Origin of the sequence: Micromonospora sp. NPDC005305 (assembly GCF_040607315.1) — a bacterium.
Taxonomy (GTDB): Bacteria; Actinomycetota; Actinomycetes; order Mycobacteriales; family Micromonosporaceae; genus Micromonospora.
In genome coordinates, this window is record NZ_JBEXGL010000001.1 from 409092 (window position 1) to 466015 (window position 56924).

Genomic DNA, 56924 nt, shown 5'->3' on the forward strand with positions numbered 1-56924 from the left:
ACCGTCTGCATCCGGCCTGGCTCGTGGCCGGCGTCTCGTTCGTCGCCCTGGTGGGCGCGGCCGGCTTCCGCGCCACCCCCGGGGTGCTGCTGCACCCGCTGCACGCCGAGTTCGGCTGGCCCCTGGCCACCATCTCCGCCGCCGTCTCGGTCAACCTCATGCTCTACGGGCTCACCGCCCCGTTCGCCGCCGCGCTGATGGACCGGTTCGGCATCCGCCGCGTGGTCGCCGGCGCGCTGCTGCTGGTCGCGCTGGGCAGCGCGCTGACCGTGGGGATGACGGCGAGCTGGCAGCTGATCCTCTGCTGGGGCGTGCTGGTGGGGCTGGGCACCGGCTCGATGGCGCTGGCCTTCGTGGCGACGATCACCGGGCGCTGGTTCGTCAAGCGCCGGGGCCTGGTCACCGGCGTGCTGACCGCGGGCGGGGCGGCCGGCCAGCTGGTCTTCCTTCCGCTGGTCGCCGTGCTGGTGCGCGATCACGGCTGGCGACCGGCGGCGCTGGTCGTGGCCGGGGCCGCGCTGGCGGTCGTACCCCTGGTGGTGTGGCTGCTCCGCGAGCACCCGGCGGATCTCGACCTGCCCGCCTACGGCGCGGCCGAGGTCGTGCCCCCGACGCCGCCGGCCGGCGGGGCGGCGTCCCGGGCGGTCGGCGCGCTGGCCGCCGCCGCGCGGACCCGGCCGTTCTGGCTGCTGGCCGGCGGCTTCGCGATCTGCGGCGCGACCACCAACGGCCTGGTCGGCACCCACTTCGTGCCGGCCGCGCACGACCACGGCATGCCGGAGACCACCGCCGCGGGCCTGCTCGCCCTGGTCGGGCTCTTCGACATCGCCGGCACGATCGCCTCCGGCTGGCTCACCGACCGGGTGGACAGCCGGCTGCTGCTCGGCGCCTACTACGCGCTGCGCGGCGCTTCGCTGCTGGTGCTGCCGAGCCTCTTCGCCGGGTCCGCGCGACCGAGCATGCTGGTCTTCATCGTCTTCTACGGCCTGGACTGGGTGGCCACCGTGCCGCCGACCGTGGCGCTGTGCCGGGAGTGGTTCGGCGCGTCCGGCGCGGTGGTCTTCGGCTGGGTGTTCGCTGCCCACCAGGTCGGCGCGGCGCTCGCGGCCACCGGCGCCGGCCTGGTCCGCGACCGGCTCGGCGACTACGCCGCGGCCTGGTACGTGGCCGGCGCCCTCTCGATCGGCGCGGCCGGGCTCTCCCTGCTGCTGCGCCGCCGGGGGGACGAGCCCGCGGTCGCCCTCCCCGTGGCGGTCGGTCGCCGGGCCTGGAGCTACCGGGGCTGATTGGTCACCCGGCCGCCCACTGCTGCTCGGGGGCGCCGTTGCAGGGGGCCTGTTCGAGCTGGCTCCCGGCCTGGGTGCCGGCGTCGTCGACCTGCGCGCACTTCCCGCTGTGCACGGCGACCAGCAGCACCGGACCGGACCCGGCCGGTTGGAGCTTCCACTGCTGGTTGGCCTGGCCGTTGCAGGACCACTGCACCAGGTCCGTGCCGTCGTCGGTGCCCTGCCCGAACACGTCGAGGCACTTGCCGCTGGCCGCGTTGACCAGGACGTAGGTGTCGGCGGCCACCGGGGTGACCACCCACTGCTGTTCCGGCCCGCCGGTGCAGTCGGCCAGCGCGGCGTTCGCGCCCTCGGGGTCGTCGCCGGTCACCCCGAGGCAGAGGTTCGAGGGGACCCCGCGGATCACCCTCGGGGTGGCCGCGGGGGCCGCCGGTGTGGTCGGCGCGGCACTCGGCGAGGGCGCCGCCGTGGTGGGGGCGGGCGCCGTGGTGGGCGCGGCCGGGCTCGACTCGCTCGCCGCCGGGGTCGGCTCGGCCGCCGCCGGCACCACCGGCTGGTCGCCGCCGCCGCCCAGCACACCGGTGGCGAAGAACACCCCCAGGAGTACGCCGACCAGGGCGACGCCCAGCGCGATCCGCATCAGCGGGTCCTGCGGCAGCCCGCGGCGGGCCGGCCGGCGGCCGCCGTAGACGGTGCCGGACGGATCGGGTCGTGGGTCTGCCATGGGGGCATCCTGACCCACCGGGACGGTCGAGAGCCAGTCGCCCCGGCGGCGGGGTGACTCAGTCGACGACCCGCACGTCCTTCCAGAACGCCACCCGGTCGCGCACCATCTCCGCGTCCGGCTTCGGGTCCGGGTAGTACCAGACGGCGTCCGGGCTGGTGTCGCCCGCGTGTTCGAGCGTGTAGTAGGAGGCGGTGCCCTTCCACGGGCAGACCGTGTGGGTGTCGGAGTCGAGGATCAGGTCGTCGCGCAGGGCCGAACGGGGAAAGTAGTGGTTGCCCTCGACCAGCACGGTGTCGTCGCTCTCCGCGACGACCAGGTCGTTCCAGACGGCTTTCGGCATGCCTCCACGCTATGCCGGCGGCCGGGCGTCGGCCACCGCTCAGCGGGCCGGTGCGGGGTCGGTGACGTCGGCGACGGTCGCGTCGAGCGCGGCCAGGGCGGCGTCGGCGTCGAGCGCGACGGCCACCCCGTGCTCGCCCGCGCCGAGGGTGATCTCCCGGCCCTGCAGCCGCTCGTCGGCGACCACGGGCCAGGCGGTGCTGGCGCCGAACGGGGTGATGGTGCCCCGCTCGTAACCGGTGACCGCCCGGGCGGCCTCCGCGTCCGGCATGGACATGCGGCTGACCCCGAGCAGGTGGCGCAGCTTCGGCCAGGAAACGACCCGGTCGCCGGGGGTGAGCACGAACAGGTGGTCGTCCTCCCCGCGCCGGACCACGATCGTCTTGACCACGTCGGGGACCGGGACGCCGCGCGCCGCCGCCGCCTCGGCGAGGCTGCGCACCGGGCCGTGCCGGATCAGCCGGTAGGGCAGGCCGGCGGCGTCCAGGGCGGTGAACGCGGGGGACGGCATGTCCGCCACGGTAACCCGTGGATCTCCGGGCGGCCGCCAAAAGGCCACCGTGGACATCCCACGAATTGTCGTAGCCAGGCGTAAGGTCATCTCATGCACGCTGTCCGTGATCATGAGCGGGCGGTGGACGCGCTGCGGCGGTCTTACGCCGCGGTGCCCGCCGGAGAACCCGTACGGCTGGCCAAGCAAACCTCCAACCTCTTCCGACCCCGATCCGCGCCGCGCACCCCCGGCCTGGACGTGAGTGGGCTGACCGGGGTGCTCTCCGTCGACCCGGATGCCCGGACCGCCGACGTGCAGGGCATGTGCACCTACCAGGACCTGGTCGACGCGACCCTGCCGCACCACCTCATGCCGCTGGTCGTACCGCAACTGCGCACGATCACCCTCGGCGGCGCGGTGACCGGGCTGGGCATCGAGTCCACCTCGTTCCGCAACGGTCTGCCGCACGAGTCGGTGACCGAGCTGGACATCCTCACCGGGTCCGGCGAACTCGTCACGGCCCGGCCGGTCGGCGAGCACGCCGACCTCTTCCGGGCCTTCCCCAATTCGCTGGGCAGCCTCGGCTACTCGACCCGGCTGCGCATCGAGCTGCAACCGGTCCGCCGCCACGTGGGGCTGCGCAACATCCGGTTCAACCGGCTGGAGGAGCTGACCGACGCGATCGCCGAGGTGGTCGCCAAGGGCTCCTGGGAGGGCGAGCCGGTCGACGGGATGGACGGCGTGGTGTTCAGCCCCGGCGAGGCGTACCTGGTGCTCGCCACGTTCACCGACGAGGCCGACGGCCGGCCGAGCGACTACACCGGCCAGGACATCTACTACCGCTCGCTGCGCCGACGCACCCGGGACGTGCTCACCACCTACGACTACCTGTGGCGCTGGGACACCGACTGGTTCTGGTGCTCGGCGGCGTTCGGGGTGCAGAACCCGGTGGTCCGCCGGCTCTGGCCGCAGCGCTACCGGCGCAGCGACTTCTACCACCGGCTGGTGCGGCTGGAGCACCGGCACCAGGTGGCCGCCCGGATCGACCGCTGGCGGGGCCGGCCGGCCCGGGAGCGGGTGGTGCAGGACGTGGAGATCCCGCTCGCCGGCACCGCCGAGTTCCTGCGCTGGTTCGCCGGGACGGTGGGGATGACCCCGGTGTGGCTCTGCCCGCTGCGGCTGCGGGAGCCGGCCGGTCCGGGATCCGCCCGGGCCTGGCCGCTGTATCCCCTCCAACCGGGCGAGACCTATGTGAACATCGGTTTCTGGGGGAGCGTGCCGATCGCCGAGGGCGCCGCCGACGGCGACGTCAACCGGGAGATCGAGCGCGCGGTGTCGGAGACGGGCGGGCACAAGTCGCTCTACTCCGACGCGTACTACGACCGGGCGGCGTTCGACCGGCTCTACGGCGGGGAGACCTGGCGCGCCGTGAAGGAACGCTATGACCCGGACCACCGGCTCACCGGACTGTACGAGAAGGCGGTAGCGCGAGCTTGACATCATTCTGGCCCGGCAGGGCCAGAATTCCCGCGGTCGCCCGCAGGCCTTCCTGCTTCACGGCCGACTGCCCGATGGGAGAATTCCCGTGAGGTCTTACGTCAGCTCCACAGGCGTTTCGCCTCTCCGCCAGCCCGGCGGCGAGGATGTTCTTTGCAGCGTTGATATCCCGATCATGTTCGGTACCACACTCGACGCACGCCCACGTTCGCGCCGCCAGCGGCATGGGCGAGTTCAGCCACCCACAGTCCGAGCAGAGCTTGGACGACGGGTGCCACCGGTTGATGACGATCAGTGTCCGGCCAAACCAAGCGGCCTTGTACTCGAGCATCCTGCGCAGCTCAGACCATGCGGCGTCGGAGATTGCGCGGCTAAGGCGGCGGTTGCGGATCATGGTGCGCACGCTGAGATCTTCGATCACGACCGTTTGGTTCTCGCGGACGAGTCGCGTACTCAGCTTGTGCAGGTGGTCGTGCCGACGGTCAGAGATGCGGGCGTGAATTCTTGCAACCTTAAGCCTGGCCCTGGCGCGGTTCGCCGAACCGGTGGCCTTGCGGGCCAATTGGCGTTGTGCTCGAGCCAACCTGCGTCTGTCGGCTTTCTCGTATCTCGGGTTGGGGACCTTCTCTCCGGTGGACAGGGTGGCCAGGTGCGCTATCCCAACATCTATTCCCACCATCTCGCCGACCGGGGGCAGCGACCGCACGGTGTTGTCGTCCACCTGAAGAGAAACGAACCAGCGGCCAGACGGGTCCCTGGAGACTGTCACGGTGGAGGGGGCGGCCCCCTCGGGCAGCGGCCGGGACCAGACGATGTTCAGGTGCCTCTTCATTTTGGCCAGCGTCAGCTGGCCGTTCCGCCATCGAAACGCAGAGCGGGTGTACTCGGCCGAGGCCCGGGACCTCCGCTTGGACTTGAAGCGTGGGTAGCGACTCCGCCTGTCCCGAAACGCGGCGATCGCGCTCTGCAGATGACGCAGCGTCTGCTGTAACGGGACCGAAGACACCTCGTTGAGGAACGCCAGGGCTTCTGTGCGCTTCCACTCGGTCAGCCACGCCGACATCTCGCCGTAGGTCGTGGATTGTCGATTGACGCTCCACACTCGCGTCCGAGCCTCCAAGGCCCGGTTGTAAACCAACCGCACGCACCCGAATGTCCGTTCCAACTGCTCGGCCTGTGCTGGTGTGGGATGAAAGCGGTACTTGAATGCTCGCTTCACCGCCTCAGCCATGCCTCATTTTCTACCTGTAACCTGCGACAGTTTTCTGCCTGGAAGGGGGGAGCGGTGCTTCCGTCCGGCCTGGGAGCCGCCGGAGATTGACGCCGCGAAAGCAATGAGCCTGATCGACCGAGAGAAGGGGGCGGACAGCGCCCCGGCTGGCCCGCCGGCGGGGGGCCGGCGTGGCGGACCGACCGTGGCGGACGTGATCCGCGCGGTAACCACGGGCGACCTGCCCGTGCGCATCACCGGATACGACGGCAGCGCGGTCGGCCCGGCCGACGCCGGGATGACCCTGGCGGTCCGCTCCGAACGCGGGCTGTCCTACCTGCTCACCGCACCCGGTGACCTGGGCATGGCCCGGGCCTACGTGAGCGGCGACCTCGGGCTGGAGGGCGTCCACCCGGGCGACCCGTACGAGGCGTTGCGCGTGCTCAAGGACGAGCTGCCGCTGCGGATGCCGCCGGTCGCCGAGGCGCTCGCCCTGGTCAAGGCGCTCGGCTGGGAGCGGCTGCTGCCCCCGCCGCCCCCGCCGCAGGAGGCCGCGCCGCGCTGGAAGCGGGTGGTGAACGGGCTGCGCCACTCCCGCACCCGGGACAGCAACGCGATCTCGCACCACTACGACGTCTCGAACGCCTTCTACGAGAAGGTGCTCGGCCCGTCGATGACGTACACCTGCGCGGTCTTCCACAGCCCCACCGACACGCTGGAGGAGGCGCAGCGGGCCAAGTACGACCTGGTCGCCGGCAAGCTGGCGCTGAAGCCGGGGATGCGGCTGCTCGACGTCGGCTGCGGCTGGGGCGGCATGGTCCGGCACGCGGCGCGCGAATACGGCGTCAAGGCGCTCGGCGTGACCCTGTCGCGCGCCCAGGCCGAGTGGGCGCAGGCCGCGATCGAGCGGGAGGGGCTGGGCGACCTGGCCGAGGTGCGCCACCTGGACTACCGCGACGCCCCGCGCGAGCAGTTCGACGCGATCTCCTCGATCGGGCTGACCGAGCACATCGGTGTCCGCAACTACCCGGCCTACTTCGGGGCGCTGCGCAGCCGCCTCAAGCCGGGCGGCCGGCTGCTCAACCACTGCATCACCCGGGCGGACAACCGGGCTCCGCACCGCTCCGGCGCGTTCATCGACCGGTACGTGTTCCCGGACGGCGAGCTGGCCGGCCCGGGCCGGTTGATCAGCGAGATCCACGACGCCGGGCTGGAGGTGCACCACGAGGAGAACCTGCGCCAGCACTACGCGCTGACCCTGGCCGGCTGGTGCCGCAACCTCGTCGAGCACTGGGATTTCTGCGTGAACGAGGTCGGTGCGGGCACCGCCCGGGTCTGGGGCCTCTACATGGCCGGCTCCCGGATGGCGTTCGAGCGCAACGGCATCCAGCTGCACCAGGTGCTCGCTACGCACAACGGCCCGCAGGGGGAGAACGGCTACCCGCTGCGTCCCGACTGGACGCCCTGACTGTCCCGATCCCACGAAAGGCCGCGCGGGCCGCGCGGCCTTTCGTCGAACCTATTGACAAAGAAGTTTTTTACGTACAAACTGATTTTGCCATGAGAGACGTCCTGTACCTGGAAGAGCGCGAGCAGGCCGAAGCCCTGCTCAAGCCGCAGCGGATCGAGGTGCTGCGGCAACTCGCCGAGCCCCGCACCTGCACCGAGATCGCCGCCCGGCTCGAGCAGACGCCGCAGCGCGTCTACTACCACGTCAAGCAACTCGTCGCCGCCGGGCTGGCCGAGCAGGTCGCCGAGCGGCGGGTGCGCGGCATCAGCGAGGGCATCTACCAGGCCGTCGCCCGGTCCTACTGGCTCTCGCCCCGGCTCGTCGGCCGGATCGGCGGGGCGCGCCGGGCGCAGGACGAGCTGAGCCTGGGCTACCTGCTCGACCTCATGGAGGAGGTCCAGGCGGACGTTGCCGCGCTGGACCGCACCGCCCCCGAGTTGCCGTCGATCGGTGTCTCCGGCGAGATCCGGGTGCCCGCCGAGCGGCGGCAGGAGTTCCTGCACGACCTGCAGTCGACGCTGCAGGACCTTTTCACGCGCTACGGCGGCGCCGAGGGAGACGCCTTCAAACTCGCCGTGGCCTGCTACCCGAAGGGCGACAACCATGAGTGACCTGCTGACCGTCCGGGCCCGCCTCGCCGCACCCGCCGAGACCGTGCACCGCGCGCTGACCGACCCGGCCGAGCTGCGCGTCTGGCTCGCCGAGCACGCCGAGGTCGACCTGCCCAAGCGCTACGAGTTCTGGGGCCGGCACACGCCCGAGGGCGCCGCGCCGCACCAGCGTCTGCTGCACGCCGACGAGCGGACGCTGCGTTTCGCCTGGACGCTCGACGGCGTGGAGACCACCACCGAGTTCGAGCTGACGCCGGAGGACGGGACCACCGTGCTGACCCTGCGGCAGAGCCACTTCAGCTTCGAGGAGGCGATGAGCGGCAGCAGCATCCGCGGCGTCCTGCAGACCTTCTGGGCGCTCGCGATCGCCAACCTCAACGCCCACCTGGAGGGGCGCCCGCCGCTGCCGCGCACCGACTTCACCTCCGCCGACCTGCGCGGCGAGCTGCTCATCGACGCGCCGATGGACAAGGTGTGGACCTCGCTGACCGACTCCGAGCAGGCCAGCGCCTGGTTCGGCTTCCCCATCGGCATCGAGCCCTGGGTGGGCGGCCGCTACGCCATGGGCGGCTTCGACGCCGGCTACGCGGCCAAGGTCGTCGACCTGACGCCGGGCAAGGCGCTCTCCGTCGACTGGGGACCGACCGGCGTCAGCACCTGGGAGCTGGCCGAGTCCGGCGGCCGGACGAAGCTGACCTTCGTGCAGTCCGGCTTCGACGAGGGCAACCCCCCGTACGCGGCCTGGAGCGGGAGCGTGGCCGGGCTCGCCGAGCTGCGCCGCTTCCACGAGGAGGCCGACTGGCAGCCGATCTGGCTGGCCGAGGAGATGCCCAGCAACGCCTGAGCCACCCGCCCAACAGGTAAGGAAGGGCCCCTTCTTAACGCCTCAGGTATAGGAGGGGGCCCCTCCTAACGCCTCAGGGTGACAGCTCGGCGGCCCGGCGGAGCAGCGCCCGCCGTTCCGGATCGGAGCGGACCGCGTCGGCGGCGGCCCGGAACAGCGCGGCGGCGCCGACCGGGTCGCCGCGGCGGGCGGTCAACTCGGCCTCGGCGGCCACCGCCGGCGGGTAGCCGTCCAGCGCCCCACCCTCCCGGGCCTCGGCGAGCAGGGCCAGCCCGGCGGCGGGGCCGTACGCGAACCCGTGGGCCACCGCCCGGTTGAGCCGGACCACCGGCGTCGGCTGGTGCGCGAGCAGCGCGTCGTAACAGCCGGCGATGGCCGGCCAGTCGGTCTCGGCGGCGGTCGGGGCGGTGGCGTGCACGGCGGCGATCCGCGCCTGGAGGGCGTACGGGCCGTCGCCGGCCCGGTCCAGCAACGCGACGCCCTCGGCGACGGCCGCCCGGTCCCACCGCGTGCGGTCCTGCTGGTCGAGGGTGAGCAGGTCGCCGGACGGGTCGCGGCGGGCCGCCCGGCGGGAGTGGTGCAGCAGGAACAGGGCGAGCAGCCCGGCCGCCTCGGGCTGGTCCGGCAGCAGCGTGTGCAGCAGCCGGGCCAGCCGGATCGCCTCGGCGGCGAACGCGGGCTCGCCGTCGGCGTCGTACCCCCGGGTGAAGAGCAGGTAGAGCACCCCCAGCACCCCCGGCAGGCGCTCGACCAGCGCGGGCCCGGCCGGCACCCGGTACGGGACGCCGGCCGCGGCGATCCGGGCCTTCGCCCGGGTGAGCCGGCGGGTCATGGTCGACTCGGTGACCAGGAAGGCGCGGGCGATGTCGGCGGTCGGCACGCCGGCCACCGTGCGCAGGGTGAGCGCCACCGGGGCCTCCAGCGCCAGCGCCGGGTGGCAGCAGGTGAAGATGAGCCGGAGCCGGTCGTCCACCACGTCTCCCTCCGGTCGCGCGGGCTGGGGATCGGTGAGCAACGCCAGGTCGCGCAGCTTGCGCCGTTCGACGCTGGCGCGGCGCAGCACGTCCACGGCCCGGTTGCGGGCGGTGGTCATGAGCCACCCGCCCGGGTTGTCCGGCACGCCGTCCCGGGGCCAGCGCTCCAGCGCCGCCGCGAGGGCCTCCTGGGCGGAGTCCTCGGCGAGGGTCCAGTCGCCGGTGACGCGGATCAGGGCGGCCACGATCCGCGGGTACGCCTCGGCGCCCGCGTCGGCGACCGCCCCGGCCGCGTCGGTCACCCGGATCAGTCCTCCACCAGCGGGCGCAGCTCGATGCGCCCGGCGTACGCCATGGGGTGGGCGCGGGCCACCTCGACGGCCTCGTCCAGGTCGGCGCACTCCAGCAGGTCGAAGCCCACGATCACTTCCTTGGTCTCGGCGAACGGGCCGTCGCTCAGCAGCAGTTCGCCGTCGCGGACCCGAACGGTGGTGGCGGCCGACGGGGACGCGAACCGGCTGCCGGTCAGCCGCTGGCCGTTGGCGTCCCGCTCGGCCACCCACTTCTCGATGTCGGGCGCCGCGTCCGGGTTCCGGTCGGGCTGGGTGTCGGTGCAGACGAGCATCATGTACTTCATCGCTTCACTCCTGTCGGTCGTGCTCCTGTCCACCCTGACGAACACCGGGCGCGCATCCGGACAGCCGCGGCGGAAATTTTTGGTGGTGATTTCCGGGGCCCGGCGGGGTAATGCCGGGCGATGTTCTTCATCTTCGGGCTCCGGACCAAGGTCGACCGGTCCGGCGTCGTCACGCAGGTCTGCCGCAACTGCGGCAACCGGGCCGCCCAGGTCATCACCCGGCGGGCCACGAAGTTCACCCTCTTCTTCATCCCGCTGATCCCGGTGCGCACCCGCTACACGCAGCAGTGCACGTTCTGCGGCGCACAGTACGACGTCTCCCGGGCCGAGGCCGAGCGCCTCCCGGTCGGCTGACCGTGGCGCGTTTCCTCTGCTGGTTGATCGGCCGCCAGCCGGTCACCCCGCCGGCCGCGCCGGTGCACACCGTTTCCCGGCCGCCGTGCACGCCGGGCCGCCGGCGCCCTCGCCGCAGCCGCCCCACCGCGGGCGCCCAGTCGCCCCGCTCTCCCTGGAACCGGTCCGCCGGCCGCTGACGCCGCTCCGGCCCCACGGTGAGAAGGGCACCCTTCTCTACCGCAGGCGTTAAGAAGGGGCCCTTCCTTTCACCACTATCCTGGGCGATCATGACGGACACCGTGCAGCGCCTGGCCGAGATCCGGGGTGGTTTGCCGCCCCGGCGGCACAACGCCCGCACCATCGCCGCGCTGACCGGTAACCCCGGCTGCACCCGCCGCGCCGTGCTGGACGGCGCCGGGGTCGACAAGCCGAAGCTGGCCGAGCGGATCGGCTTCCCGGCCCGGTTCGGCCAGTCCCGCTTCGCCCTCACCCGGGGCAACGCGTTCGAGGCCCAGGTGAAGGCCGACGGCGGTGCGGAGCTGCTGCGCCTGGTCGCGGAGCGGCTGGGCGTGCCGGTGCCGGTCGGCGCCACCTGGACCGACCTGGGCGGCGACGAGGACCGGCCGGAGCGCTCCCGTGCCGCGCTCACCGCGACCGGCGACGGGCCGGCGCTCTTCGACCACCCGCTGCTCGGCCTCGACGTCGCCGGGCGCCGGGTGAACCTGGAGCCGGACCTGGTGGCGGCCCGGCTCGCCGGCCGCTTCCACGTCGTGGAGATCAAGTCGTTCCCGATCATCGACGGCCAGGCCGACCCGGCCAAGGTGGCGGCCGCGGCCATCCAGTCCGCCGTCTACGTGCTGGCGCTGCGCGAGCTGCTCGCCGCGGAGGGGCGGGACCCGGACCTCGTCTCGCACGAGGTGGTGCTGGTCTGCCCGCGCGACTTCGCCAACCGGCCGGTGGCCAGCCTGCTCGACGTGCGCAAGCAGTTGCTGGTGCTGCGCCGCCAGCTCGACCGGATGGCGCGGATCGACGACCTGCTCGCCGCCGTGCCGGCCGCGTTCACCGCCGACCTGACCGCCGACCCGGCCGCGCTGGCCGGCGCGCTCACCGGCGTCCCGGCCAACTACGCGCCGGACTGCCTGGCCGCCTGCGAGCTGGCCTACTTCTGCCGCCACGAGGCGCGCGGCCACACGGGCGCGCTGGGCCGGCCGGTCCGCGAGGCGCTGGGCGGCGTCGCCGAGGTGGCCGACGTGCTGGCGCTCGCCGAAGGCGTTCGCGCCCCCGAACCGGAGCAGGCGGAGGCCGCCGCCCTGCTGCGCGCCGCCGCGCGCCTGCGCGCCGACGCCCTGGCCGGGCACCCCGCATGAGTACGCCCCGACGCCCCGCCCGGAGCACCCGGTGAGCACCCTGCGCGCCCTCGCGCAGGCGCAGGCGGTCGCCGCCGGGGTGGCCCAGCCGGTGGCCACCGTCCGGCACCTGCACCTGTCCGACCGCCCGCTCGTGCTGGTGCCGCTCGCGCTGGCCGGCGAGGCGAACGCCCCGCTCGCGGCCCTGGTCGGCGCCGCACCCGACGAGGCTCGGCTGCTGGTCGTGCCGCAGCCCCGCAACCGGGACCAGCGCTTCGCGTTCGCGGCCGAGCTGGCCGGGATCGTGCTGCCCTACCTCGACGAGTTCCGCGACCGCACCGAGGCGGTGCCGGTCGACCGGGGCAGGGACGTCCGGCACCGCTACGTCGACGCCCCGCAGGTGCTGGTGCCGAACCCGGCCGTGATCACGTTCCTGCGGCTGTTCGGCCGTTCCACCCGCTTCCGCCGGCCCGACGGGGAGCACCCGGTGCACCCGTCGGTGCCGCTGCTCGGCCGCTGGCTCACCTTCTTCGCCGAGCGCGCCGAGCACCCCGGCTCGGCGGCGCTCGTGGCGCTGACCGACGCGCTGACCCTGCACTGGGCGACCGGGCAGAGCCCCGTCGAGGACCTGCACCTGCCGGCGCTGCTGGGCTGGCTCGACCCGCCGCCGGGGCTGACCGGCGCCGAGGCGGCCGCCCGGGCCGAGGACCCGGCGCGCTGGCCGCCGGCCGGTCCGGCCACCGACCCGGACTTCGACAACCACCGCCTCGCGCCCGCGATTGAGGCGTACACCCGGGCCGGGGACGACCCGGTCGCCCGCGCGGCCGCGTACGCGGAGCTGGAACGGCTGCTGCGCGACCAGCTGACGCCCACCTGGGAGCTGATGTGGCGCGGCGTCGGGTTGCTCCGCGCGCTGCCGGCCGGGGCGCGGGTGGCCGGCCGCTGGGACGGCGACAAGGACGCCTTCACGGCGCACGCCGAGCACGTCGACGCCGGTGGCGGCCCGCAGCCGCGCCGGGACGGCGCGGTGGCCGCGGCCCTGCGCCTGCACCGGCTGGAGCGGGCGCTCACCTCCTACGCCGTGCAGCGCGCCTACGACGACCCGCTGGTCATGGCCGAGCACCGGCTGACCGGGGAGGCGTTCGTCGGCGACGTGACCCTGGCGGACCCGAAGCGGGTCGACGACACCGGCAAACGCCCGGTGCTGCGCCCCCGGATCCAGGTGGTCACCACCGAGCCGGTGCTCGTGCCGGTCGGCGCGACGCTGTACTCGCCGGCCCGGCCGGGCCAGAAGGCCAGGGTGGTCTTCGTGACCCCGGCCGCGGACGGCAAGACCGAGGTGGTGCTGGAGCTCTCCGGTGGGATGGGTCGGGGGCTGACCGCGTCGCCGGGCAGCGTGCCGGAGGTGGGGGAGCGGCTCTGCCTCACCACCCTGTCCGACGGCTTCCTGCCGGCCGGCGCCTTCCCGGCCCCGGAGGAAACGCCGTGGACCCACGGCGGCCCGCCCACCACGGCGCCCGCCCCCGACGCCCCGGTCGAGGAGTGGTCCTGACGCCTCAGCCGAGGGCGGCCAGGGCCTCGCGTGCCTCGGCCGCCGCCGGCCGCTGAGGGTCCGTCGCCAGCAGGGCCTCCAGCGCCGTCCGGTACGCGGCGTCGCGCGCTGCCCCGGCCGGCGTCTGGACGTCGGGAGCGACCCCGCAGCCCTCCCAGTTGGTGCCGCTCACCGCGTTGACGGGCCGGGCCACCGGCACGGTCAGCTCCAGGTGCGGGTGCAGCCGGTGCCCGACCCGCGGGTGCGCCCCGCCCCGGGTCCGCTCGCCGACCACGGTGGCCCGGCCGAGCTGCTGGAGGTCGTACGCCAGCTCCTCGCCGCCGGAGAACGTCTCGGGGCCGGTCAGCACGAGCACCGGCTTGTCGGGCGCGTAGCGGGGCACGGGCAGCCAGGCGGCGCTCCAGTACTGGTGGCTGGTCCCGGCCCGCTCGTGCATGGTGTGCAGGTGGGTCGGCTCGGCGAAGAACCAGCCGCAGACCAGGGCCACCATGTCGGGGCTGCCGCCCCGGTTGCCGCGCAGGTCGAGCAGGAGCGCGTCGGTGCCGGCGAGCAGCCGCAGCGCGGCGATCACGAGGTCGCCGGCGAGCTGCGGGGGGAAGAGGCAGGGCGCGATCTCCAGCAGCCCCACGTTGCCGGGCAGCCGTTCCACCCGGGCCACGCCGCCCATGGTCCGCGCGGCGAGCTGGACGAACTGCACCTCGGCAGGGTCGTCGGCGAGGTCGGCAAGGGGGGTCTCATGGTGCTTGAGCCGCAGGTGCAGGTCGCTGTTGGCCGCCTGGAGGTCGGTGGTGACCAGCGCGCCGAGGGCCACGGGGTCGGCGGCCCCCGCGTACGCCCCCTCGCGGAGCCGGTCGCCGAGGTGGGCGGCGATCCGGCCGGCCACCTCGGGAAAGACGTACTGCTCGGCCACAAGCTTCGCGGCCCGCTCGACAATGTCGGTGATCTCGTCCTGGCGCATGTCCCGAGTAGAGCAGGCCGGTTGACAAAGCGTCAAGAGAATTAGACGCTTTAGCGGTGAACCACGAGACCGAACTGGAGGTCCGCACCGCGGCCCACTTCAAGGCGCTGGCCCACCCGTTCCGGCACCGGCTGCTCTTCGCGCTCGGATCCGGGCCGGCCACCATCAGCCAGCTCGCCGTCGGGCTGGGTGCGGCCAAGGGCACGGTCGCCCACCACCTCAAGGTGCTCACCGAGGCCGGCATGGTCCGCGTCGCGCACACCCGCCAGGTCCGCGGCGGCACCGAGCAGTACCACGAACGGGCCTTCCGCCGGCTGGTCGGCGAGACCGGCGACGCCGGCGCCACCGGCGCGCTGTTCGGCGCGGTCGCCGAGGAGCTGGCCGGAGACCCCGACCCGTTGCTGCACCTGCGCCACCTGCGCCTCACCCCGGCGCAGGCTGAGCGGCTACGGTCCACCCTGGACGCGCTCGTCGGCGAGGCCGAGGAGGCCGGACCGGACCAGCCCCGCTACGGCGTCCTGGTCTCCCTCTACCGTCGCGCCGACCCCGCCCACGTTGGCCCGCCGGGGCGGTGACCCACGCCGATCGGCTCTGGCGGCGGCACCCGGCGCTGACTAGGCTTGCGCCGTTCGCCGTCCGCAACCGGTCGTCATCGACGAGGGTGCACGCCCGAGAGAGAGCCGGAGCGAATCGTTGTCTCCCAGCAGCACGTGAGCCTCGCCGCCGTGGCGCCGGCCCGTCGCCCGCTCTCCGGCCGTGTCGGGTCCGTCGCGGCCGCCCTCGTCGTACTCGGGGAAGCGGTATGGCTGGTCGCCGGCCTGCCGGGCGGGGCCCTGGTCAGCGACCTCGGTGCGGTGGCGGTGTCGAGCTGGGCGGCGGTGGCCTGCACGGGCGTGGCCCGGCGGCACCCGGCCCCGCTGCGCCGGTTCTGGGCGCTGCTCGCGGCCACCATGATCCTCGCGGCGCTCGGCCGGACGGTCTGGACGCTCCAGCGGCTCGGCGGGCACGACCTGCCGCACACCCCGCTGGTCGGCGGTCTCTTCACCGCCGGCATCGTCACCGGCACCGCCGCGCTGCTCTGCTCCGTGGCCGCCCCGCGCAGCCTGGTGGGGCAGGCCCGCACCCTGCTCGACGGGGTGATCGTCGGGCTGGCCCTCATCCCGATCGGCTGGGTGGTGGTGTTCCGCGACCTCGCCGCCGCCGACCTGGCCGATCCGCTGCGCACCTTCGGGCTGCTCTACCCCATGCTCGACCTGATGCAGCTCACCATCCTGGTGGCGGTCGCCGGGCCACCCCGTCCGATGTGGCCGGCGCTCACCGTGATCGGGGTCGGCCTGGCCACCCGGGCCGGCGCCGACGCCGTCTACGTCTCCCTCGTGGCGCACGCCAGCTACGCCCCCGGCCACCCGATCGACATCTGCTGGCCGCTGAGCTACCTGCTGATGGGCCTCGCCACCCGCTACCCGCCGCCGCCCTCCTGCGCCGAGGAGGAGGAGACCGGCGACTCGCCGCTGCCGCCGTGGTGGCGGGTCGCCCTGCCCTACCTGCCGGTGGGCGGGGCGATCGTCGCCGTGGTGCTCGCCCGCCGGCCCACCGGCCAGACCCCACACCTGATCTTCCTCGGCATGATGACGCTGCTCGGTGTGCTCGCGCTGCGCCAGGGGCTGGCCGCCAACGAGAACCTGCGGCTGGTCGCCCGCCTGCGCCGGCTCGCGTACTCCGACCAGCTCACCGGCCTGCCCAACCGGCTCACCTTCACCCGGCGGCTGCGCCGGGCGCTGCGCGACGGCGGCCCGGTCGCCGTGCTGCTCCTCGACCTGGACGGCTTCAAGCAGGTCAACGACCGCTTCGGGCACGCCGCCGGTGACCGGCTGCTGCGCACCATCGCCGAACGGATGGGGGACGCGACCGGCCCCGACGGGATGATCGCGCGGCTCGGCGGCGACGAGTTCGCCGTGCTGGTCGCCGGTGACCGGCCGGTGCCGCCCGAGCGGCTCGCCCTCCGGCTGCTCGCCGCCCTCGAACCGCTGCCCGGCGAGGAGGACCTGGGCGTGCACCCCTCGGCCAGCATCGGCATCGCCGAGTACGGCCCGCAGCACACCTCCCACACCGACCTGCTCCGCGACGCCGACATCGCGATGTACGCGGCGAAGGCGGCCGGCAAGTCCGCGTACCGGACCTGCACGCCGCAGCTGCGGGAGTCGGCGGTGACCCGGGCCGAGCTGATCGCCGACCTGCGCCGCGCGGTCGACGAGGGTCAACTGCTCATGGAGTTCCAGCCCATCGTCGACCTGCCCACCGGCGCGGTACGCAGCGCCGAGGCGCTGGTGCGCTGGCGGCACCCCCGGCTCGGGGTGCTCACCCCGGCGCGGTTCCTGCCGCTGGCCGAGGAGACCGGGCTGATCCTCGCCGTCGACCGGTGGGTCATCCACGAGGCGTGCCGGGCGGCAGCCACCTGGCGCGAGCGATCCCCCGAGGTCACCGTGGCGGTCAACATCTCCGCCGCCCACCTGCGCCGGCCCGACCTGATCGCCACGGTCACCGAGGCCGTCGGCGTGGCCGGCCTGCCGCCCCGCGCGCTCACCCTGGAACTGACCGAGTCGGCGCTCATCGAGGGCAGCGAGGCGGTGCTCGACCGGCTGACGCAGCTCCGCGACCTCGGGGTCGGCATCGCCATCGACGATTTCGGCACCGGCTACTCCTCGCTGAGCTACCTGCACCGGATCCCGGCCACCGAGCTGAAGATCGACCGGTCCTTCGTGGCCCGCCTCGACGCCGACGACGCGCGGGCGTACGCCACGGTGGAGATGGTCAACCGGCTGGCCGGCGCGTTCGACCTGGCCGTGGTGGCCGAGGGCGTGGAGACCGGCGGCCAGCACGCCGCGGTGACCGCGATTGGCTGCGTGCACGGCCAGGGCTGGCGCTACGGCCGCCCGGTCGCCCTGGCCGAGCTGCTGCACGCGCTCACCCCGGTCGACGCGGCCCGCTGACCGGACCGGCCCGCACCGGGTCGAAGGTCCCGGGCAGGACGGGGGATTCGGCCCTGCCGGCGGTGCCCCGCCCACCGCCACGATGGTGTCGGCAGGCAACGAAGAACACCATCCATACAGGAGCCAGAGATGAAGCGACGGACACTCGACCTGTTGTTCAGCATCGGTGGGCTGGGCCTCGCGGTCCTGCTGCTCGTCGTCGGCGTCGTCCTGACGACGAACGCCAACTTCGCCAACCGCTACGTGCACGACCAACTCGCCGCCCAGCACATCAGCTTCACCCCGGCCGACAAGCTCAGCGACGAGGAGAAGAAGTCGGACTGCCTGCGTGAGTACGCCGGCCAGGCGCTCACCAGCGGCAAGCAGGCCGAGTGCTACGCCAACTCGTACATCGGCCTGCACCTCAACTCGATCGGCGGCGGCAAGACGTACGCCGACCTGGGCGCGCCGCAGACCGCGCTGCGCGAGCAGGTGGCCCAGGCCGAGCAGGTCAAGGCCGCCAACCTGGCCGACCTGCAGAAGCAACTCGCCGACGTCACCGCCCAGCGGGAGACCGTGTTCAAGGGCGAGACGCTGCGCGGCCTGCTGCTCACCTCGTACGGGTTCAGCGAGTTCGGCCGCAAGGCCGGGCAGGGCGCCCTGGCCATGTACCTCGGCGCGGCGCTGCTCCTGCTGCTCTCGGTCGCCGGCCTGGTGCACGCCTTCCGCACCCCGGCCAGCGCGACGTTCGCCGCCCCCGAGAGGGAGCGGGTCACCACCTGACTTGCTCCCGGATCGCCCCGGCCTCCCGTACCCCTCGCGGGGAGGCCGGGAGCGATCGCGGTTTCGTGCCGGGCGGGGCGTGCGGGCCGCAGAATCGGGCTTGACCCTCACGCAACGGGAGGCGGGAGCCTTGGTGGCGGAAGGGAGGGAACCCATGGCATACACGGTGGGTCAGGTGGCGCGGGCGGCCCGGGTGACGGTCCGGACCCTGCACCACTACGACGAGATCGGGCTGCTCTCGCCGAGCGGCCGCACCGCGGCGGGCTACCGCCGCTACGACGACGCGGACCTGGAACGGTTGCAGCTCATCCGGGCCTACCGGGAGCTGGGGTTCCCGTTGGAGGAGATCGCCGAGATCCTCGACGACCCGGGCGGCGACCCGCTGCCGCACCTGCGCCGGCAGCACGAGCTGCTGACCGGGCGGATCGGGAAGCTGCGGGACATGGTCTCGGCGATCGAACTCGCGATGGAGGCGAGAAAATTGGACATTCAACTCACCCCGGAGGAGCGCTTCGAGGTGTTCGGGGACTTCGACCCGGACGAGCACGCCGAGGAGGCCGAGCGGCGCTGGGGCGGCACCGAGGCGTACCGGCAGTCGACCGAGCGGGCCGCCCGCTACTCCAAGGAGGACTGGCTCCGCAACAAGGCCGAGAACGAGGAGTGGGGGCGGCGGATCACCGAGTTGATGGCGTCGGGCGCGCCGGCCGACTCGCCCGAGGCGATGGCGCTGGCCGAGGAGCACCGGCAGCTTATCAGCCGGTGGTTCTACGACTGCTCGTACGAGATCCACACCGGGCTGGCGGACATGTACGTGACCGATCCGCGGTTCACCGCGTACTTCGAGAAGATCCGGCCGGGGTTGGCCGCGTACCTGAACGAGGCGATCCACGCCAACGCGATCAGCCGGGCCTGATCCGCCGCGGGTGCCAGGATGGGCCGGACGGCTCAGCCCTGGAGGTCACGTGTTCATCGTCGCCGGCACCCTCTACGTCGACCCGGCCCAGCGGGCCGCCTACCTGGCCTCCTGCACGGAGGTCGTCCGGGCGGCCCGCTCGGCGCCGGGTTGCGTGGACTTCGCGGTCAGCGCGGACCTGGTCGAGCCGGGCCGGATCAACGTCTACGAGCGGTGGGAGTCCGACGAGCAACTGCTCGACTTCCGCGGCTCCGGCCCGGACGGGGAGCAGGCGGCGATGATCCTCGGCGCCGAGGTGCACCGGTTCCGCATCTCCGGCGTCGAGGCGCCGTGACCCGGTCAGCGCGGGCGGACCGGCACGGGTGACGTGGTCACGTAGTCGTAGACGGCGCGCGCCAGGCACCGGACGACCTGGTCGCCGGTGGCCTGCGGCCCGGAGGTCAGGAACGCCACCGCGGTCTCCTCGCCGGGGATGAGGTAGTAGCCGACGTCGTGGGAGACGTCGGGCAGGTCGCCGGTCTTGTGCGCGACCGGCGTGCCGGGCGGCAGCGCGGCGGGGATCTTGGTGTTGAGGGTCTGCTCCCGCATGAACCCGATCAGCAGGTCGCGGGAGGCCGGGTCGACGATCTGCGCGTCCCAGACCGCGCCGAGCAGCGAGATGACGTCGTCCGGGCTGGTGTAGTTCTCCTCGCCCCGGGCGACGGCCTCGGCGTCGAGGAACTTGCGGGCGAGCACCGTCTCCCGCTGGTTCATCGAGTCGATCAGGGCGTTCACCGGGGCGAAGCCGCCCAGATAGTTGATCAGCACGTTGGCGGCGGTGTTGTCGCTGTACTTGATCGTGTACTGGGCCAGCTTGTCGAGGCTGGCCAGCTGCGGGATCTCCTCGAACTGCAACTGGCCGGTGCCGCCGACCACGTCGGCCCGGGTCACCAGCACCCGCTGGTCCAGCGACACCTGGCCGCAGCCGACCCGGCGCAGCAGTTCGGTCACGATCCACAACTTGATCACGCTGGCCGCCCTGGGCCGGAACCGGCCGTCGACCGAGACCTGCTGCCCGCCGAAGCGGCCGGAGAGGTCGCGGACGGTCACCCCGGCCAGGTTGCCGGTCGTGCCGGCCGCCGCCACGATCCGCTGCAGGGGACGGGTGAGTGGCAGGAACGCCCGTCCGGCCACCGGGTCGGTGGGCGGCAGCGGGTTGCTGACCACCTCGCCCGGGTGCCGGCGCGGCGGGCCGTCGGGCGGCACCACCACGAGTTCCCCCGGGGCCCGCCCGACCAGCGGGACGTCGTACCGGTAGGTCGTACCCCGGACGGTGAGCCGGCCGTGCGCGGACCGCCCGTCGACCCACATGCCCGGGTCGACCACGCGGCCGGTGTCGCCGTCGCAGGCCCGGTAGCGGACGGTCCGGGCGGCCGCGTCCACCGAGAACACCCCGCCGGGAAAGGCCAGCCACACGAGCCAGGTCCGCGGCGCCTCCGGCTCTCTGTGCGGCCCGGAGGCCGCCGCCGGCCCGGCCGCCGCGACCACCGCCAGCACCGTCGTGAGCGCCACGAGGCCCAGAGGTACGCCCCGACGTGAGCGGGATATGTCTCTTCTATTCACCTTTGCGAGGTTAGGAGGTGGGCGGGTCCGGCGGCGCCGGGCTGCCGCCCGGCTCACCCGACCGTGACCCGGGTGGGCCGGACCTGCCGCCCAGGATCCACGCCAGCTCGGCGAGGTGGGGGTGTTCCCGCCACCCGGATACCGCCTCATCGCCGAGCTGGCGTCGATCTGGAATCTGCCGGGTCGGTGCCGCTCACGCGGCGGCCGCTAGAGGACCAGGTCGAGCAGGAGGACGCCGGCGAAGCCGACCACCGAGATGATCGTCTCCATCACCGACCAGGTCTTGATGGTCTGCCCGACGGTCAGCCCGAAGTACTCCTTCACGAGCCAGAAGCCGGCGTCGTTGACGTGCGAGAAGAACAGCGACCCGCAGCCGATGGCCAGCGCCAGCAGGGCCACCTCGGGGCCCTGGAGGGTCGCCGCGAGCGGCGCCACGATGCCGGCGGCCGTGATGGTGGCGACGGTGGCCGAGCCGGTGGCCACCCGGATACCGACCGCGACCAGCCAGCCCAGCAGCAGCGGCGACAGGTTCGCGCCCTCGGCGGCGTTCGCGACCAGGTTGCCGACGCCCGCGTCGACCAGCACCTGCTTGAATCCGCCGCCGGCGGCGACGATCAGCAGGATGCCGGCGATCGCCGGCAGCGAGCCGCCCAGGAAGCCGGAGACCTGGCCGCGGCTGAACCCGGTCCGGTAGCCCAGGAAGACCATCGCGAAGATGACGCCGGCCAGCAGCGCGACGATCGGGGTGCCGATGATGTCCAGCGCCTTCCGGCCGCCGGTGCCCTCGGCCAGGGTCAGCTCCCCGATCGCCCGCAGCAGCATCAGCACCACGGGCAGCAGCACGGTGACCACGGCGGCCCAGAGCGCCGGTTCGCGGCGGGCGCGCGGGCCCACCGGCTCGTCGATCGGCGCGCCGGGGCGGCCGGTGCCCGGATTCACCAGGTCGTCCTCGGTGACCAGGTCGCCGTCGGCGTCGAGGCGGCCCTCACCCGGGCGGGTCGGCCGCCGGTCCCCGCCAACGGCGAGCGGCTGGCGGGTGGGCAGCAGCGCCTCCGGGGCGGTGGCCGGCACGTAGCGGGCGATGAAGTTGCCGAAGACCGGCCCCGCGATGATCACCGTGGGGATCGCCACCAGCAGGCCCAGGGCCAGGGTCTGGCCGAGGTTGGCGCCGAGCGCGTCGATCGCGACCAACGGGCCCGGGTGCGGCGGCACGAGCCCGTGCAGCACCGACAGGCCGGCGAGCGCCGGGATCCCGATCTTGATCAGCGGCACGTCGACCCGGCGGGAGACCAGCAGCACGATCGGCACCAGCAACACCACGCCGACCTCGAAGAAGAGCGGGAGCCCGATCAGCGCGGCCACCCCGGCCATGGCCCACGGCAGCGCGCCGCCGGAGACGCGGCCGACCACCCGTTCGACGATGCTGTCCGCGCCGCCGGACTCGGCGAGCAGGCCGCCGATCATCGCGCCGAGCGCGATCAGCAGGCCGACGCCGCCGACCGTGGAGCCGACCCCGCCGCTGAACGAGGTGACGATCTTGTCGGCGCTGACCCCGGCGACCACGCCGAGCACGGCCGCGCCGAGGATCAGCGCCAGGAACGGGTGCACCTTGCCCCAGGCGATGAGCACCACCACCGCGGCGATGCCGAGCAGGGCGGCGACGACGAGCTGGGTGTCACCGGCGTTCGTGAGGGGCTCCGCCGGTGCGGCGAGCAGTGTGACCACGGCAATCACGACCTTCGGTAGTCGTCCGTGCCTCCGCGACGGGCGATCACTGGGGAGGAGCGGTAGGTGGTGGCTCCGGCGGCAGGCTCGGTGCCAACCGCCGCAGCGACGCGAACGTCGGCACGAGCGCGTCGTACAGCTCGGAGAAGAGCGGCAGCAGGGCCGCGTACGTGGCGGCGGAGGCGGGATCCGGGCGGACCGTCTCCTCGATCCGGACCAGGTCGGCGGCGACCTCGATCGACTCGATCAGGCCGAGCGCCTGCATGCCGAGCAGGGCGGCGCCGAAGCTGGAGCCCTCGTGTCCGGCCGGGAAGCGCACCGGCATGCCGAGCGCGTCGGCGAGGATCTGCCGCCACAGCGGGCTGCGGGCGAAGCCGCCGCTGGCGCGGATCTCGCGTACCTCGTTGCCGGCCGCCCGCACCGAGGCGAGGACCAGGGCGAGCTGCTGGCAGACCCCCTCCAGCGCGGCCCGCACCAGGTGCGCCCGGCCGTGCCCGTGGGTCAGCCCGACGTACGCGCCGCGGGGCAGCGCGCTCCAGTGCGGCGCCCGCTCGCTGAGCAGGTACGGCAACATGATCAGCCCGCCGGAGCCGACCGGCGCCCGGGCGGCCAGGTCGAGCAGCTCCTCCTCGGCGTGCTCGCCCAGCTCGGGGGCGAGCGCCTCGTTGGCCCACTGGAGGACGATCCCGCCGTTGTTGATCGCCCCGCCGACCACCCAGCGGTGCTCGGTCAGGGCGTAGCAGAAGACGCCGCCGAGCGGGTCGACGCCGGGGCGCTCCACCATCACCCGCATGGCCCCGCTGGTGCCGATCGAGCAGGCCACCTCGCCGGGATGCACCGCGCCGAGCCCCAGGTTCGCCAGCGGCCCGTCGCCGGCGCCCACCACGAGCGGGGTGTCCGCGGGCAGGCCGGTGGCCCGGGCCGCCCCGGCGGCCAAGCCGGGCAGCACGTGGGTGGTGGGGACGAGCCGCGGAAGCTGCTCCTCGGTGATGCCGGCGATGCGGAGCGCCTCGGCGTCCCAGACCAGCCGGTGGATGTCCATCAGCCCGGTGGCGGAGGCCACCGAGTGGTCGGTGACCAGCGCCCCGGTCAGCCGCAGCAGCACGTAGTCCTTGACGCCCACCCAGTGCGCCACCCGCGCGTGCAGCGTCGGTTGCTGCTGGGCGAACCAGACCAGCTTGGGCAGCGGCGCCATCGGGTGCACCGGCGTGCCGGTGCGCCGGTGGATGGCCAATCCGGAGGGCACGGCGCGCAGCCGCTCGGCCTGCGCGCTGGCCCGCGAGTCGGCCCAGGTCACCGACGGGGTGAGCGGGGTGCCGTCGGCGTCCAGCCCGATGAGGCTGTGCATGGCCGTGCTGAACGACAGGCCGGCCACCGGCCGGTGCAGCTCCTCGACCACCGCCCGGATCGACCCGACCACCGCGTCGAAGATCCGCACCGGGTCCTGCTCGGCGTAGCCGGGTTGCGGCTCCTCGAGGGGATAACCGATCGAGTGGGTGGCGAGCTGCCGGCCCCCGGTGTCGTACGCGACCGCCTTGGTGCTGGTGGTGCCGATGTCCACCCCCACCACGACGGCCGGGTCGCCCACCGGTGCACCTCCTCGCGTGCCGGGGGTCGCCGCGCGTCCCGCCCTGCGGCTGACGTTACCGACGCACCGACCCCCTCGCACGGCGAAGCGGCCACCGTGCAAGCGCCGCGGAGGTTCCGCCTAACGTGTCGCGCAATCACCCTTTCGGTCAATTTGGCGACTTGCGCGTGTCTTGCCACCCCCGCGACGCAGTTGACATGAATGACACCCCGATTGGTGGGCTCGCGCGGCGGAGGAGTCGGCGTGGCGATGACTGATTCGACGGGTTCCACATGGCGCTACCGGTGGGCGCACCGGCACAACGACCGGCGGCAGCGCGCCTTCCGCGCCGCCGACGAGGCGTGGCGACGCCGCGACGACGAGCTGCGGCGGCTGCGTACCCTCGCCGGGTCCTTCCACGGCTCGACCGACGCCGGCGCGGGCCTGCCCATGGAGCTGGGCCCCGGCGAGGTGGTCTTCTGGACACTGCCGGCCGCGCAACTGGTCGAGGTGCGGCACACCGCCGTGCTGCCCGCCCCCGAGCTGACCGTCGACCCGGAACCGCCCGTCCTGCGCCCGCGCCGCCCCGAAGGGGTCAAGGTCGTCGACGCCGGCCTCGCCGTGCTCACCAACCGGCGCCTCGTCCTGCTCGGCGGCCGGGGCCGGCGCGACTGGACGTACGGGCGGATGACCGGGCTGTCCCACGACCCGGGGGCGCCGGTCACGCTCATCCAGGTGCTCGACCGGCGGCGTACCTCCGGTCTGCTCCTGCCCACCGGCGCGGTGGCCGACTTCCGGTTCAAGCTCACCCTGGCCTTCGCCGACGCCATCGAGCAGCGCGCCGCCGTCGTCGCCCAGCTCGACGACCTGATCGCGGAACACGAGGCGGCGCGTCCGGTCCGGCCGGCCGTGCTCACCCCGGCCCAGGCCCGGGTCTCCACGCTGCTCCCCGGCGGCCGGCGGACCGTCGCGGTCGGCGTGGCCCTCGCCCTGATCGTGCCGGCGATGCTCTTCGAGTCCGACCCGCCGGTGCGCCCCGGGTCCGACATGGCCGCCGCGGCCACCCCGGAGGCCACCGCCACCCCCACCGCCGCGCCCCCGCCCGTCGCCCCCGCCGTCCAGGTCAAGCCCGGACCCAGGCCGCAGCACACCCGGCCCGCACCGACCACCGCGCCGTCGCGGAGCACCCCGCCGCGACCGGCCGCCGAACGCCGCTGCGGCGCCCCGGCCAACCCCTACGGGTACGACTTCTGCGGCGGCACCCGGATCCGCAAACCGGCCCGGGGCGTCTGCGACTCGTTCGACTGCGTGCCCGGCTTCTGGTCCGGCCGCGGCTGGCTGGTGCAGTGCCGCGACGGCACGGTCAGCCTGACCGGCGGGCGGCGCGACTCGTGCGCCGACAACCAGGGCTACCACCGGACCTTCTGGACCTGACCGCCCGGGCCGACCCGCGCCCCTAGCCGGCGAGGCGCGGCGACCGGGGCGCCGCACGCAGCGGCAGCAGGCCGGCCAGGACCAGGGCCGCGCCGACCGGCAGCAGGTCCAGGTTCACGGCGATCGCCACGAACCCGACCAGCACCAGCACCGGCGCCCACACCGGCAGCAGCCGCGCCGCGGCGGCCCGGTACAGCAGTACCAGCAGGCCCACCTCGAACAGCGCCGGCCCGCCGAGCAGCACCAGGTCCGGCGTCTCCACGGCGTCGGCGAAGCGCGGGAACAGGTCGCCGAGGATCACCCAGACGAACGCCGCCGCGCCGACCAGGCCGGCCAGCGCCGCCACGTCGTCCACCGCCCGCAGCCGGGCCGAGCGGGTACGCAGCACGCCATGCAGACCGACGACCAGCACGGCGAACCCGAGGATGCCGAACAGGAACAGGGTGTGCCCGGTGTTCCACGCCCACGCGCCCTTGTCGCTGTGGCCGTCCAGGCGGTCGATCAGGCGGAGCAGGCCGTAGCCGAGGAGCAGCAGCGACGCGGCCACGGCCACCGGCCGCAACCAGGGGTACGCGGGACGCGTCCGGGAATCGGTGAGGGTCATGGCCTCAGCCTCGTCTCAGGTTCGGCCGAGGACATCCGGGCCGACCCCCCACCCGGCCCCCGGATTAACCGTTCGCGCCCTCAGGGGTGCGCGGCTAGCGTCCGGCGCGTGTCCCGCACCGTGACCCTGGTCCTGGTCGACGCCGACGGCCGGCCGCTCGGCGCCCTGCCCCCGTACGACGTGCCGGAACCGTGGTGGCAGCAGGTCGGCGCGATCGTCGACGGGGCCCGCCGCCGGTACGGCGTCGACGTGGCCGTGCTGCGGCTGCTCACCGGCGACCGCCCCGAACCGCCCGGCGGCCACGTCACCTACCTGGGTCAGGTCACCGAGCCGCCCGCCGTACCCCTGACCCCGGCACCGGTGGACCTCACGCCGCACCCGCTGCGCGCCCCGTACGCCGAGCCCGGCGGCCCGGCCCGCAGCGTCGCCTGGGCCACGAGCGAGCTGCGCCGGCTCGGCCGGCCGGTGACCGCCGTGGCGCAGCAGCGCACCTGGAACCTGTCGGCCATCTGGCGACTCGACGGCCCGGCCGGCAGCGCCTGGCTCAAGCAGGTGCCCCCGTTCTTCCGGCACGAGGCGGCCGTGCTGCGCTGGCTCGCCACCGCCGCGCCCACGACCGCCCCCACCCTGCTCGCCGCCGACGACACCGGCCGGATGCTGCTCGACCACGTGCCCGGCGAGGACCGCTACGGCGCCGGCGAGGCCGAACGGGCCGCCGTCGCCGCCGACCACCACACCGTCCAGCTCCGCGCCGCCGGCGAGGCCGCCGCGCTGGTGGCGGCCGGCGTACCCGATCGGCGCGGGCCGGCGCTGGCCGGCTGGATCCGCGACCGGCTGGCCCCGCACGACCCGACCGTGGCCGCCGACCTGCTCGCCGGCCTCGACGACCGGCTCGAACGGGTCCGCGACTGCGGCCTGCCCGACACCCTCGTCCACGGCGACCTGCACCCCGGCAACGCGCGCGGCGACGGCACCCGGCGGACCGTCATCGACTGGGGCGACGCGTTCGTCGGCCACCCCGCCTTCGACATCCTGCGCCTCACCGAGACGCTCGACCCGCCCGTCGCGGGCCGGCTGCGGGACGCCTGGGCGGCGCGCTGGCGGGCCGACGTGCCGGGCAGCGACCCGCAGCGCGCCGTCGCGCTGCTCCGCCCGGTCGCCGAGCTGCGGCTGGCCGCCGTGTACGCGATGTTCCTGGCCGGCATCGAGCCGAGCGAGCACCCCTACCACCGCGGCGACGTGCCGGCCTGCCTGGCCCGGGCCGCCGCAACCGCCTGACACAGCTGGATCCACAGTTCGCTCCGGCGCGACACGCGACGTCGCTGGTCCAGGCGGAGACAGCCGAGCCCATAGCATGAACGCTATGGCCTGGGGTAGCGTGGAGCTGGAACCAGAAGTCCGTAGCTGGTTGGAGGAGTTGCCGACCGCAGAGTTCGCACGAGCCGCCTTCTACATCGATCTTCTCGCCGATCGGGGCCCGCTGCTGAGTGAGCCGCACACGCGGCAACTCGACGGCAAGCTCCGGGAACTGCGCTTCTATCTGGAACGTGGGGCGATTCGGATCACGTACTGGATGGCCTCCGAGCGGAGAATCATCTTGCTGACGGTCTTCCGCAAGACGCGAATGCGCGAGGACCGGGAGGTCGAGCGGGCGCGCCGGGCTCTGGAGCGGTGCGTGGCGGAGCGGCACACCGTGGTCGAGGGGGCGGAGTGATGACGGATCGAGTGGACTGGACCGACCTGCGCCGGCGGCGGATGGCCGAGCCGGGGGCGGAGGAGGCGTACGCGGCCGCCCGGCTGGCGTTCGAAATCGGGCAGACCGTTCGGGAGCTGCGGGAACGCGTCGGCTGGAGCCAGACCCAGCTCGCACGCACGGCCGGCATGACGCAGTCGGCCGTGGCCCGCTTCGAGGCCGGCGGCACCGTACCCACGCTCGTCGTCCTTGAACGACTCGCCCGGGCGCTGGACATGCGGCTTGACGTCCGGTTCTCGCCGATCGCCGACGCCGCCTGACCTCCGGCGCGCCTCGGGTCGCTGGCACGGGTGTCGCATCATGGCTCCGTGATCATGCGGAAGCGACGCCACAAGAAGAAGGACCGGGACTGGTGCAACTGCGACCTGCCCGACTGTGACGGCCCCGGCTGCTGGACCTCGGCCTCTTCTCGCTGCTGCTGACCCTCGGCTCGGTCGCCGCCGGCGTGGTGCGCCGCCCGGCCGTGGACCGCGCCGGCCGCGCCGCCATTCTCGGCTACCGGCGCTGGCTGTCGCACCGCTGGCCCGCCCAGTGCCGCTACGCCCCCACGTGCAGCGCCTACGGCCTGGCGGCGGTGGTGCGGTACGGCCTCGCGGTGGGCGGACGGCTGGCCGCCGACCGGGTGCGCCGCTGCCGGCCCGGCATCCCGCGCGGCACGCACGACCCGCTGCGCTGACACTCAACCCAGTGGCGCCGGCCCGCCGAACACGACGGGGATGCCGGGAGAGTGGAGCACGCTGGCCGGTGGCCCGACCGGCGGCGGCAACCCGGCGGCGGTGACCAGTTCGTCGTCCAGGTGCAGCAGTTCGGCCCGGTGCAACGGCCACTGGGGATGCCAGTTCGGCAGGTGCAGGGTGCGCCCGTACGCCCGGGTGTGCAGGCCCCAGCGGGCCGTGAGGAAGTGCTCCAGCGGCGTCGGGTCGGCGATCGGCTCACCGACCCGGACCGCCATCCGGCTCGCCGCCCCCGCGGGGCCGGGCCAGCGCCGGCGGCAGCGGTAGGTGAGGCGGTCCCCGTCCCGCTCCAGCCGCATGGCCGACCACTTGTACGGCAGCCGCAGGCTCACCTGCGCGACCAGCACCGGCACCAGGCGGGACGCGTCGAGCGAGCGGAACACCACGGCCCGCCGCCCGGTGCCGTCGACGGAGTACAGCCGGACGTTGGTCTCCCAGAACGTGCCGAAGTACGGCACGCCCGGTCCCCGGCCGAAACCGAGCCCGACCATCCGGAAGCCGATCAGCCCGACATAGCTGAGCCCGTCGATGGTGTCCGGCCGGGTGCCGGCCGGCAGCAGCGGCGCGACCACCTCCGGCGCGACCGCCCAGTGCAGGAACGTGAGATCCCGCCAGCGCTGCCGCAGCCAGGCACGCGGGAACGCCCGTACGGGCGCGCAGTCGACCGGCTCGACGTCCACGCCCCCATCGTGCCCCGTCCCCCGGTCGGGAGAGGAACGCCAGCAGGTGCCGGAGGCCTCTCCGGCCCGCGTGGGCCCCCGGTTCAACGAACGGACGGCTCACTCGGGCCGGTGGCAGACCGCCTCGACGTTGTTGCCGTCCGGGTCGCGGACGAACGCCCCGAAGTAGGTCGGGTGGTATTCCGGCCACACCCTCGGCGCGTGCAGCACCTCGGCGCCGGCCGCCACCGCGGCGTCGTGGAACGCCTGCACGGCGGCCCGGTCGGGGGCCGTGAAGGCGATGTGCGCCTCGAGCGGCGCGCCGCCGTCGGTGGGCGCGGGCACCAGCCAGAAGTCGGGACTGTCGACGCCGTAGCCGATCGGGCCCGGCTCCATGATCCGGCGGCCGCCCAGCGGGGCGAGCACCGCGTCGTAGAAGGCGGCGCTGGCCGGCAGGTCGCGCACCATGACGGAGAAGTGGTCGAGCACAACGCCTCCCAGCGATCGTCGATGACCGCGCCAGGCTACGAGCTGCCTGCGACACTTCCCCGCCCGCGCAGTGCCGGACCATACAGATGCTGGCGAAACGTCGGCCTGACCTGCTGTGATGAGCGCGTGGGGGAGTCCGACGCGCGGCGCACCGTCGAGGCGGTGTGGCGCATGGAGGCCGCCCGGGTCGTCGCCGGCATCGCGGCCCTGGTCCGTGACGTCGGCCTGGCCGAGGAACTCGCCCAGGACGCGCTCGTCGCCGCCCTCGAACAGTGGCCGCGCGACGGCGTCCCGGCCAACCCGGGGGCGTGGCTGACCACCGTCGGCAAGCGCCGGGCGGTCGACACGCTGCGCCGCCGGCAGACCCAGCAGCGTACGCTCGCCGAACTCGGCCGCGACCTCGACGAGCAGGTCACCCCCGACTTCGACGCCGCCCTCGACGAGCGCATCGAGGACGACCTGCTGCGGCTGGTCTTCGTGGCCTGCCACCCGGTCCTGTCGCCCATCGCCCGTGCCGCGCTCACCCTGCGGCTGGTCGGCGGCCTCACCACCGGCGAGATCGCCCGCGCCTTCCTCACCACCGAACCCACCGTCGGCCAGCGCATCACCCGGGCCAAGCAGACCCTCGCCGCCGCCCGGATCCCCTTCGAGGTGCCCGGCCCGGCCGAGCGCGCCGAACGCCTCGACTCGGTCCTGGAGGTCGTCTACCTCATCTTCAACGAGGGCTACTCGGCCACCGCCGGCGACGACTGGATGCGCCCCACCCTCGCCCAGGAGGCGCTGCGCCTGGTCCGGCTGCTCCAGGGGCTCATGCCCGACGAACCCGAGGTGCACGGCCTCGCCGCGCTGCTGGAGATCCAGGCGTCCCGCACCCGCGCCCGCACCGCCCCCGACGGCACGCCGATCCTCCTCAACGACCAGGACCGCGGCCGCTGGGACCAGTGGCTCATCCGGCGCGGCCTCGCCGCCCTCGACCGGGCCCGCACTGACCACCCCGGCCCGTACACCCTCCAGGCCGAGACCGCCGCCTGCCACGCGCGGGCGCGTACCCCGCAGGAGACCGACTGGGCGCGGATCGCGGCCCTCTACGCGGAGCTGGCCCGGCTCGTGCCCTCGCCCGTGGTGGAGCTGAACCGGGCCGTCGCCGTCGCCCAGGCCGACGGGCCCGCCGCCGGCCTGGAACTGGCCCGGGAGCTGGAGTCCGAGCCGGCGCTGGCCGGCTACCACCTGCTGCCGAGCGTGGTCGGTGACCTGCTGTTCAAGCTCGGCCGGCTGCCCGAGGCCCGGGCGGAGTTCGAGCGGGCGGCGTCGCTGACCGGCAATGCCCGCGAGCGCGCGTTGCTGCTCGGCCGCGCCGCCGCCTGCGGCTCGTAAAAAATCTTGAGAAGTGATGTCGGATCCCGGTCGTCCCGATCGACGCGTCAGCGAGAACCGATGACGAGGAGATCGAGATGACCAGCACGACACTCACCCGGGCCGACACCGCACGAGGGGTCTCGACCGCCACCCTGCTCGCGGCGGGCGCCGCCGCCGGGCCGCTGTTCCTCGGCCTGGGCCTCGCCCAGGCGTTCACCCGCGACGGATTCGACCTGAGCCGGCAACCGCTCAGCCTGCTCGCTCTCGGTGAGCACGGCTGGATCCAGATCGCCACCTTCGTCGTCTCCGGCCTGCTGGCCCTCGCCGGGGCCGCCGGCTTCCGCCGGGCCCTGCGCGGCGGGCGGGCCGGGACGTGGGGGCCGGCGCTGGTCGCCGTGCTCGGCGTCGGCCTCGTCGTCGCCGGGGTGCTCCGCGCCGACCCGAGCATGGGCTGGCCGGCCGGCGCCCCGGAGGGCAACCCGGAGTCGATGAGCTGGCACTCCTACGGCCACGGGGTCGGGGCGATGCTCTCCTTCGGCTCGCTCACCGTCGCCTGCCTCGTGTTCGCCCGCCGCTTCGGTCGGGTGGGCGCGCTGTCGTCGATCCTCGTCGCCGCGGCGACCGTCGTCGTCATGGCCTGGCCGGACCAGGACAGCGTGAGCGTCCGGATGGTGCTCGGCTCGGCCCTGGTCTTCGGTTGGCTCACCGCGGTTTCCCTGCACACGATCACCGAGAGGAAGCACTGACATGCGATTCATGATGATGCACAAGCTGGACGAGGCCGTTCCCGGGAACTTCGAGCCGTCGCCGGAGTTCATGAAGCGGATGGGGGCCTACATGGAGGAGGTCGTCAAGGCCGGGATTCTGGTGGCCGCCGAGGGGCTCTGCAAGAGCAGCGAGGAGTCGGCGCGGATCACCGCCACCAAGGGCAAGAAGACTGTCACCGACGGGCCGTTCACCGAGACCAAGGAACTGATCGCCGGGTTCGGCCTGGTCGAGGTGCGGTCGAAGGAGGAGGCCGTCGAGTGGGCCAAGCGGTTCGTCGACGTCTTCACCGAGAGCGGCATCGACGTCGAGGTGGACGTGCGGCGGGTGAGTGAGGGACCGCACGAGGGCTGACCGAAGGCGGCCGGTGTCGGTGTGAACCGGTACCGGGCACCGCCCGGCAGGAATCGTGGTTTCGGCCGTGAGCAGCCGGGTGCGCCGCTACTGTCGTCCCTATTGTCCGGTTTATGTCGGTTCGTCCCGACGCTGCCACCAGGGGGAATCATGCTAGCGGGACAGTACTCCAGCCAGTACCACATGCCCTTCGACCTCGACACCCCGGAAGCGGATCGTCGCAGGGCGGAGGAGGTTGCCGAGGACTACGACCGACGCCGGCGCAGTGCGGCCGAGATCCGTGACGTGCGGCTGGCGGACACCGTCGAGCGCGGCAATCGCCGCATCCGCGACCTTCTCGGCGAGGAGAACTGGTTGTCGCTGCGGAAGCGGATGCACGGCGAACGCGTGAGATTCCGCGACCTCCTCCAACCGCCCCTCGGCCTGGACGCCGACTACGCGGCCCTCGACGCCCAGCGCAGGGCGAACGTCCAGGCATACTTCGACAGCCTGGGCGTCGACGAAACGGAGCTGAAGCGCATCGCCGCCGAGACGAAGGCGGCGGTGCAGGAGCTGCTGCCCCGCACCGAGGCGACCGGCGGATACGCCTCGTGGCTGCACGACGCCCAAGCGCCGACACCCCCGGATCAGGGCGGGAGCCGGGACGACCCACACGCCTGGACGCCGTTCCGTCCGCCCTACCCCGGCACCCAGCAGGGCTTCGACCCGCACAACCTCGGCGGCTTCCGGATCGGACGGGCGCACGCTCTCGACCGTTTCACCGGACTGACCGGTCACGACCTCACGCTCGACAACAACGACGCGGACGACTTCGACAACGGCTGGGCGGTCGTCGACACGCAGATCGGGTTCAACTTCCTGGCACCGGCAACGGGCGCGGTGGAGATCTTCATCGAGGCGCGGTGCGGCCGCGCCCTGCACGAGCTACGGGTGGTGGACGAGTTCGGCGTCTCGGACTCGTCAACCACGCAGGAGAACTTCCTGATGATGCATGTCCTGCATCCCAACGTCACCGCGCCGTCGTTCGCCTTGATGTCCCGCTTCAACTGGAACACCGACCGCACCGGCGTCATCGTCCGGGAGTTCCTCACGCAGGGCGGTGCCTTCACGGCGCGACTGTTCAGCAACGGCCCGATTCAGCGGGGCCAGACCGTGCACATCCGTGCCGGCACCCGCAGCAGCGACGGCTCGATCACCAACGACATGGAGATCAACAGCAAGTCGACAATGCGGTGGTCCCTCGGCACGGTGTGGGCCCGGATCGCACCCTGACCACCTGCCCATCGCTCAGCCTCGGCGTCCGGCGGTCACACCGCCGGGCGCCGGGCCGTCCCACGGACATGAGAGCACTGGTACGCGGGACGGCCGCCCTGCTCGGCGCGGCGTCACTGGTCGTCGGGGTCTGGGCGCTGACCCGGGCTGACTCGTTCAGCTCGGCGGTGAACTTCCCGCCGCACGAGCACTTCGTGCACGACGTCGGGGCGTTCCAGCTCGGCATCGGGGCGACCCTGCTGCTGGCGCTCATCTGGGCCGACGCCCTGGCGGTCGCCCTGGCCGGCTACGTCATCGGCGCGGCGGCGCACACCCTGTCGCACGTGGTCGACGCCGACCTGGGCGGCAGCGCGGCCCAGACCTGGCTGGTCCTGCTGTCGGCCCTCCTCGCGCTGGCCGCGCTGGTCGCCCGGCTGCGGCAGCTCGGCTGGGTGGTCGGGTACGTCGATCCCGCGCCGGCGCCCGGCTGGGCGCCGCTGGTGCGGCAGAAGACCGTGGTGCTGACGACGTTCAAGCGGGACGGCACCGCCGTGCCGACGGCCGTGAGCGTCGCGGTCGCGGGGGAGCGGGCGTACGTGCGCAGCTTCGAGAAGGCGTGGAAGACCCGGCGGATCCGCAACAACCCGCGGGTGACCGTGGCGCCGTCGACGGCGCTCGGCAAGCCGACCGGGCCGGCGGTCGAGGCGGTGGCGCGGCGGCTGGACGGGGCCGAGTACCGGGCGGCGAGCCGGGCGCTGGTCGGGAAGCACCCCCTGCTGCACGGGGTGCTCGTGCCGCTGACGCACCGGCTCGGGCGGGCGAGGACCGGCCGCACCGTGCACTTCGAACTGACTGCACGCTGAAGGTATATACGCGAGGTATACGCTCAGGGTATGGTGACGCCATGAGCGTTCCCATGACCCTCCTCGGCCTGCTCGAACGCGAGCCCAGCCACGGCTACGACCTCAAGCGCGACTACGACGCCTTCTTCAGCCGGGGCAAGCCACTGCCGTTCGGGCAGGTCTACGCGACCCTGAGCCGGCTCGCCCGCGACGGCAAGATCGTGATCGGCGACGTCGAGCCGGGCGTCGGCCCGGAGCGCAAGCGCTACGTCATCACCGACCGCGGCGCCACCGAGGTCGAGTCGTGGCTCACCGAACCCGTCCCGGCCGAGCCCAACCTGCAGACGGTCCTGTTCACCAAGGTCGTGCTGGCGCTCATGCTCGGGCGCCCCGCCGAGGAGTACCTCGACCGCCAGCGCGCCGCCCACCTGGGCCGGATGAAGGAACTCACCGACATCAAGCGCTCCGGCTCGCTGGTCGACGCCATGCTGGCCGACCACGGCCTGTTCCACCTGGAGGCCGACCTGCACTGGATCGACACCACGGCCGCCCGGCTGGACGCGCTCGCCAAGGAGGTGCGGGGATGACGGCGGTCGAGGCGCGCGACGTGGTGCTGTCCTTCGGCGAGACCCCGGCGCTGCGCGGCGCCAGCGTCGCGGTGGCACCGGGCGAGATCGTCGCGATCATGGGCCCGAGCGGCTCCGGGAAGTCCACCCTGCTGCACTGCCTGGCCGGGATCCTGGTGCCGGACGCCGGCGAGATCCACTTCGACGGCCGCCGGATCGACACCCTCGGCGAGAACCAGCGCAGCGTGCTGCGCCGGGACCGGTTCGGCTTCGTGTTCCAGTCCGGTCAGCTCGTGCCTGAGCTGACCGCCGAGGAGAACGTCGCGCTGCCGCTGCTGCTCAACGGCGTCAAGCGGGCCGCCGCGCTGAAGGAGGCGCGGCCCTGGTTCGAGCGGCTCGACCTGGCCGGGCTGGAGCGGCGCCGCTCCGGGGAGCTGTCCGGCGGGCAGGCGCAACGGGTCGCGCTGGCCCGTGGCCTCGTCGCCCGGCCCGGCGCGCTGTTCGCCGACGAGCCGACCGGCGCGCTCGACTCGCTGACCGGCGAGCAGGTCATGGACCTGCTGGTCTCCTCGGCCCGCGACCAGGGCACGACCGTCGTCCTCGTCACCCACGACGCCCGCGTGGCCGCGTACGCCGACCGGCAGGTCATCGTGCGCGACGGCAGGGTGAACGCGCTGGTGTCGGCATGATCCGGTTCGCGGTCCGGCTGTCCCTGGCCGGCGGGCGCGAGGCCGCCACCCGGCTCGTCGTCATCGCCGCCGCCGTGGCGCTCGGCGTCGGCATGCTCCTCACCACGCTGGCCGGCATGAACGCCGTCGACGCGCAGAACCAGCGCTACGCCTGGCTCAACACCGCCGTCGCCCCAGCCTCGGCCGACCCGTCCGTGGAGCCGATGTGGTGGCTCATCCGGGAGGACTACTTCCACGGCCGGTCCATCGGCCGGGTCGAGGTCGCGGCGACCGGCCCCGACGCCCCCGTCCCGCCGGGCCTCCCGAAGCTGCCCGGGCCGGGCCAGTTCTACGTCTCACCCGCCCTCGGCGAGCTGCTGCGCGCCACCCCGGCCGCGGAACTCGGCGACCGCTTCCCCGGCCGCGACGTCGGCACCATCGGCCGGGAGGCGCTGCCCTCGCCGGACTCGCTGCTCATCGTCATCGGCCGCACCCCGGCCGACCTCGAACCGCTGGGCGCCCGCAAGGTCACCCAGATCATGACCACCTCGCCGGACAGCTGCTCCCGCGGCTGCTACGTCGGCATCAACCACGACGGCATGGCCCTCGTGCTGTCCATCGTCGCCGCCGCACTGCTCTTCCCGGTGCTCATCTTCATCGGCACCGCGACCCGGCTGGCCGCCACCCGGCGGGAACAGCGCTTCGCCGCCATGCGGCTCATCGGCGCCACCCCACGGCAGATCTCCCTCATCTCGGCCGTGGAGTCGACCCTCGCCGCCGTGGCCGGCACCCTCAGCGGGTTCGCCCTGTTCCTCGCGGCCCGGCCCGGCATCGCCGCCATCCCGTTCACCGGCGAGGCGTTCTTCACCACCGACCTGTCGCTCACCGCCGTCGACGTGCTGGCCGTCGCGCTCGGCATCCCGCTCGGCGCCGTCGTGGCCTCCTGGCTGGCGCTGCGCCGGGTGCAGATCTCCCCGCTGGGCGTCGCGCGCCGGGTCACCCCGAAACCGCCGCGCGCCTGGCGGCTGATCCCGCTGGTCGCCGGGCTCGTCGAGCTGGCGTACTTCGTCGGCCGGCGCCCGCCCACGACCAACGGGCAGCTCACCGCGTACCTCTCGGGGTTTCTGCTGATCCTGATCGGGCTGGTGCTGGCCGGTCCCTGGCTGACCATGGCCGGCGCGCGGCTGCTGGCCGGGCGGGCGAGCCGGCCGGCGGCGCTCATCGCCGGGCGGCGCCTCGCCGACAACCCCCGGGCCGGCTTCCGGTCCGTCAGCGGCCTGATCGTGGCGCTCTTCGTCACCAGCGTCGCCACCGGCATCATCACCACCTACGTGGCCAACCGAGGCGAGCCGCGCACCGACTCGGTGGCCGCCACGTCCCTGTCCATGTGGTTCCCGCCTGAGGAGGGCCCGGCGCCGACCGCGGACCAGATCCCGGCCGGTCTCGCGACGATCTCCGGGGTACGCAGCGTGACCCTGGTCCGCGCCAATCCCGTCACCGAGCCACCGCCGATGGAGGTACGCGGGACACCGGCGGGAGCCGCCGCCTATCGATGGTGGTGGCCGGGCGTCATCACCTGCGCCGAGCTGGACCGGCTGGCGGTGTTCGGCAGCTGCCCCGCCGGCGCGCGGGTCGCGGCCGTGGCCGACGACCTCATCGGGGAGCGCGCGTGGGATCTGACCAACGACAGCTACGTCTGGGCGGCTGCCGACCTGGATCCGGCGCAGGTCGAGCGGCAACCGATCCGGTCGGTGGTCGTCGACACCGCCAGCCGCGCCGCGTTCGAGCAGGCCCGCACCATGCTGATCTCCGCGTTCCCGACGGTGCGCTTCCCGTCCAGCGTCGCCGAGTGGGAGTCGAACTCCGCCCGGCTCATGGTGCAGTTCCAGCAGCTGGCCAACGTGATCATGCTGGCCAGCCTGCCGATCGCCGGGTGCAGCCTGGCGGTGAGCGTGGCCGGTGGGCTGAGCGACCGGAAGCGGCCGTTCAGCATGCTGCGCCTGACCGGGGTGCAGCTGCGCACGCTGCGGGGGGTGGTGGCGCTGGAAACCGTCGTGCCGCTGCTGCTCGTCGCCGTGGTGGCGATCGGGATGGGGTTCCTGGCGGCGCACCTGTTCCTGCGGGCGCAGCTCGGCTACACGCTGCTGGCGCCGGACGGGTCGTTCTACCTGATGGTCGCCGGCGGGCTGGCGGCGTCGCTGGCGATCGTCGCCTCGACGCTGCCGCTGCTGCGTCGGATCACCGGACCGGAGACGGCGCGCAACGACTAGAGCGTTAGCCGAGCGGGACCTGGACCGCCACGTCGTGCTTCGGGTAGTAGTTCTCCACCGTGTCGGCGCCGTACTTGGCCTTGAACAGCTCCACCACGTGGTTCACCCGGTCGGCCTCGGTGATCGGGGTGGCACTCGAACTCAGTGCCGTCCCGTTCGCCGACACCTCGATCATCGGGGTCTCCCGGACGTTCTTGTACCACTGGCTGTCCGAGCCGGTCACCGGAACCAGGAACACGCTGTCCTCGTCCAGCACGAACCACACCGGGTGGGTGATCTGCCGGCCGGTCCTCCGGCCGGTCACGGTGATCTCGACCTCGCGGACCCCGTCCAGGGCGTCCCAGACCACGTTCGCCACGATTTCCCCCCTTGCGCCTCTCCGCCAGGCTAGGCGCTCCCGCGCCCGGCCGTCGTGGAATCCGCGACCTTGTCGAGGCCCTGATCACGGGTCCACAGAGGAGACTTCGACGCTGTTAAGGTTGGCGGGCGGAGCATGGGGACCGACCTCGCTCGGGGATGGCACAACATGGATCAGCCGGCCAGGGAACAGTTGAAGCTTCTGCGCAGACTCGAGAAGGTCATCTCGGAAACCGAGTTCTCCTGGTCGCTGTGCCTGGTCGGTGAGGACCAGTCCCGCAAGCTCAACGAGCTGGCCGCCGAGCTGCAGCGCCCCTTCTCGTCCACCGGTGACGAGAAGAGGATCGTGTCCGGCTACTCGTACTGGGGAATCGAACCGGCGGTCAACTGGCAGCGGGCCTGCACGGACCCCAACTACCCGGTCATGCGCGACGGGATCGAGACCTTCAGCCGGCGCTGGCGGAGCCTGCACTCCCGGCACAACGGCCGGCCCTACCACTACGTCAGCCTCGGCCCCGGTACAGGGGAGAAGGACGCCGTGGTGCTGGCCGACCTCCAGCGGGCGAACCCGGAGATGTACTACGTGCCCGTCGACATGAGCGCGGAGATGCTGCGCCTGGGCTTGAAGCCGATAAAGGCCCTGCCCTTCTTCCGGCAGTTCCGCAATCAACTGCTGCCGGTGCAACTCGACTTCTCGGTCGAGGAGAACGTGACCGAGCTGAACGAACTGCGCGACCGGCTCATCGGGGACGAGCCGGTGCTGTTCTCCCTGCTCGGCAACACGATGGCCAACTTCGACGAGGACGTCGAGCTGGTCGAGCGGCTGAGCCGGCAACTCCTGCGCCCGCAGGACCGGCTGCTCGTGGAGGTCGCCACCGCGTCGCAACTCGACGAACGGATGGCGCAGCAGGCCGCCCGCGAGTACGAGACCAGCTGGGTGTTCCGCGAGTTCGTCATCAGCGCCCTGCGCCAGAACACGGACCTCTCGGTGAACATGAACTACGTCCGCTTCGAGGGGGTCGTCGAGGAGGGGCGGTCCCTGGTCATCAAGGTGATCTACTGCAACCGGTCCGCCGAGGACCTCAAGATCGTGCTGCCGAACCGCAGCGAGGTCAGCTTCCCGAGCGGCGACACCATCCGCCTCCTCATCACCCGGAAATACCAGCTCAAGGCCCTCGCCGCCGCGCTGGCCAAGGCCGGCCTGTTCGTGGAGAGCGAGGCGTTCACGCAGTTCCAGGCCTACGAGCGGGCCCGCCGGTTCGGCATGGACCTCATGCTCCTGTCGAGCAGCGACGGCGGCAACGGCCACGACACGGCCGCCCGGGACGTGTTCCGCCGCCCCGGCACATGACGGGCGGACCACCGCGCCCGACGCCCGTGCCGTCGTGGCTGACGGCGCCCCGCACCTGGATCATGCTGGTCACCGCCGGCAGCCTGGCGGTGGCCTTCGTCGTCAGCGCCGTCTGGTGGAGCCGGTCGGCCGGCACGTCGCGCTTCGAGCCGGCGGTCCAGATCCTGGGCCTGCTCGGTGGCATCACCGGCATCGTCGCCGAACGGTGGGCGGCGGGCCGGGAGCGGCGTGCGGAGGCCCTCCAGGCCATCGCCGAGGAGTTGCGGGACAACCAGAAGGTCCTCGCGTCCCCGCCCTTCGCGGTGGGAGCCGCACAGCCGGCCCGCCGGCAGGTCTACCCCCGGATGAACCTGTCGGCGGTGAACGCCGCGCTGTCGTCGGCCGTGCTGTCCCCCGGGCGCGACGAGGGGCTGTCCAGCATGCTCCATGACTGGCGGAACGAGGCGGAGATCTTCAACCACCAGCTCTCCCTCGCCGAGATCCTGGCCTTCACCAACGGGTCCGACGAGGTGCTCCGCGACCTTCACCAGGGACTGCACAGCGCCGACGGTCCACTGGAGCGCATGCAGGAACACCTCATCGCGCTGCTGGCCACGCCGCCCCTGACCGCACGGCGCGCCCCTCGATAAGGGCCCGCCGCGGCGGTGCAGCGTCCGAAAAGGATTGCACCCCGACGGTACGATGCACCGCGGGTAGCGAAGGCTGCCGTCACGGTGACGGGCGGGCCCACTGGTGCTCTGGGCTCCCGACAACAGGTGAGCCGAACACATCCGGGGGAAACCATGTTCGAGCGGCTGGGCAGATTCGTCGTAGGCAAGGCGTGGTGGGTCATCGCCGGCTGGGTGCTCGCGGCCATCGCCATCATCGCCACCACGCCGTCGCTGAGCGACATCACCTCCGCCGACCAGGAGAGCTTCCTGCCCCACTCCTACGAATCGGTGCAGGCCACCGAGCTCGGGCAGAAGGCGTTCCCGCAGCAGGCCACCGCCACGGCGACCATCGTGGTCAAGCGCGCCGACGGGCAGAAACTCACCCCCGCCGACGAGGCGAAGGTGGGTCAGGTCGCCCAGTCGCTCAAGGCCCGCAACATCCCGAAGACGTCCGGCTACCTGACCGGCCCGCCGGCCGTGGCGCCGGACAGGTCGGTGCAGGTGGTCACCGTCGGGCTCGACGCCACCACCCCCGACGACCCCGCGCTGCTCGACGCCGTACGCGATCTGCGGGGTGCCCTCGGCCCCGAGCTGGCCGGCAGCGGGCTGAGCGCCGGCGTGGCCGGCGACGTGGCGAGCTTCGTCGACAACGAGGACACCTTCAACAGCGCCTTCGCCGTGGTCGGCGTCGCGACGATCATCCTGATCATCGGACTGATCTTGATCATCTTCCGCAGCCCCATCGCGGCGCTGCTGCCCGTCGTGGTCGTCAGCGCCGTGCTGACCATCACCACCGGGCTCGTCGCCGCGGCGGGCAAGGCGTTCGACCTGAACGTCAGCCAGGACCTGCAGACGATCCTGCTGATCGTGCTGTTCGGCATCGGCACCGACTACATCCTGTTCCTGCTCTTCCGCTACCGGGAACGGCTGCGCGCCGGCGACGACAAGCGCACCGCGATGATCGTCTCCGTCCAGCGGGTCGGCGAGGTCATCACCTCGGCCGCGGGAGCCGTCATCGTCGCGTTCCTCGTGCTGCTGCTGGCCTCCCTGGGCTTCTTCGGCTCGCTCGGCCCGGCGCTCGCCATCGCCGTCGCCGTCATGCTCATCACCTCGCTCACCCTCATCCCGGCGGTCGTCTCCCTGCTCGGCCGGTACGTCTTCTGGCCGTCCAAGGCGTGGCAACGTACCCCCAAGGCCACCCTGTCGCGGCGCCTCGGCACCACGGTCGGCCGCCGACCGGCGCTCGTCGCGGCGGCCTCCGGCGCCCTGCTGGTCGCGCTCGCCGCCGGGGTGCTCGGCTACAAGGCCGACTACGACTTCAGCGCCGGCTTCCCGCAGGACACCGAGTCGGCGAAGGCCGCCAAGGACCTGCAGCGCGGGTTCGCCGCCGGTGCCCTCGCGCCCACCGAGGTCTACCTCACGACCGGCAACGGGACGCCGCTGACCGAGCAGCAGGTCACCGACTTCGCGGCGGTCGTGGCGAAGGCGCCCGGCGTGGGCCAGGCGCAGCCGCCGGAGCGCAGCAGCGACCCGAGCGTGGCCCGGGTCAACCTGCTGCTGAACGAGAACCCGGTGTCCAACGAGGCGATCACGCTCGTCCGGGACGATCTGCGGGACGCCGTGCACGCGGCGGCCCCGCCGGGCACCAAGGCGCTCGTCGGCGGAACGACCGCGATCTTCGCGGACATCAACTCGGCGAACAACCGCGACCTGTCGGTGATCCTCCCCGTGGCGGCGGGGCTGATCGCGCTGATCCTCGCGCTGCTGCTGCGCAGCCTGGTCGCGCCCATCTACCTGGTGATCGCAGTGCTGCTCAACTTCGCGGCGACCCTGGGCGCGACGGTCTACCTGTTCCAAGGGCTGCAGGGCAAGCCCGGGGTGACCTTCCAGCTGCCGATCATCCTGTACCTGTTCGTGGTGGCGATCGGGACGGACTACAACATCCTGATGATCGCGCGGCTGCGGGAGGAGGCGCGGGAAGGGAACGAGCCGCATGAGGCGGCTGCCATCGGCGTGGAGCATGCCGGGCCGACCGTGGCCGCGGCCGGGTTGATCCTGGCCGGGACCTTCGGGGTGTTGATGCTCGCGCCGATCTCGTTCCTGCAGCAGATGGGGTTCGCGGTGGCGATCGGGATCGTGCTGTCGGCGTTCGTCATGTCGATGTTCTTCGTGCCGGCGTTGACGGCGCTGATCGGGCACAGGGCGTGGTGGCCGGGGCATGGGGACGAGCGGCGGGTCAGCGGGCCGCAGGCCCCGCCGGAGCCCGCGAACGTGGCGAACGCCTAGCGGTCGGCTCGGGCGGCACAGGACCGGCCCGGCGGGCTCGCATCGAGCCGACGCCCGGTACGCCGGTGAGATGCAACCCGGACCGGCGTGCGGGCGTCTCAAGGAGCAGCTACTAGTGCTTGCTTTCCTTTCTAGAGCTGTCCACAATGGATTGCCGTGGGTGGTGTTTATCGGATCGGCGAGTTTGCTAAGCGGGTGGGCCGTTCGGTGAGTACGGTGCGCCGGTGGGAGGCGGAGGGCCGGATCGCGGCCCGTCGTCTGCCGTCCGGGCAGCGGTATTTCGACGATTCGGATGTGCGCAGGGTGCTGCAGCCGGGCTTCGACGCCGTCCGGCGGAAGGTTGTGGTGTACTGCCGGGTGTCGTCGCCGGGCCAGAAGCTTGACTTGGCCTCGCAGGTGGCGGCGATGCAACAGTTCTGCCTCGCTCGTGGTCTGGCCGTGGACGAGTGGATCAGCGAGGTCGGCGGCGGGATGGACCTTCGCCGCGAAAAGTTCCTGGCGTTGATGGACGCCGTCGACCGGGGTGAGGTCGCCACGCTGGTGGTGGCGCACCAGGACCGGTTGGCCCGGTTCGGGTTCGACTTGCTGGAGCATGTGGCGGCACGTGGCGGCTGCGAGATCGTCGTGGCCAACCAGGAGTCGCTGTCCCCGCAGCAGGAGTTGGTCGAGGACCTCCTGGCCGTCGTGCACACCTTCTCGTGCCGGCTGGACGGTTTGCGCCGCTACGAGAAGGAGTTGGAAAGAGCGGACTTGGCCATGGAGGGTGACCGGTGAAGGTCACCCGGATCGCCTACTCGGCCCGACTGAATCCGGGCAAATACGCCGCCCTGGCGGAACAGGCCCGCCGGTTGGGCCGGGTGCGCAGCGAGGTGTGGCAGCGCTACGGCTCGATCGCCGGTGTCGGGTCCGGGTTGACAGACCGGCAGGTGCGCGACCGGTGGCTGGCCGACGACACACACGCGCGGTTTGGTGTGCTGGCGAACGCCTGGAAGGAAACCGTCCGCGACGCCATGGCCGACATCGCCGCGAACCTGGCGGCGGCCAAGGTCGACGTCCGGCGGGCGGTCAGCCGACGCACCAACGATCCCGCCGAGCGCAAGCGGATGTTCACCGCGCTGAAGGCCGACCAATGGCCTGACGATCCGTTCCTGGCCCGGCAGATGCGCAAGCACTGGAAGCGTGGCCACAACCGCACCCACGATCAGATCGTGGTGCGCGCCGACAACTACAACGCCCTCGTTGACGGCCGAGGCAGGTTGTGGCTGGCAATTCCCGGCCTCATACCCCGCAAGATGGTCAAAATCCCGCTGTCCACGACCGTCGCCCCCACCGGGACGCTGCGCCTGATCCTGCGCGGCGGCCGAGCGGAGGTCCACTACCAGATCGACGCGGCGCAGATGCGCTCATCACAGCGAGCATGCGGCGAGGCGACCATCGGTGTGGACAAGGGCTACACCGAAGCCCTGACCGACTCCGACGGCCAGCCCCACGGTGAACAGCTCGGCGTGCTGCTGTCCGCTGAGTCGGACCGGTTGAAGGAACGCAACCGGCGTCGGGCGAAGCTCCGCTCAATCGCGAACAACGCCGCACTGCGTGGCGACCACGCGAAAGCGCACCGGATCAAGGCCAACAACCTCGGCACGCTCAAGCGGGATCGGCAGGCGGCCCGACATCGGGCACGGGTGCGCACGGAGGTCTTCACCGCGGTGCACGAGGTCGTGGACAAGGCCGCCACCGTGATCGCCGAGGATCTCACCAAACGCTTCACCGGCCGCAAGACCCTTCCTAAGAACATCAACCGGCGTCTCCACGCATGGACCAAAGGAGTCACCGCCGAGGCCCTCAAGAACGTGTCGGAGCGCAGAGGTTCTGCGCTCGTGCACGTCAATGCCGCCTACACCTCACAAACTTGTCACCGCTGCGGCCGGTTCGGCCGACGTAGTGGGGACCGGTTTCACTGCACCTGGTGCGGGGTGGTGTGGCAGGCTGACGTGAACGCCGCGATCAACATCCTGCAGCGAGCCGGTGACCTCGACATCGCCCTGCACACCCCGCACCACAGGGTGAAGCAGATCCTGCAGGATAGGACCGATCGCCACCGGACCAGACTGCCGGTCCAGGACTCCAGCCCAGCCACCGCTGGGCGGAGAGCGAATTATCCGAACCGCTCAGCTATGAGCAATAAGTAGGAAGCAGACAGCGAGCATGCGTCGGCGCCGGGTCCTGCCGTGGATCACGGTCGCGGCCCTGCTCGGCGGTTGTGGGTCCGCCGGGAACAGCCCAGCGGTCGACCCGCTCGACGGGCTGCGCCAGCAGGCAGGCAGCGCCCTCACCCGGTACGACCAGGCGGCTCGCGCCGCGGGAGGTGCCCCCTTCGTTCCGGTGGGGGAGCTGACCCGCCAACTCGGCGACTGAGAGCCGGCGAACGGGTCCTACAAGGAGACCCTGTCGGCCGGCCGCGTCGAGGCTGCCTCGACGCTGCCCGCGGCGCCGCAGCCGGCCGGCACCATCGTCTGGGCCAACGGCACCCGTCAGGACGTGCCGTTGATCTCGGCGGACAGGGCGTTGGCGCAGCTGCGCGCCGAGGGAACGGGCGACTGTTCCGGCTGCGCGCCGCTCAAGCTCACCGGGGCTCGCCTGACCACGATGACGGTCCCGACCAGCCGCGGCCCGGCGACCGCCCCGGCGTGGGAGTACACCCTCGATGGAACGGCCGTGCGGCTGGCGCGGGTGGCGGTGGATCCCTCGGCCATCGTCCGGGTGACCCCACCGCCCTGGGACGCCGATCACCCACACGAGGGGCTGGCGATCGAGTCGGCGACCACCACGACAGCGAGCAGCGAGCTGACTGTCACCTTCACCGGCGCGCCCGGCCCCAGCAGCAAGCCGTGCGGGGCCGACTACAGCGCCGAAGCGGTCGAGTCGGACCTGGCGGTCGTCGTGATCGTCATCGAGTACCGGCACGCCAAGGACGAGGCATGCCCGGCCATCGGCGCGCAGCGTAGCGCCACCCTCGAGCTGTCACGACCATTGGGGGAGCGGGCGGTCCTGGAGGTGACGCAGGGCCTGCCGGTGGAGCTGACCATCACTGGCTGACCTTCAAGCTGTCCCGGCTCGTCGCCGGACGGCGACCTCGTTCACGGGCTGGCCGCCGGCGCGTGCAGCTACCACCCCGGGTGGTCGAAATCCGGGCGGGCACGGGCGGCCATAGATCTTGACTGATGGTGAGACGGCGACGACGCTGTGTGTAGCTGCGGCAGCCTGGGGTGACCTACCCCGACGCCTCGACTGCGCGGCCTTCTGGATCGCCTTGCCGGAAGGACTCTCATGAGGAGTACGGGAAGATCCCACCAACCGCGCCGATTCCTGGCCCTGCTCGCGCTACCGCTGGCGCTCGCCGTCAGCGCACCGGGCCTCGCCAACCCCACGACGGACAGCACAGTAGCCCCCGACCGGTCGTCGACCGGCGAACAGAACGGCGTCGGCCTGATGCGCATCGTCGTCGCCGACAAGTCGGGCATCGAACGCCTCCACCAACTCGGCGTCGACCTCGCCGAGTACGTCAAGCCCGTCGACAACGGCATCGAGGTGCACGCGATCCTCAGCCCGCAGGAGAGCCAGGCGCTGCGGGACAAGGGCTTCGACGTGCAGGACGCCATCTCCGACCAGAGCGACTACGCGCAGAACATGGCCGAACGGTCCGCCGCCATCCGGGCCGCGACGGCGGCGGCCGCCGCCACCGACACCCTGACCGTGCTGCGGGCCGAGTGGTTCTCCAGCCTCGACAACCAGCTCTTCCTCAACGTCGAGGTGAAATCGAGCGCCGGCACCGACTCGACGACGGTGCTGACGGCCAGCTGGGACAGCGGACCCGGCACGGAGATCGGCTCCGGCGGCACCGCCACCATGTCCCGATTCACCGACGCCGGGCAGTACATGTACCACCGGTTCAGCAACCCGGTCCCCATCACCGCCAAACCCGCCAGGGCCACCATCACCAGCAACAAGGGCGGCTCGGCCACCGTCGACGTCGCCAAGTGGCTGGGCAACCCGCGCAAAAACCCCGGCAAGCACCCGTACGTGTCGGACTTCGTCGACCACTACATGGACCCGACCGAGGTCACCGCGCGGTTCACCGGCCTGGCCGCCGAGTTCCCGAGCCTGACCGAGCTGGTCGACCTGCCGAACAAGACGAACGGCTACCGGCGCAAGGCACAAGCCCAGTTCGGCACCGCGGCGGCCAGCACCCTCTACGTCACCTCGACGGCGTACGGGCACGAGGGCGGCAACGACATCACCATGGCGCTCGTCAACCCGGGCACGGCGAACGCCCCGCTGACGGTGAGCGTGTCCGGCAAGGCCGTCACGGTAAGCCTGGCCACCGACGGCTCCGGCGCGACCACCAGCACGGCGGCGCAGGTCGTCGCCGCGGTCAACGCCAACGCCGACGCGGCCAAGCTGCTCACCGCCAGCACGTACCGGGGCAACGCCGGCACCAGCGTGATGGCCGCCGCTCCGGTGACCCAGCTGACCGACAACCTGAAGGCGCCGGCCAGCGTGTCCCGCGAGCCGTTCCAGATGAAGGTGCTGCGCATCGGCAAGCACCGCGACGGCTCGAAGGTCGGCGTCTTCCTCTACTGCCAGGAACACGCCCGGGAATGGGTGACCCCGCTGGTCTGCGTGGAGTCGGCCGAACGGCTGCTGCGCAACTACGCCAAGGACCCCAACACCCGCAAGATCGTCGACGACCTGGACATCTTCATCCTGCCGGTCGTCAACCCCGACGGCGCGCACTACAGCCTGTACGACTACAACATGCAGCGGCGGAACATGACCAACTACTGCCCGGCCTCCAACGCGGACCCGGGCCGCCGCAACGCCTGGGGCGTCGACATCAACCGGAACTTCTCGGTCGGCTCCGTCTTCGACGGCTACGTCGGCGCGTCGGCGACCAGCTGCACCAGCGACACCTTCGCCGGGCCGAACGAGCTGTCCGAGCCGGAGGCGCGCAACGAGGTCTGGCTGGTCGACACCTTCCCGAACATCAAGCTCTCGATGAACACCCACTCCTACGGCGGGTACTTCATGTGGCCGCCGGGGGCGTACAAGGCCGAGGGGCGCGAGGTGCTGCCGCGGGTCGACCAGGGCACCGAGGCGTACTTCTGGACCTCCTCCGACTACATCCTCTCCCGGGTGCAGGAATACCGGGGCACCGCGATCTGGCCGGGCCGCACCGGACCGGTGACGGACGTGCTCTACTCGGCGGCCGGCAACAGCGCCGACGAACACTGGTACAACCGGGGCATCATCGGCTGGGACTTCGAGGTCGGCGCGGACATCTACAACCCGGCGACCGGCCGGTTCAGCGCGGTCGGGTTCCAGCCGCCGTTCGCGGAGGGGCACGAGGAGGCGATGGAGTTCGCCAACGGCAACATCGGCATCCTTGAGGTGGCCCGCGCGTACGCGACGGACAAGATCCAACCGAAGACTGCGCTGAAGGTCGTCAAGCAGGAGGCGGGGGCTACGGCTTTCACGTTCACCACCAGTGAGCCGGCGAACGTGTACTACACGCTTGACGGGAGTCGGCCGACGTACGGGTCGGCGAAGCTGGCGCTGGCGGGGATGCGCGAGGGGGTGCAGAGCATCACGGTGAACAGTGACACGACCGTGAACTGGTTCTCGATCGACATCGCCGGAAACGTCGAGGGGAACTACAAGCCGGACGGACAGGGCAGCAACTACAACAAGCAGAGGGTTGCCGTTCAGTAGCCGATTTACCGCTTGAACGCTGGTGGCCGCCGACTGCGGGTCGGCGGCCACCAGCCTGTGGAATGCCGGGTCCGTTCTAATCGGCTGACGTGGCGCCTAGGGGAGTTTGGGCGCAGGTCGCTGCGGGTACGGCCGCGCGGTTAACGCTCCACTGGTAGCAACCGAGCGTGTGCCCGTTGAGCGGCGCGGAGCCCGGATAGCTGGCTGTGGAACCTGCTATGCCGGTTCTGGTCGAGGTTGAGCGGCAACACGCACGAACGGATCAACTCCTCCTCAAGCTTCCATGGCTGGTCCGTAACGGTCCATACAACCCGGGCGTGCTCAGCCATCCAGGCGGTGAGGCGCTTCTCGCCCTCTCGGCCAAATGTCATGCGGTTGCCGCTACCGACCCGTCGCAGGCCAATCCCAAGCTCTTCGGTGAGGAGCGAGCCGAGCGTGAGGCGTAATGTCGAACCGGCCGCGTTGCCTCGGTAGTGATAGCGGATCCGGCTGCGGATCGTCTGTCTGCTCGGAGGGCGCCCGTTGCCCGGTGGCGCCTTCGGCGAGATGCCCACGTAGAGCAGCACCGCCTCATCCTGCGTGTGGCACCCGCCGGTCGGTACCAGGGGCGGCAGCGACGTGAAGTACCAGGCGTAGACACCTGGAGCCGCAGGTACCGGGCAATCGCGTCCCCGGACCTCCTCAGCATGAAACAGTCGGGATGGACGAAGCAGGGACTCCTCTGGAATCACAAGTGCTCCCTCGTGGGCATCACGCGGCGATCGCCCGCGCGGCGGCATACATTTCGGCGGGGAGCGCATGCTGCAGCCGCCAGAGGATCCGCATCGGCCGGTCACCGCTGTGTTCCTGGTACGTCATCGGCCCGGCATACAAGTACGGCGGCGCGCCCAGGTCGCGGTCGGCGACCTTGGATTCGCGCACGAACAGGTGCACCGTCGACCCGCGCTCGGCGTGGTTGATGTAGCGCTGCCCCGTCGCCGAAGCCGACGACGTCGTGCTCTGCGACTCCCACTGGAACAGGCTGTCGGTGACGGCCCGATCGGCGTACATCGTCGTGGGGGAGTAGTGCGCCTCAGACTTGACCAGGGTCACGAAGAAGAGGTCAGCTTGCTCGTCTTGCAGCCACTTCACCCCCTCGCGCAGCGACCCCGGGTTCGCCATCCCGAACGCCGCGCACGCCTCATTCCGGCTGTAGCGGGCGTGCACCCGCAGCGGCACCCGCTCGGACTCGGGCTCCGGCGTGACCCGATGAATGCGATCCCGCAGCACCTCGGCGACCTGACGCAGCTCCGCGCAGCGCGCCGGCTCCGCCCAGAGCCGCTTCAGCCGCGCGTCGCGCTCGGTTAGCGGCACCGACGGCCCCCACAGGTTGAAATGCAGCATGTCCAGCAGCCGCCCACCGCCGGGCTGCTCGCCGCTTGCGGTCCGAGCGAGGAGGCCGAGCCGTTCGACGTCGTCGATATGCAGCATCCGCCCGACAGCGCGGCCGAGCTCGCGGTCGTCCGGCCCCCCGGTCGAGGTATCAATCCCCGCGAGGCGCCGCAGGCCCGCCCACCCGCCGACGCTCGCCGACCGGTAGATGTCTTCGATGTCCAGGCCGGTCTCGTGCAGGAACTCGGCCAGGCTTACATCACCGAGCTGCCGCAGCTCCGCCGCCAGGCCGTTCTTCGAGGTCGGGAGGGCCGACTTCAGGTTGGCGAGCACGATCTCCTTCGCGACCCGGTCCAGCTCAACGTGGCAGCCACTCGGCAGCGATGGGAAGTCATCCCGCACCGCGGCCTCGACGGCCCGTCGGCTGACGCCGGTCAGGACCCGCCACCGCAGGTCGAACCGGAAGTTGGCGTGCTGCCCGCCGATGAAGTCGAGCACGGTCAGGCAGGGCTTGTCGTCGTCCAGGCGCAAACCCCGGCCGAGCTGCTGGAGGAAGATCGTGGCGCTCTCGGTGGGGCGCAGCATGAGGATCGTGTCGACCATCGGCAGGTCGACGCCCTCGTTGAATAGGTCGACGGTGAACAGGACCCGCAGCTCACGGTTGCGGAACGCGGTCAGCAGCGCCTGCCGCCCGGCGGGGTCAACCCGCGAGGTCACCGCCGCCGACGGTATGCCCTGCTCGGTGAACCAGTCGGCCATGAACTCGGCGTGCCCGATGCTCACGCAAAACCCAAGCGCCCGCATCCGCCCGACGTCGGCGGTGTCCCGAACTGCCCGCAGGATCATCCGCGCTCGGGCGTGGTTGCCGGTGTAGACGCCGTCCAGCTCGGCCGGGTCGTACCCCTGCCCGCGCTTCCAGCGCAGCTGCGACAGGTCGACGTCGTCGTGCAGGCCGAAGTACTGGAACGGCGCTAGCAGCTGCCGCTCCAACGCCTCCCACAGGTGCAGCTCCACCGAGGCACGGCCGTCGAACCACCGGCGCACGTCGCCACCGTCGCTGCGGTCGGGGGTTGCGGTCAGCCCCAGCAGCACGCGCGGCCGCAGCCGTTCCAGCAGCCGGGCGTACGTGGGCGCTTCGGCGTGGTGGAACTCGTCGACGATCACCATGTCGTACGCCTCGGGGTCGATTTCCTGCCGGTGTAGTGACTGGATCGAGGCGAATACGTACTGCCAGTTGTTGGGCCGGTCGCCGCCGACGAGGGTCTCGCCGAAGCTGCCGTCCCCCATCACCTGCCGAAACACCGAGCGGCTCTGCCGCAGGATCTGCTCCTGATGGGCTACGAACAGCAGCGAGTCGACGTGGCCGGCCTTGCGGAGCCGGCGGTAGTCCAACGCGGCCACCACGGTCTTGCCGGTGCCGGTCGCCATCACCACCAGGTTCCGCCATCGACCGTGCACAAGTCGCTCGGCTTCCAGGTCGTCGAGGATTTCCTGCTGGTACGGGAATGGCCGGACGTCCAGGTTCGCGATCTCGGTCGCCGCCTCGTCGGGGCGCTCGCCGCTCAGCGCAATGCGTAGCCGGTCGGCGTCCTCCGCGGGGTCGTACGCCTCGAAGGCCGAGTCGTTCCAGTAGTCGGTGAACGTTGCCTCGAAGGTGTCGATGACGTGCGGCTGTTCCAGGTTGGAGATGCGGACGTTCCACTCCACGCCGTCCACCAGAGCGGATTTGGAGAGGTTCGACGAGCCGACGTATGCGGTGGTGGTGCCGCTGGTGCGGCGGAACAGCCACGCCTTGGCGTGCAGTCGGGTGGTCCTGGTCTCGTAGGAGACCTTGATATCGGCGCCTAGCTCGGCGAGCCGGTCCAGGGCCCGCTGGTCGGTGGCGCCCATGTATGTCGTGGTGATGACGCGCAGCCTGCCGCCGCGGGCGATCAGGTCGCGGATCGCCGGCTCGACGATGCGCAGGCCGTGCCACTTGATGAAGGCGCAGAGCAGGTCCACGTCGTCGGCGGAGGCCATCTCGTGCGTGACCTCGTGGCCGATCCGCGGCTGGTGGCGGCCATTGACCAGGAGCCCACCGGTGGAAAGCGGGGTGGTAGGGCGTACTGGAAAGCTCGCTAGGGCTGGCGGCATCGGCGGTGAGGTGATGGCGTGCAGCAGGCGTTGAGCGTCAGCGATCTGGTCATCGGCGCCGACGGCGCGCGGCTCGGCCTCGGCGATGCTCTCAGCGATCCGGTTTGCCAGTTCGACCTGGCGGGCGAGCTTGTCCTCGCCACCGACAACGGCGAGCAGCGCGCGGCGGGCAAGCGCCGCGATGTGCCGAGCGAGTACCTCGTGCGCGTCGGCCGGGTCGAGCTTGTGGTGCTGGACCAGGGCAGGGTCGACGTGCTGAAGCCGCTCGGAGAGCTGCTGGGTGATCAGGTGCTCGTAGATACCCCGTTCAAGATCCGTCACGTCAGGAAGCTAACCAATAGACGCGCCAATGCGCTGCCCCGGCTGCCAAGGCGAGGTCAGTATGTCGTGTGGTCAGTGCCTCTCGTGCTCGGTGCCGCTGCTCAAACGCACGCAATGAGACTTCTCATCTCGCTCACGATCGCGAAGAGGTCGAGATTCAGTCGAGCTCCGAGGTCCTTCACCTCAGGTGGTTGCGACCTCAGCGGGAGAGTGCGGGCGTATGGCGGTGGGCCAGGGCAATCGATCGTCATCGACAGCGGTGTGCGGGTACCGGACAGCGCATAGAGCCGCCAGACGGCCATTCGTGAGTCGACCAGGAGCATGTTCTTGTCGACCACGGCGATGAGAACCGAGCACCGCGAGTTGCGGGCCAGTGCTGCGGCCGCGCCGTCGATCCGCACCAGTTCGGTGACAGCGCGAGCGGCCGCCCGGTAGGCGTTAGCGAAGGCGCCTTCTACCCGCCACACGCCCTCCTGCAGCTCGATGGTGAGGCCAGCATCGGCAAGCGTCGCCCGTGCCTCAGCGTAGATATCCTGGCGGGCTTCTTCCGCGAGCCTAATGGTTTCGCGGAGCTCCTCGCTGGTCGCTACCCTGGCGAAAGGCTGGGTGGCGGGCAGAAGAAGCTCGTCAGCCAGTGAGGGGTCGGCTTCCGCTACCCACTCGGAGGCATCTGTCCAGGCGTCGGTGAAGGCTAGATCTTCCTCCCGGCCGCCGTGTAGCTGAGTTCCCTCTCGCAGCGTGGTTATTGCGACGGCGAGCAGAGCGTAGAGATGGTCGAAGGCTTCGGCGGGAAGTTCGTCGAGCAGGTCATCGTCCGGGACCAGTGACCAGATCAGCCACCTTAGGTCACTTCGCCAGTCGTCGTCTTCATGCCAGACGCCGGCCGCTAGCAACGTCAGGTAGAGCCGGGTAACAACCATGCGGAGGTGAACCGGCGGCAGGGTTGACGGGTCGTCCTCTACGGCGGGCTCCGTTACCGCGGCGACCCAGCGCTCGGCGAACCGTCGGTACTTAGCACGCTGCTCCGGGCGAATCTTCGGTACCTGCGTCACCGACTTTTCTTCCTCGTCGCGCGCCACGCCGTCAAGCACGTCCTCGTCCTCCTCGTCCGTCACCTCCCCTTCGTCGACGTCATCGATGGACCAGCGAGTTGCGGTGTGATGGTCCCCAGCGCGCTGCCGCGGGAAGATGAGCCCTGACAAGCTCGGACCGAGTGCGTGTTCGCACTCTTCGAGGTAGTCGGCCCACCGGTCGCCCGACTCGACCTGGGAGCTCACGGGCGTTGTAGAGATCGAAGACGGGGTGCGGCCGCGAAGGCCCACCTGCTCGACGAGTCGACCTAGCTCGTTGGTAAAGCGCTGAGCCAGCAGCGGATCGGTGAAAAGTTCTCCTACCTCCCCTGACCATGTAAGGCGCGGCGCGTCGTTGATGTCCAGGCGAGGCCGGCAGCGGGAGCTGTCAGTGATGAAGACCGCCGCCGATTCCAGACGTACGCCCGCCACCTCTGTCACCGCGCGTACTGCACCTCCAGTCAGCTCCGGTGCCAGCAGGCGTGCGGATTGCTGGTCAGGTGGAACTACACCTGCCCCGGTCCACGATCCCGGCGCACCGGTGGGGGACGTCTCGATGGTGACCCTGCCGCCCGGCGGCGCGGCTAGTTCCACGATTAGTGTCCCCTCTACCAGGGCACAGCCGAGAAGGACGGGCGCGGAGGCGCTTGCGGTGCTGCCAGGCAGCGGCGCCGATCGCAGGTTCTGGACGGCGTTAGGTGGCTGAGGAACCCCTTCCAACGGGAAGAGCCCGGAGTCGTGCGGTGCGATGACTCCCAACTCACAGTTGCCGCCCTGTTTAGTGCTGGTTAACAGCGCGGACGCGGTGATGTTCGCACTGCCGGTCATGCCGGCAACCTTTCCGTCGGCCGTGCGCCACTCGATCAGCTTCCCGTGCCGAGCCCTTCTGGCGCCGAGCAGGGTGAAGCTTTGATCAACGACGGGCGCGACCGCCCGGGCCAAGGCTGCGCCATCGAACATTGCGATGGAGGGCTGAACGGCGACACGTATGGCGCGTGGCTTCATCCGGCTGACGATGGCCGTCATCGCTCGGGCTGCCGGGTCGTAGAACGGGGCAGCGAGGCGCAACTCGTCCACCGGATCTGCCGGTAGGTGGTTCAACAGCGGTGCACGGAGGTTGCCGAAGGCACGCACGTTCGACCAGCGATCGTCGATCTCCTTAGGTTGCATCCGTCCGGCGACGTGCCGCAGCGTGTTGGCGATCCAGCTGGCCATTCCCACCGTGTCCGGCAGGTCGTGCAGCCACCCTGCGACATCATTGATGATTTGCGGGCCATGGTCGACAGTGCCACGGGCGGTGAGCCACAACTCGTGGTTATATCCCCACCCGGACAGCGTGGGGTTGCCCGACCCGACCGCGAGCCACACGTCCTCGTCGCCGAGCAGGACCACTAGCTTGGGATGGAACGCCCTCGCGCAGACAGCATGGCCGTGCTGATAGGCGACGCCGGCGCGACGTACATCTACAGGATCATGCACGGCCTGTCCGGGGTCGCCGAGAACCGTGATTCGTGCGCCGAGAGCCCGCGCGGTGGGGATTGCGAACTTCTCCAGGAAGCCTAGGTCGACCGTGTAGCCGGTGATCAGCACCTCGCGCAGCCTGGCCCCGTCAATCCGATCGCGCCACTGCTCGAGGAGGGTTAGTGGCGAGCGGAAGGAACGTGCGACCTCGCTCATGCCGGCACCGCCAACAGCCGCTGCCCCCGCGGCGTCACTGGTTCTTCCGGGTCCGGCGTCAGCAGCCCGACCTGCACCGCGATCTCGGCCAGCTGATGAATGCGAAGACCGATGTTGCCGCTTCCCTCCCCGGAGTCAGCGAAGTAGGCGCCGTTGCGCTCGTGGAGGCGGCTAAACAAGGAGATGGTGCCGTCTGGGTTGAATTTGACCTTACGCAGCGCTACCCGGCGCGATTGGGCGAGCATGTCGTCAACGAGGCGGCGCCCCAGCTCAGCTACCGATCGCTGACCAAACTCACGCCGAAGCTGCGCCATCCAGGTGGGGTCGAGATAGGTGGGCCGCTTCCCCTTGAAGGTCTGCAACGCCAGGCCGGTCAGCGAGTCGAGGCGCCGGGCGCCGAGCAGCAGCAACGCGACGTCGGTGACCAGGCCACTGTCGTTGCGCAGCAGCTCATCTTCCGCTGCAAGGGGGTCACCATGCCGGTCAGCGATGGCAGGCAGACCGGCCTCTAACTCCGCGACGGTACTGCCTGGAAGCTGCCCGGTTATCCACTCGTGCAACTGGCTGCGAGACGCGATTTCAGCTCGGAGGACTTCGTTTACTACCGCTGCCCAGAGATGTCGCCATGCTCCCACAGAGTGGTGACGGAGTACTACCCCTCGCCACGCGGCCGTACGATCCTCGCTGGCCAACAGCGGGTCCTTGCGTGCCGCCGAGCCGTACGCCACGCCAGCGGCGAACGCCTCCGACCAGGTCACCGCGCTTGGGTTGAGCTGCCATGACCTGGCGAGTATGCGCAGTGTGGCACGCCGGGTCCGATCGTCCCCGGTCCAGGCCGCAGGCTCGTGTCGACCATCAAGTGTTGCGCTGAACAGCGAGCTCAGTGGTTCTAGGTCCGGGGTGCCCCTGTCGTGCTGCAGGCCCAAGCGGCGGAGTGCCGCCGACGGGAGTGACAGGCCATCTCGGCACTCGGCGACCTCGATGAGGGGGGCGTACATCCTGGCGACCTCTGGTGGACACCGGTGGCGGCCGGCATGCAGTTCACCGCTGTCCACTCTCACCGTCCCGAGCGTCACGCTGGGGCCGTTGTACTGCGACCAGAAGCCCCAGGTGCGTGGCGAGTAGGAGCCGGAGCCAGTGCCGTCGGCCACCGAGAACTCCTTGCCGCTCTCGGGCGCGAGCCGAGCTATCGCGTCCACGCCGTGGGCCAGCCCGAGCGGGTGATCCGGATCGTCGTACTCCTGCGAGATCCGTGCCATGGCTACCTCCGCCCGGCGGACCAGACGCTGGCACGCTTCTCGGTCCAGGCCGTTGCGTTCCGCATGCGCTGCGAGAGCCCAGTACAGGCTGTAATAGCGGGCATAGCGCGTCACGGTGGAGACGCCAGGAACGAGCATGTCGACGCAGGCCATGACCGGCGCCTCGACGGCTAGCGGATAACGGCCCGCCCGGGCTAGCAGGCCCGGCTCGCACCAGATGGGCCCGTCGATCGCGGGCCGTGAGGCGGTAGCTGAGCCGGTCACCGTATTGGTCGAGGCGCTGGTCATGATGGCCATCTTTGTCCCCAGCAGGCCCGGGACGGAATGCCCCAACGAGATTAACTGGGAACCATTCGGACCAGTCGCAGTCAGCGATAGGGCCGATCACGCCTGTCGGTGCCGCGTTGGCCCACAGCCAGGATGCCGCCCGCAAGCATCAGATACGGCGGTCGGGCCAATACCCCTGCTCGGGCGCCGGCGCCACCGGCTCTTCGGCTAGCCACTGTTGGCGGATCGCCTGTTCATGCGAGCGACCGAAGTGGAAACAATTGAAGGTCAACGCTTGCCGTTGTGGCGAGTTTCCATCCAATATGCGCGTGCTCTGAGCTCGGGGATGTCGGGGGCGGCAATGGTAGGAAGAAGGGGAATCGGGGATTGGTACGCCGATGCCGAGGGACGTGGTTCCGACGATCCTCGCTACGACTGGGAGAACGACGACCGTCCTGACTCCACCTCCGACTCATGGCTTGATCGAGTGTCATCAAGGGTCCGAGACGTGCCCGCTAAGACCCGGGCCGCCTCGCACCCGCGCGCCAACCAATCGGCCCCGCAAGCGCCGCGAAGCTCCTCGGCCCGTTCCGGCGGCCCATTGTTGCGGAATGTCGCGGAGGCAGCGCATAACCTTCGCGCCAAGGACCGTAACCTTTCCGACGAGATGATTGCCGAGCGGCTTCGTCAGCGGGGTTGGGCCAGCGTCACGCAGGCCTACGTCCGGGAAGCCCTTGAACGCTACCCATCCCGCAGGTCGCTGGAATCCCGCTCGACAACCTCGGCGGC

At 71.8% G+C, this 56924-nt stretch carries 52 protein-coding genes (1 of these 52 only partly in view); 34 read left to right on the forward strand and 18 right to left on the reverse strand.

The genetic code is table 11. The features are described from left to right. Nucleotides 1-1286 carry the 3' portion of an MFS transporter gene (locus ABZS80_RS01945; protein ID WP_355053981.1) on the forward strand. The gene continues 10 nt to the left of window position 1, outside the view, so the window shows 1286 of its 1296 coding nt (coding positions 11-1296); its start codon lies off the left edge, out of view; it ends in the stop codon at nt 1284-1286. A gap of 4 nt (nt 1287-1290) precedes the next feature. On the opposite strand, the gene ABZS80_RS01950 is transcribed toward ABZS80_RS01945, so the two are convergent. Genes ABZS80_RS01950 through ABZS80_RS01960 form a run of 3 tightly spaced genes read right to left on the reverse strand, consistent with a single transcriptional unit; the run spans nt 1291 to nt 2863 of the window. Further along, entirely contained in the window at nt 1291-2010 is a 720-nt protein-coding gene (locus ABZS80_RS01950; protein ID WP_355053982.1) for an RICIN domain-containing protein, read from the reverse strand. Nucleotides 2011-2068: 58 nt separating this feature from the next. Continuing rightward, nucleotides 2069-2353 (reverse strand): DUF427 domain-containing protein, encoded by a 285-nt coding sequence (locus ABZS80_RS01955; RefSeq protein WP_355053983.1) that lies wholly within the window; start codon nt 2351-2353, stop codon nt 2069-2071. A 39-nt stretch (nt 2354-2392) separates the two neighbouring features. Then, nucleotides 2393-2863 (reverse strand): YbaK/EbsC family protein, encoded by a 471-nt coding sequence (locus ABZS80_RS01960; RefSeq protein ID WP_355053984.1) that lies wholly within the window; start codon nt 2861-2863, stop codon nt 2393-2395. A 93-nt stretch (nt 2864-2956) separates the two neighbouring features. Between ABZS80_RS01960 and ABZS80_RS01965 the strand changes: the two genes are divergently transcribed. Beyond that, entirely contained in the window at nt 2957-4342 is a 1386-nt protein-coding gene (locus ABZS80_RS01965) for an FAD-binding oxidoreductase (RefSeq protein ID WP_355053985.1), read from the forward strand. Here the strand turns inward: ABZS80_RS01965 and ABZS80_RS01970 are convergent. Next, nucleotides 4305-5573 carry an RNA-guided endonuclease TnpB family protein gene (locus ABZS80_RS01970; RefSeq protein ID WP_355053986.1) on the reverse strand — a complete coding sequence of 423 codons (1269 nt, stop codon included), beginning with the start codon at nt 5571-5573 and terminating at the stop codon, nt 4305-4307. The two genes, ABZS80_RS01965 and ABZS80_RS01970, sit on opposite strands and share 38 nt — an antisense overlap. Before the next feature lie 103 nt (nt 5574-5676). Between ABZS80_RS01970 and ABZS80_RS01975 the strand changes: the two genes are divergently transcribed. The 3 genes from ABZS80_RS01975 (at nt 5677) to ABZS80_RS01985 (ending at nt 8517) form a co-directional block, all read left to right on the forward strand. After that, on the forward strand, nt 5677-7020 hold the full coding sequence (locus ABZS80_RS01975) for a class I SAM-dependent methyltransferase (RefSeq protein ID WP_355053987.1): 1344 nt from the start codon (nt 5677-5679) through the stop codon (nt 7018-7020). 92 nt (nt 7021-7112) lie between these two features. Further along, entirely contained in the window at nt 7113-7673 is a 561-nt protein-coding gene (locus ABZS80_RS01980; protein WP_355053988.1) for a helix-turn-helix domain-containing protein, read from the forward strand. Further along, nucleotides 7666-8517, forward strand: coding sequence for an SRPBCC family protein (locus ABZS80_RS01985; RefSeq protein WP_355053989.1), 852 nt, complete (start codon nt 7666-7668; stop codon nt 8515-8517). Before ABZS80_RS01980 ends, ABZS80_RS01985 begins: the two co-directional genes overlap by 8 nt. 73 nt (nt 8518-8590) lie before the next feature. On the opposite strand, the gene ABZS80_RS01990 is transcribed toward ABZS80_RS01985, so the two are convergent. Further along, nucleotides 8591-9793 carry a DUF6596 domain-containing protein gene (locus tag ABZS80_RS01990; RefSeq protein WP_355053990.1) on the reverse strand — a complete coding sequence of 401 codons (1203 nt, stop codon included), beginning with the start codon at nt 9791-9793 and terminating at the stop codon, nt 8591-8593. A 5-nt stretch (nt 9794-9798) separates the two neighbouring features. After that, nucleotides 9799-10128, reverse strand: a complete 330-nt coding sequence (locus ABZS80_RS01995; RefSeq protein WP_151465242.1) for a YciI family protein — start codon at nt 10126-10128, stop codon at nt 9799-9801. Nucleotides 10129-10248: 120 nt separating this feature from the next. On the opposite strand from ABZS80_RS01995, the gene ABZS80_RS02000 reads away from it, so the two are divergent. The 3 genes from ABZS80_RS02000 to ABZS80_RS02010 all read left to right on the forward strand — a co-directional run bounded on the left by ABZS80_RS02000 (nt 10249) and on the right by ABZS80_RS02010 (nt 13362). Then, on the forward strand, nt 10249-10482 hold the full coding sequence (locus ABZS80_RS02000) for a zinc-ribbon domain-containing protein (protein WP_151465241.1): 234 nt from the start codon (nt 10249-10251) through the stop codon (nt 10480-10482). A 269-nt stretch (nt 10483-10751) separates the two neighbouring features. Next, nucleotides 10752-11831 (forward strand): hypothetical protein, encoded by a 1080-nt coding sequence (locus ABZS80_RS02005; RefSeq protein WP_355053991.1) that lies wholly within the window; start codon nt 10752-10754, stop codon nt 11829-11831. Nucleotides 11832-11862: 31 nt separating this feature from the next. Next, entirely contained in the window at nt 11863-13362 is a 1500-nt protein-coding gene (locus tag ABZS80_RS02010; RefSeq protein ID WP_355053992.1) for a hypothetical protein, read from the forward strand. A 4-nt stretch (nt 13363-13366) separates the two neighbouring features. Here ABZS80_RS02010 and ABZS80_RS02015 read toward each other — a convergent pair whose 3' ends face one another. Next, a complete protein-coding gene (locus ABZS80_RS02015; protein WP_355053993.1) occupies nt 13367-14320 on the reverse strand; it encodes a S41 family peptidase in 954 nt (317 codons plus the stop codon). Nucleotides 14321-14376: 56 nt separating this feature from the next. Between ABZS80_RS02015 and ABZS80_RS02020 the strand changes: the two genes are divergently transcribed. From ABZS80_RS02020 to ABZS80_RS02040, 5 genes are all read left to right on the forward strand, one after another. Then, entirely contained in the window at nt 14377-14895 is a 519-nt protein-coding gene (locus ABZS80_RS02020) for a helix-turn-helix domain-containing protein (protein WP_355053994.1), read from the forward strand. Nucleotides 14896-15030: 135 nt separating this feature from the next. Beyond that, the gene (locus tag ABZS80_RS02025) at nt 15031-17310 is read left to right on the forward strand and encodes an EAL domain-containing protein (protein WP_355053995.1); all 2280 of its coding nucleotides are present in this window, start codon (nt 15031-15033) and stop codon (nt 17308-17310) included. Nucleotides 17311-17439: 129 nt separating this feature from the next. Further along, entirely contained in the window at nt 17440-18072 is a 633-nt protein-coding gene (locus tag ABZS80_RS02030; protein ID WP_355053996.1) for a hypothetical protein, read from the forward strand. 154 nt (nt 18073-18226) lie between these two features. Next, nucleotides 18227-18985: a MerR family transcriptional regulator gene (locus ABZS80_RS02035; RefSeq protein WP_355053997.1), complete on the forward strand. Its 759-nt coding sequence runs from the start codon at nt 18227-18229 to the stop codon at nt 18983-18985. A 49-nt stretch (nt 18986-19034) separates the two neighbouring features. Continuing rightward, on the forward strand, nt 19035-19319 hold the full coding sequence (locus tag ABZS80_RS02040) for an antibiotic biosynthesis monooxygenase family protein (protein WP_355053998.1): 285 nt from the start codon (nt 19035-19037) through the stop codon (nt 19317-19319). 5 nt (nt 19320-19324) lie between these two features. Here ABZS80_RS02040 and ABZS80_RS02045 read toward each other — a convergent pair whose 3' ends face one another. The 3 genes from ABZS80_RS02045 to ABZS80_RS02055 form a co-directional block, all read right to left on the reverse strand. Then, the gene (locus ABZS80_RS02045; RefSeq protein WP_355053999.1) at nt 19325-20536 is read right to left on the reverse strand and encodes a serine hydrolase; all 1212 of its coding nucleotides are present in this window, start codon (nt 20534-20536) and stop codon (nt 19325-19327) included. Between the two features lie 258 nt (nt 20537-20794). Further along, a complete protein-coding gene (locus ABZS80_RS02050) occupies nt 20795-22312 on the reverse strand; it encodes an SLC13 family permease (RefSeq protein WP_355054000.1) in 1518 nt (505 codons plus the stop codon). 46 nt (nt 22313-22358) lie between these two features. After that, nucleotides 22359-23900 (reverse strand): gluconokinase, encoded by a 1542-nt coding sequence (locus ABZS80_RS02055; protein WP_355054001.1) that lies wholly within the window; start codon nt 23898-23900, stop codon nt 22359-22361. Between the two features lie 243 nt (nt 23901-24143). Here ABZS80_RS02055 and ABZS80_RS02060 point away from each other — a divergent pair, with 243 nt between their 5' ends. Continuing rightward, nucleotides 24144-25313 carry a hypothetical protein gene (locus tag ABZS80_RS02060; RefSeq protein WP_355054002.1) on the forward strand — a complete coding sequence of 390 codons (1170 nt, stop codon included), beginning with the start codon at nt 24144-24146 and terminating at the stop codon, nt 25311-25313. 22 nt (nt 25314-25335) lie between these two features. On the opposite strand, the gene ABZS80_RS02065 is transcribed toward ABZS80_RS02060, so the two are convergent. Next, the gene (locus ABZS80_RS02065; protein WP_355054003.1) at nt 25336-25917 is read right to left on the reverse strand and encodes a hypothetical protein; all 582 of its coding nucleotides are present in this window, start codon (nt 25915-25917) and stop codon (nt 25336-25338) included. A 108-nt stretch (nt 25918-26025) separates the two neighbouring features. On the opposite strand from ABZS80_RS02065, the gene ABZS80_RS02070 reads away from it, so the two are divergent. From ABZS80_RS02070 to yidD, 4 genes are all read left to right on the forward strand, one after another. Then, nucleotides 26026-27195, forward strand: coding sequence for an aminoglycoside phosphotransferase family protein (locus tag ABZS80_RS02070; protein WP_355054004.1), 1170 nt, complete (start codon nt 26026-26028; stop codon nt 27193-27195). An 85-nt stretch (nt 27196-27280) separates the two neighbouring features. Then, a complete protein-coding gene (locus ABZS80_RS02075) occupies nt 27281-27631 on the forward strand; it encodes a type II toxin-antitoxin system RelE/ParE family toxin (RefSeq protein ID WP_355054005.1) in 351 nt (116 codons plus the stop codon). Continuing rightward, the gene (locus tag ABZS80_RS02080) at nt 27631-27930 is read left to right on the forward strand and encodes a helix-turn-helix transcriptional regulator (RefSeq protein WP_355054006.1); all 300 of its coding nucleotides are present in this window, start codon (nt 27631-27633) and stop codon (nt 27928-27930) included. The genes ABZS80_RS02075 and ABZS80_RS02080 overlap by 1 nt, the downstream gene beginning before the upstream one ends. 185 nt (nt 27931-28115) lie before the next feature. Beyond that, nucleotides 28116-28346 carry a membrane protein insertion efficiency factor YidD gene (yidD, locus tag ABZS80_RS02085; protein ID WP_355054007.1) on the forward strand — a complete coding sequence of 77 codons (231 nt, stop codon included), beginning with the start codon at nt 28116-28118 and terminating at the stop codon, nt 28344-28346. A 3-nt stretch (nt 28347-28349) separates the two neighbouring features. Here yidD and ABZS80_RS02090 read toward each other — a convergent pair whose 3' ends face one another. Together ABZS80_RS02090 and ABZS80_RS02095 are read right to left on the reverse strand one after the other, a co-directional pair. After that, nucleotides 28350-29084: a DUF2071 domain-containing protein gene (locus tag ABZS80_RS02090; RefSeq protein WP_355054008.1), complete on the reverse strand. Its 735-nt coding sequence runs from the start codon at nt 29082-29084 to the stop codon at nt 28350-28352. A 99-nt stretch (nt 29085-29183) separates the two neighbouring features. Then, the gene (locus ABZS80_RS02095) at nt 29184-29552 is read right to left on the reverse strand and encodes a VOC family protein (protein WP_355054009.1); all 369 of its coding nucleotides are present in this window, start codon (nt 29550-29552) and stop codon (nt 29184-29186) included. Between the two features lie 126 nt (nt 29553-29678). On the opposite strand from ABZS80_RS02095, the gene ABZS80_RS02100 reads away from it, so the two are divergent. The 8 genes from ABZS80_RS02100 to ABZS80_RS02135 all read left to right on the forward strand — a co-directional run bounded on the left by ABZS80_RS02100 (nt 29679) and on the right by ABZS80_RS02135 (nt 37624). Further along, a complete protein-coding gene (locus ABZS80_RS02100; RefSeq protein ID WP_355054010.1) occupies nt 29679-30926 on the forward strand; it encodes an RNA polymerase sigma factor in 1248 nt (415 codons plus the stop codon). 77 nt (nt 30927-31003) lie between these two features. After that, the gene (locus ABZS80_RS02105) at nt 31004-31654 is read left to right on the forward strand and encodes a DUF998 domain-containing protein (protein ID WP_355054011.1); all 651 of its coding nucleotides are present in this window, start codon (nt 31004-31006) and stop codon (nt 31652-31654) included. Nucleotide 31655: 1 nt separating this feature from the next. After that, nucleotides 31656-32027 carry a YciI family protein gene (locus ABZS80_RS02110; protein WP_355054012.1) on the forward strand — a complete coding sequence of 124 codons (372 nt, stop codon included), beginning with the start codon at nt 31656-31658 and terminating at the stop codon, nt 32025-32027. Nucleotides 32028-32048: 21 nt separating this feature from the next. Then, the gene (locus ABZS80_RS02115) at nt 32049-33299 is read left to right on the forward strand and encodes a hypothetical protein (protein WP_355054013.1); all 1251 of its coding nucleotides are present in this window, start codon (nt 32049-32051) and stop codon (nt 33297-33299) included. Nucleotides 33300-33367: 68 nt separating this feature from the next. After that, a complete protein-coding gene (locus ABZS80_RS02120) occupies nt 33368-34141 on the forward strand; it encodes a PPOX class F420-dependent oxidoreductase (RefSeq protein ID WP_355054014.1) in 774 nt (257 codons plus the stop codon). Between the two features lie 41 nt (nt 34142-34182). Continuing rightward, nucleotides 34183-34707: a PadR family transcriptional regulator gene (locus tag ABZS80_RS02125; protein ID WP_355054015.1), complete on the forward strand. Its 525-nt coding sequence runs from the start codon at nt 34183-34185 to the stop codon at nt 34705-34707. Next, the gene (locus ABZS80_RS02130; RefSeq protein WP_355054016.1) at nt 34704-35375 is read left to right on the forward strand and encodes an ABC transporter ATP-binding protein; all 672 of its coding nucleotides are present in this window, start codon (nt 34704-34706) and stop codon (nt 35373-35375) included. The genes ABZS80_RS02125 and ABZS80_RS02130 overlap by 4 nt, the downstream gene beginning before the upstream one ends. After that, nucleotides 35372-37624: an FtsX-like permease family protein gene (locus ABZS80_RS02135; protein WP_355054017.1), complete on the forward strand. Its 2253-nt coding sequence runs from the start codon at nt 35372-35374 to the stop codon at nt 37622-37624. The genes ABZS80_RS02130 and ABZS80_RS02135 overlap by 4 nt, the downstream gene beginning before the upstream one ends. A gap of 4 nt (nt 37625-37628) precedes the next feature. Here the strand turns inward: ABZS80_RS02135 and ABZS80_RS02140 are convergent, their stop codons facing one another. Next, nucleotides 37629-37982, reverse strand: a complete 354-nt coding sequence (locus ABZS80_RS02140; RefSeq protein WP_355054018.1) for a nitroreductase/quinone reductase family protein — start codon at nt 37980-37982, stop codon at nt 37629-37631. Between the two features lie 168 nt (nt 37983-38150). Between ABZS80_RS02140 and ABZS80_RS02145 the strand changes: the two genes are divergently transcribed. The 8 genes from ABZS80_RS02145 (at nt 38151) to ABZS80_RS02180 (ending at nt 48037) form a co-directional block, all read left to right on the forward strand. After that, nucleotides 38151-39332: an L-histidine N(alpha)-methyltransferase gene (locus ABZS80_RS02145; RefSeq protein ID WP_355054019.1), complete on the forward strand. Its 1182-nt coding sequence runs from the start codon at nt 38151-38153 to the stop codon at nt 39330-39332. A gap of 26 nt (nt 39333-39358) precedes the next feature. After that, the gene (locus tag ABZS80_RS02150) at nt 39359-39961 is read left to right on the forward strand and encodes a hypothetical protein (protein ID WP_355054020.1); all 603 of its coding nucleotides are present in this window, start codon (nt 39359-39361) and stop codon (nt 39959-39961) included. Nucleotides 39962-40114: 153 nt separating this feature from the next. After that, complete coding sequence (locus tag ABZS80_RS02155) at nt 40115-42268, forward strand: MMPL family transporter (RefSeq protein WP_355054021.1); 2154 nt, start codon at nt 40115-40117, stop codon at nt 42266-42268. A 156-nt stretch (nt 42269-42424) separates the two neighbouring features. Continuing rightward, on the forward strand, nt 42425-43042 hold the full coding sequence (locus tag ABZS80_RS02160; RefSeq protein WP_355054022.1) for an IS607 family transposase: 618 nt from the start codon (nt 42425-42427) through the stop codon (nt 43040-43042). Beyond that, a complete protein-coding gene (locus tag ABZS80_RS02165) occupies nt 43039-44457 on the forward strand; it encodes a transposase (protein WP_355054023.1) in 1419 nt (472 codons plus the stop codon). The genes ABZS80_RS02160 and ABZS80_RS02165 overlap by 4 nt, the downstream gene beginning before the upstream one ends. A 16-nt stretch (nt 44458-44473) precedes the next feature. Then, a complete protein-coding gene (locus ABZS80_RS02170; protein WP_355054024.1) occupies nt 44474-44683 on the forward strand; it encodes a hypothetical protein in 210 nt (69 codons plus the stop codon). A 123-nt stretch (nt 44684-44806) separates the two neighbouring features. Further along, nucleotides 44807-45364: a hypothetical protein gene (locus ABZS80_RS02175; protein WP_355054025.1), complete on the forward strand. Its 558-nt coding sequence runs from the start codon at nt 44807-44809 to the stop codon at nt 45362-45364. Nucleotides 45365-45595: 231 nt separating this feature from the next. Beyond that, the gene (locus tag ABZS80_RS02180) at nt 45596-48037 is read left to right on the forward strand and encodes a M14 family zinc carboxypeptidase (RefSeq protein ID WP_355054026.1); all 2442 of its coding nucleotides are present in this window, start codon (nt 45596-45598) and stop codon (nt 48035-48037) included. A gap of 140 nt (nt 48038-48177) precedes the next feature. On the opposite strand, the gene ABZS80_RS02185 is transcribed toward ABZS80_RS02180, so the two are convergent. The 4 genes from ABZS80_RS02185 to ABZS80_RS02200 form a co-directional block, all read right to left on the reverse strand. Next, entirely contained in the window at nt 48178-48837 is a 660-nt protein-coding gene (locus ABZS80_RS02185) for a GIY-YIG nuclease family protein (RefSeq protein WP_355054027.1), read from the reverse strand. Then, nucleotides 48788-51862, reverse strand: a complete 3075-nt coding sequence (locus ABZS80_RS02190) for a DUF3427 domain-containing protein (protein WP_355054028.1) — start codon at nt 51860-51862, stop codon at nt 48788-48790. Before ABZS80_RS02190 ends, ABZS80_RS02185 begins: the two co-directional genes overlap by 50 nt. A 101-nt stretch (nt 51863-51963) precedes the next feature. Next, nucleotides 51964-54609, reverse strand: coding sequence for a hypothetical protein (locus tag ABZS80_RS02195; protein WP_355054029.1), 2646 nt, complete (start codon nt 54607-54609; stop codon nt 51964-51966). Further along, nucleotides 54606-56156, reverse strand: a complete 1551-nt coding sequence (locus ABZS80_RS02200) for a hypothetical protein (RefSeq protein WP_355054030.1) — start codon at nt 56154-56156, stop codon at nt 54606-54608. The genes ABZS80_RS02195 and ABZS80_RS02200 overlap by 4 nt, the downstream gene beginning before the upstream one ends. Between the last annotated feature and the right edge of the window lie 768 nt (nt 56157-56924).

What these genes read in the sequence shown, in the direction of transcription:
- ABZS80_RS01950 (WP_355053982.1), bottom strand. Translation starts at nt 2,010, where the DNA reads ATGGCAGACCCACGACCCGATCCGTCCGGCACCGTCTACGGCGGCCGC.
- ABZS80_RS01955 (WP_355053983.1), bottom strand. Translation starts at nt 2,353, where the DNA reads ATGCCGAAAGCCGTCTGGAACGACCTGGTCGTCGCGGAGAGCGACGAC.
- ABZS80_RS01960 (WP_355053984.1), bottom strand. Translation starts at nt 2,863, where the DNA reads ATGCCGTCCCCCGCGTTCACCGCCCTGGACGCCGCCGGCCTGCCCTAC.
- ABZS80_RS01965 (WP_355053985.1), top strand. Translation starts at nt 2,957, where the DNA reads ATGCACGCTGTCCGTGATCATGAGCGGGCGGTGGACGCGCTGCGGCGG.
- ABZS80_RS01970 (WP_355053986.1), bottom strand. Translation starts at nt 5,573, where the DNA reads ATGGCTGAGGCGGTGAAGCGAGCATTCAAGTACCGCTTTCATCCCACA.
- ABZS80_RS01975 (WP_355053987.1), top strand. Translation starts at nt 5,677, where the DNA reads ATGAGCCTGATCGACCGAGAGAAGGGGGCGGACAGCGCCCCGGCTGGC.
- ABZS80_RS01980 (WP_355053988.1), top strand. Translation starts at nt 7,113, where the DNA reads ATGAGAGACGTCCTGTACCTGGAAGAGCGCGAGCAGGCCGAAGCCCTG.
- ABZS80_RS01985 (WP_355053989.1), top strand. Translation starts at nt 7,666, where the DNA reads ATGAGTGACCTGCTGACCGTCCGGGCCCGCCTCGCCGCACCCGCCGAG.
- ABZS80_RS01995 (WP_151465242.1), bottom strand. Translation starts at nt 10,128, where the DNA reads ATGAAGTACATGATGCTCGTCTGCACCGACACCCAGCCCGACCGGAAC.
- ABZS80_RS02000 (WP_151465241.1), top strand. Translation starts at nt 10,249, where the DNA reads ATGTTCTTCATCTTCGGGCTCCGGACCAAGGTCGACCGGTCCGGCGTC.
- ABZS80_RS02005 (WP_355053991.1), top strand. Translation starts at nt 10,752, where the DNA reads ATGACGGACACCGTGCAGCGCCTGGCCGAGATCCGGGGTGGTTTGCCG.
- ABZS80_RS02015 (WP_355053993.1), bottom strand. Translation starts at nt 14,320, where the DNA reads ATGCGCCAGGACGAGATCACCGACATTGTCGAGCGGGCCGCGAAGCTT.
- ABZS80_RS02030 (WP_355053996.1), top strand. Translation starts at nt 17,440, where the DNA reads ATGAAGCGACGGACACTCGACCTGTTGTTCAGCATCGGTGGGCTGGGC.
- ABZS80_RS02035 (WP_355053997.1), top strand. Translation starts at nt 18,227, where the DNA reads ATGGCATACACGGTGGGTCAGGTGGCGCGGGCGGCCCGGGTGACGGTC.
- ABZS80_RS02065 (WP_355054003.1), bottom strand. Translation starts at nt 25,917, where the DNA reads ATGACCCTCACCGATTCCCGGACGCGTCCCGCGTACCCCTGGTTGCGG.
- ABZS80_RS02075 (WP_355054005.1), top strand. Translation starts at nt 27,281, where the DNA reads ATGGCCTGGGGTAGCGTGGAGCTGGAACCAGAAGTCCGTAGCTGGTTG.
- ABZS80_RS02080 (WP_355054006.1), top strand. Translation starts at nt 27,631, where the DNA reads ATGACGGATCGAGTGGACTGGACCGACCTGCGCCGGCGGCGGATGGCC.
- ABZS80_RS02105 (WP_355054011.1), top strand. Translation starts at nt 31,004, where the DNA reads ATGACCAGCACGACACTCACCCGGGCCGACACCGCACGAGGGGTCTCG.
- ABZS80_RS02110 (WP_355054012.1), top strand. Translation starts at nt 31,656, where the DNA reads ATGCGATTCATGATGATGCACAAGCTGGACGAGGCCGTTCCCGGGAAC.
- ABZS80_RS02120 (WP_355054014.1), top strand. Translation starts at nt 33,368, where the DNA reads ATGAGAGCACTGGTACGCGGGACGGCCGCCCTGCTCGGCGCGGCGTCA.
- ABZS80_RS02125 (WP_355054015.1), top strand. Translation starts at nt 34,183, where the DNA reads ATGAGCGTTCCCATGACCCTCCTCGGCCTGCTCGAACGCGAGCCCAGC.
- ABZS80_RS02130 (WP_355054016.1), top strand. Translation starts at nt 34,704, where the DNA reads ATGACGGCGGTCGAGGCGCGCGACGTGGTGCTGTCCTTCGGCGAGACC.
- ABZS80_RS02135 (WP_355054017.1), top strand. Translation starts at nt 35,372, where the DNA reads ATGATCCGGTTCGCGGTCCGGCTGTCCCTGGCCGGCGGGCGCGAGGCC.
- ABZS80_RS02145 (WP_355054019.1), top strand. Translation starts at nt 38,151, where the DNA reads ATGGATCAGCCGGCCAGGGAACAGTTGAAGCTTCTGCGCAGACTCGAG.
- ABZS80_RS02155 (WP_355054021.1), top strand. Translation starts at nt 40,115, where the DNA reads ATGTTCGAGCGGCTGGGCAGATTCGTCGTAGGCAAGGCGTGGTGGGTC.
- ABZS80_RS02170 (WP_355054024.1), top strand. Translation starts at nt 44,474, where the DNA reads ATGCGTCGGCGCCGGGTCCTGCCGTGGATCACGGTCGCGGCCCTGCTC.
- ABZS80_RS02180 (WP_355054026.1), top strand. Translation starts at nt 45,596, where the DNA reads ATGAGGAGTACGGGAAGATCCCACCAACCGCGCCGATTCCTGGCCCTG.
- ABZS80_RS02185 (WP_355054027.1), bottom strand. Translation starts at nt 48,837, where the DNA reads ATGCGCTCCCCGCCGAAATGTATGCCGCCGCGCGGGCGATCGCCGCGT.
- ABZS80_RS02195 (WP_355054029.1), bottom strand. Translation starts at nt 54,609, where the DNA reads ATGAGCGAGGTCGCACGTTCCTTCCGCTCGCCACTAACCCTCCTCGAG.
- ABZS80_RS02200 (WP_355054030.1), bottom strand. Translation starts at nt 56,156, where the DNA reads ATGACCAGCGCCTCGACCAATACGGTGACCGGCTCAGCTACCGCCTCA.